Genomic DNA, 45,358 nt, shown 5'->3' on the forward strand with positions numbered 1-45,358 from the left:
ACGATGCCTGAAGCCGCGCCTTATGTAGGTTTTCTGTTCCGTTGCTACTCAACCCCCGACAAGCGCGAGCTGAGGGACATTCTCGCCAGCTTGGGCGAAGCGATTGAGGCGAAAGAACGTGAGTCATCCGCAAGTGAAGATAACCGGCGGAGATATTTATATTGAATGGCCCTAGTCGGGCCATGCGCGATATTGGCATATATCCCGATCGTTTGCCCGCCTCCGTGAAATGTGTATAAATCCCAATGTCGGGATACCGTTGACGAAAGAAGTTCGATGCAGATGGACGTCGAAGCACGCGCACGTCAGATCGTAGCGGATATGGGCGGCCACTGGCGCGGCTCCTATGGCATGGTTTGCTGCCCAGCCCACAACGACCGCAATCCGTCGCTCCAAGTCACCCCCGGCAAGAAGGCTGTCCTGTTCAAATGTTGGGCCGGTTGCAGTCAGGAAGCCGTCTGGTCCGCGCTCAACAGCCGCAAAATCAATCGCCACACCAGCGGCGAAACGGTCGATCGCGCGCCCGAACCCTCGCGCCGGAAGCTCGCCCTGCAACTATGGGATTCCGCCGTGCCGATCGCAGGCACCGCGGCTGAACGCTATCTGCGTTCGCGCGCGATCGACCCGACCGGCCTCAAGGTGCGCTTCGCTCCGCGCTGCATCGTTGGTCCGCCCGACGCCCGCGAAGAGCATCCTGCCCTCCTTGTGCCGTTCGAGGCCGACGAAGGCATAATCGCCGTGCAGCGGATCTTGCTCGATCCAGCAACGGGCGAGAAACGCTACCATGCGGCGCTGCGCGAGGCGAAATTGACGCTCGGCCTGGTCCGACACGCCGCCATGCGGATCGGCGGCCAGCCAACCGGCGATGTTCTGCGCCTCGCGGAAGGCTTCGAGGAAGCCGTTTCCGTCACCCAGCTTAGTGACGGGAAATTCAAGGTGTGGGGCGCTGGCGGCATTCGCCGCTATGGCCTGATCGCGATCCCCGAACGCATCCGCAAAATCGTCATCTACTCGCAACACGGCCAGGAAGCCGCACAGGCCATAGAGGACGCGCGCGACCACCTCACTGCAAACGACCGCGAACTGAAAATCATCCTGCCGCCAGCCCCGGCGCCGATGGACTGGAACGACATTCTTCAGGAGAGAGCCAGGTGCTGATCCGAGGTTTCAAAAAATGGCCGCGAAATCAGCAAATCGCGTTGCCCATTCTCTCTGTTTTCGCTTTCGGCGCGCTGTTCAATCAGATGCAGGCGAGGAATAGCGAGCCGGTTTCGATCCACGTCGAGAACCCGCGCATTATCGACGGCGATACGCTCGAAACGCTCGACAAAAAGCGGGTGCGATTGTCGGGAATTGATGCGCCGGATGAGGACGGCAAGGGTAATGTGCCCAAGATCGCAGCGCAGCTCTATTTGGAAGAGCTGGTGAAGCAAAATGGCGGCATGGACTGCACGAGCGATTTTCAGGACGAAAAGCTGACGATCGAGCCGATATGCAACACGCGGCGGACAAGCTGGGGCCGGTCTAACCTGTCGTGCCGGTTTCGGTCGAATGGGGCATCTGTTTCGGCAACGATGGTGCGCCATGGATATGCCGTTGATTACAGGCAACATTCAGGGCTGGCGTATGCTCGTTTCATGAAAGACGCGGCCGATGAGCGACGAGGCCTTTGGGGTGTCGATTACGAGGCAATGAGGAATCTGGCGATCGAGAGGGGCCAGCTGCCGAACAAGTGCAAATGACCGGAGCCGGGAACCTGCCCTACTCCACCACACGGCTGCGCCGCGCGGCTCCACGGAGCCAGCAAAGCCGTCTCCGCCCATTCGGGTGACGGTCAGGGCTAGAAGGGAAGTTCAGCATGAATGACGCGACGCGAACGACGACGCAGGCCGCGCCCAGGCACAGCGTTTCGCCGCGCGTCGAGGCTTTCGCGGCATGGCTGATCGCCGCGCTCATTCTCGCAGGCGGCGGGATCGTCGCACGCCTGATCCTCGATTATCCGCAATTCCTGCCGAACAGCTATTTCGGCTTCCTGATTTACCGCGCTGGACCCACAATTGCCCTGCTATGGGCCTGTGTCGGCGCTGCGATCACGATCAATGCCGCGACGATACGCCTCATGCTCATGTCCGCCTTGTGTGCTTCTATCGTTGCGGTTCTCGCGCTCGCCATTCTCTAGCCGCTAAAAATGAGCGGCCCAGGGCCGCGCCTTGCCGGTGGTGGCAGCTGCCACCGGGGGGAACGCCAAGGGCACCCGCCCTTTCGTTCCCGAAGCATAATCGACAGGACCGGGTTGCCCGACAAGTTCGGCCAGTTCCGGCGCGCTCGCGCGCGCCGGGGCCTCCCTAGTCGTGCCGCCCGCACCACTCCCATCGATTTTGCTTCCCCCTCCCCATCCCGCGCTTCGCCAGCGGGTCAGAGCCGCAGGCCGCAGGCAGCGGCTTCGCCTAAAGGAGTGAGAAATGACCATCCAGACCATCCAACTGAACAAGCTGGCGCTTTCCGACCTCAACGTGCGGAAGGTGAAGCCCAAGGAAATCGAAGCCCTCGCGGCCGACATTCAGGCGCGGGGCGTGCTGCAAAACCTGATCGGCTATGACGAAGACGGCAAAATCAGGATTTGCGCCGGAGGGCGGCGCTACCGGGCCTTGAAGCTGTTGCAGAAGGCAAAGGCCATCCCCGGCACTTTCGAGGTTCCCGTTGAAATCCGCAGCAAGGACGAGGCGCTGGAAATCTCGCTTGCCGAGAACGCGCAGCGCGAGGACATGCACCCCGCCGATGCCATCGCAGCCTATCGGGCGATCATCGACAGCGGCAAGGACGTTGACGATGTTGCAGCATCGTTCGGCGTCTCCCCCGCCTATGTCCGCCGCGTGTTGAAGCTGGCGGCGCTGCACCCGACCATTCTCAAAGCCTTCCAGAAAGACGAAATCGGCATGGGCGCGGCGCAGGCTTTCGCGCTGACCGACGATCAGGACCGCCAGCTTGAGGTTTTCAAGCGCACCGGCGACAACGCCCATCAAATCCGGGCCATGCTCACCCAGGAGAAGGTTGCCGATACCGACAAGCATTTCCGCATTGTGGGCGAGGAAGCCTATTGCGCCGCAGGCGGCACCTTCACCACCGATCTTTTCGGAGAACGTCGCTATTGTGATGATGCGGGCCTTGTCATGGACCTTGTGCAAGATCGGCTCGACGCCATCGCCAAGGCGGCGCGCGAAGATGGCTGGCGCGATGCAGAAGGGCAGCTCTACCGGCCCGATTCCTACTGGATGCGCGGCCATCTGGAACCCGCAGGCGAGCGCGACCCGACCGAGGAAGAAACCGCGCAGCTGGTCGAGATCGAGGCGGCAATCGCCAAGCGGGAAAGCGAGGTGGACGAGGACGAGCACGACTATGACGACGAGTTGCGCGCCCTGACCCGCAAGCAGGACGCCATCGTATCGGCTTGCCGCGTTTTCACTGCCGAGCAGAAGGCCGAGCACTCCCTTATCGTCTTTATCGGCCATGACGGTATCGAACAGGTCGCGTTCACCCGCAGCGCCAAGGGGACCGCCGCCGATGGCCCCAAGCCTCCCCGGCCCGACTACTCGCAGAAAGTCATGGATCAGCTGGGCGGCATCCGCACGATGGCGGTTCGAGAAGCCCTTGCCAGCGACCCGGAACTGGCGCTGGACGTGCTCTTGACGGGCCTCTTGGGACAGGTTCGCGGCAACGCCTATTCGTGGCAACAAGCCGCCGAAATCACCGCCGAGAAGAACCGCTTCCATGTTGACGATGCGGTCATGGGCCATTCCACGATTGCCGACATTGACGAGATCGCGAGGGCCGATCTTGACCGCTTGGCCGAAGCACCCACGCTGGACGACATGCGCCAGATGGACAGCGAAGCGAAATTGCGGCTGCTGGCCTACTGCGTGGCCTCGCAGATCACGAGCCTTTCGTTCCACAGCGACCGCGACCGCCAGCTGGCGCAGATCGTCGGGGTCGCGCAGATCGACATGGCCGACAAGTGGGAACCTAATCAGGTATTCTATGACCAGCTTAGCAAGGCCACGCTCTTGAAGCTGCTGGCCGAAGGTTGCGGCAACGACGCTGTAGAGAATTGCCAGACCATGAAGCGCTCTGACCTTGCTGTGACGGTCAACGAGCGTCTTGCGGGGCGGCGCATTCTGCCCCCCGCCCTTCGACCCTCTGCCTTGCCCGATGCCGCCGATAGCGAAAGCCAAGCGGCATGACGGCACGGGGAGCGCGCTTCACTCCCGCGCTCCCCGCAAACTTCGGGGCGGTGGCAGCTGCCACCGCCCCGCCTTTGCGATCAGCGAATGCGCCTGTTGAGGAAGAAAATTCCGATGGGTGCGACGAACAGCGCAAAGCACCACAGCATCATGTTGATGAACAGCTTGAGCACGATCAGGATCAGCGCTGGCATGACGAATATCGTGTTGCCGCGCATCGTATCCATTGCCGTGTCCCAAACCATCTTGGCAAATGGGAATAGCGCCGTGCAGATCAGAAAATAGATAATCAGGAACGGGGTTTTCGGGCCTAGCGCCATCATGAAGGCGAAGAACAGAGCGCCAAAAATATAGGCCCGGATGAGGTAGCGTGGCTCTACAGCCCCAAATATTCTGCGAACGAACTCCATTTCTGATTCACCTGCTGTTTCATCTGGCAACTGGTTTAGATTCCACACAAAATCATGCAACCCGCCGCCATAATGAGCGGCCAGGGCCGCGCGCTTAGTAGTCTGTCAGCTGCCACATAGGATCGAGCGGCCCAGGGCCGCGCCTTGCCGGTGGTGGCAGCTGCCACCGGGGGGAACGCCAAGGGCACCCGCCCTTTCGTTCCCGAAGCATAATCGACAGGACCGGGTTGCCCGACAAGTTCGGCCAGTTCCGGCGCGCTCGCGCGCGCCGGGGCCTCCCTAGTCGTGCCGCCCGCACCACTCCCATCGATTTTGCTTCCCCCTCCCCATCCCGCGCTTCGCCAGCGGGTCAGAGCCGCAGGCCGCAGGCAGCGGCTTCGCCTAAAGGAGTGAGGAAAATGGCCAAGGAAACGAACCGGATCGACATTTATCAGGCCGTCACCGACGACATTCTTGCGATGTTGGAAGCGGGGACAAAGCCTTGGGTGAAGCCGTGGAGCGGTGGGCCGACCATTCCGCTCCGGCACAATGGGGTTGCCTATCGTGGGATCAATGTCCTCAGCCTTTGGGCCAGTGCCATGCGTCAGGGCTTCGCCTCGCCCTATTGGCTGACCTTCAAACAGGCATTGGAGCTTGGCGGCAATGTCAGGAAGGGCAGCAAGGGGACCACCGTTGTCTATGCCAACAAGCTTGTCGTTAAAGACTCCGAAACGGACGACGAGCGCGCCATTCCGTTCCTGAAACGATACACGGTTTTCAATGCCGATCAGGTCGAGGGACTGGACGGCAAATATCCCGCGCCCGCCCCGATCATCACCAATCCCGAAACCCGCGATGTTGAACTTGAAGTGATGTTCTCTCGCATCGACGCAACCGTTCGCATTGGCGGATCGCAAGCCTATTATCACACCCGCGACGACTATATCCAAATGCCCGCTTTTGAAGCGTTCCATTCCGCCGACGACTACTATGCCACGCTTGCGCACGAGGCCGTGCATCATGCAGGGCATGAAAGCCGCCTCAACCGGAAAACCTTGATTTCAACGAGCCGCGCCGACTACGCGAGGGACGAACTCGTGGCCGAGCTGGGCGCATCCTTCATCGGTGCGATTGTCGGTTTCAAGGTCGAGGAACGCGAAGATCATGCCGCGTATATCGAGCACTGGTTGACCGCGCTCCGCAATGACAAGCGCGCCATTTTTGAGGCCGCCCGTGAGGCACAGAACGCCGCCGACTACCTGTTGGCGATGATGACCGACCAAGCGGATTGAATGCCCCGCCCTGCAAAATGCACGAGACGCCGCGCAAGCGCGGCGTCCCGCTTTGGGAAGGTGAAATTCGGGGGCTACTCAATGTGGTTTATATACAAATCCCGACATGTTAACTATGGGCGGGAGCAGGTCGTTTTTAGGTGCAAAATGGAAAATATCATCGACACCTACAGGAATCGCATCAACGCGATGGGGTATGAGCCTCGTCGGCAGGAAGACATTCCTGCCGTTATGGCAGCTTATTGCGAGGCAATCGCAAATTGCAAGATTGAAGGACTTGAATTGGTTTCGGATGACCACTCTTTTTGTTTGCTGTTGGTCGAAACCCAAATTCCCGTCGATGTGGCGATTGGTCTGGCGCAGGACTACAACCGTGATGTTCTGTCCCGCCAGAAACTCGCTGCATGACAGGTGAGCGACCCTTACACCTGGCGTAACAGCGACGTTCTTCGGAACAAGCTGGGAATCCGCGACGATAATATCCTCAAGGAGCGAGAAGCTTTCTTCTCGGTTGTCCGACATGGCGAGCTTGTCGTGCAGCGCGCCGCGCCGGCGACGAACGCGCGCGAGTATCGCGAGCTGCACAATCATCTGTTTCAGGACGTATATGATTGGGCGGGGCGCTTTCGAACTGTGGACATAAGCAAACCCGGCAGCACTTTTGCCCGAGCGCACTTCATTGCCCGCAGCATGGAGCACGAATTTAAGCAGCTGCCCGACCTCCAAACCCTCAAGTCGATGGATCGTGATCGCTTTGCCGATACCATGGGGCGGCATATTTCCGAATTAAATGCCGTTCATCCGTTCCGTGAGGGCAATGGCCGCACCATGCGGCTGCACTTGCAGCTACATTCCCTTGCGGCCGAAAAATTCGTCTCAATCCAGGCAATGGGGCCGAAGGACTGGATGGAGGCGAGCCGCGACAGCTTCCATACCGGAAATCACGCCTCCCTCGCCAAAGTCATCCGTGATGCAATGCCGCTCGAACAGAACCGCGTCGAGCCAGCGCGTGGGGCAGCGGGCATCGCGTTTCCGCCCTCGATGGAATCCCTCATGCCAGTTGGCGAACGACGCGCAATGAGTATCGAGCAGGCCAAGGATCAAATCAGCCGTTACCTGCCTACTGCGCAAACCGTTGCGTCGCGGCAGCATGAGCAGCTTAACCGGATCGCGGAAACGTCCGCTGACATGCGCCAGCTGGCCGCGCGTTCAGCGCAGGAGCTTGCCTTTTTCCGTGACCCCAAAGGGCCGATGCACCACCTTCAGCTGATTGAGCAGCGCCGCTATCATCAGATCGAAGTCAATTGGTCCGAGGGCATGGACCCGCTGCAAAGAGTCCGCGCCATCAGCGCGGGCGCCGCAGATTTCCTTTCGAAGATGACCGACCGCGACATTCAGGCCGCCGATCGCGCGCTACGTCTGCAAGTCATGCCTCCCGGCGTCAGTCAGGTTGATCTACGCCTTGCTGCGCAATTCGAGAAAAACTCGCCCGAGCAGAACCGGGCCGATGCCAGGTTCGCGCAATTCCAGCTCGCCATTGATAAGCGCGTCGCCACAGCCACCGAGCGCGGCGCATCGAAGGAACAGCTGGCGCAGATCGTCGAAAGCGCAAAGGCCCATGTCGCCGCAACATTGCGCGAAGGCAAATCACCGACGCCGACCGCCGAGAAATCAAAGGACCGCGAGCGCTGAAAATGAGCGGCCAGGGCCGCGCGCTTAATAGTCTGTCAGCTGCCACATAGGATCGAGCGGCCCAGGGCCGCGCCTTGCCGGTGGTGGCAGCTGCCACCGGGGGGAACGCCAAGGGCACCCGCCCTTTCGTTCCCGAAGCATAATCGACAGGACCGGGTTGCCCGACAAGTTCGGCCAGTTCCGGCGCGCTCGCGCGCGCCGGGGCCTCCCTAGTCGTGCCGCCCGCACCACTCCCATCGATTTTGCTTCCCCCTCCCCATCCCGCGCTTCGCCAGCGGGTCAGAGCCGCAGGCCGCAGGCAGCGGCTTCGCCTAAAGGAGTGAGGAAAATGGAAGCGACAACTGACCAGATCGCCACCGTTGCGGCGCTGAACGACATTGCGCGGCGAACGATGGGCGTGACTTGTCGCACCGTGATTACGCAAGGCATCGCGGCGCTGGACGAGAATACGCAGACCGACATTCTCAAGATGATCGAGGGCTTTGAGGATTTCACACCCGACAACGACCCGCACGGCGAGCATGACGCCGGTTTCCTTTATCGCGACGTGATCGGCCAATGGCATACCCGCTGGACCGACGACAGCGCGCGCCCTGCCCTCTCGGTCATGTGGAAGTTCGACTATTACGACCGCGATCTTGAATTTGGCAGCGCCGAACCGTGGAACCCCGATGCCACAACCCGCGTGCTCACCATTCTCCTGACCAGCGAATATTGAGGGAGGCCACCATGACCAAATCGGCCCCGGTTATCGAGCTTAGCTGGCGTGATGAGAATTACGGTTCCGTCTGCGCCGTCGCCGCCTTCCGCAACTATGCGGGCACATTGGATTGGAGCGACCGCACCCACCAGCGGTTTCGCGGATGCCTGAAACGCGCAGGCTTCGCCTTCCACGATGGCCGGTGCAGCTACATCGCCATCAGCGGCACCCGCGAGGATCGGCAGCGCGCCCTTTGTGACGAGCTGGCCCGCGCAGGCTTTCAGATCGACAGCGGCGACGTGAGGGCAGAAGCATGAACCGCGAACGCCGTAAGCAGATCGTCGCCGCCCGCGCGCTGATCGACAAGGGCAAGGCCCTGTTGGACGAGGCGCGCGACATGCTCGAAACCATCAAGGATGACGAGCAGGCCGCCCGCGAGAATCTGCCCCCCAGCCTTGAGGACAGCGAACGCGCGCAGGCGATGGAAGCCGCAATTTCCGAACTGGAAAGCGCGATTTCATCCCTTGAAGACTTCGACGCCGACGAGATCGGCACGCAACTCGACACCGCCAGCGAATAGGAAGGATTGACCATGCAACCCATGCGCCACCTAGATCGAGACACGCGCCGCGCCCGCCTTCTGGCGGCGCGCACGCGCCCCGTCGGCGGCATCAACCGGCGCGGCATCTTCACCGGCCATTGGGACGGTGGCGATGTTGTGCGCCAGTTTCGCGGCGACAACGGATCATGGATTGGCCTTGCCGCCTACAAGGCGAAGGATGAGCCGGAGCCGCAGCCATGAAGATCAGCAACACGGCGAGCGCCGTTCGCGTCACCCTTTCCCCCACAGAGATCAGCGATTTGCAATTTGTGATCGAGGCGGCCGAGCGCGCGGGGCATTACATGCCCGCGCGCGTCCCGAACATCATGGCGGCGCTGACGCGCGGCGCCGACGATGTTCGGATGAAACAGGCCATGAAGCGGGCGGAAAAAGATCGCGTGACGCGGATCGAGCAGGACCGGCGCGGGCGCGAACGCCAATTCATGCTAGGCGACCGATACAGCGTCATGGCGAGCCGCGCGGACTACGCCGATGCGTCTTCTGATCCGGACGCGCGCCAATGGGTTGACCTGGTGTTTCATGAAATCATGCAGAGGCCGCTTCCCGATCAATACGAACTCCGGCGCGACGTGTGGCGTGTCCACGTTGTCCAACTGGACGGCGGCACGCTCGGCGCTGTTGTAGGTGGCGATTGCACTCAAACCGCCGACCCCGCCGAAATTACTTCCGTAGCGGAGCAGCTGATCGCCCGCTTCGAGGGCAGAGCTTGACGCGCGTGGAGCGGTGGCAGCTGCCACCGCTCCAGAGAGATCTAGAATCTGGCGATGAGAGGCAGCAGCGCCGCCGCTTGGCTTCCCAGGACCGGCACCCAATAATTCGCGGCGCGGTAATCAGGGCCGTGATCGACCGCCATCACCCCAAAGACATATCCGATCATCGGCAGCGTCCACAGCAGACGCCCGCCCAGGTCCACGCCCATCAGCACCAGTGCGACGCCAAGCACGGCCCAAAGCGGAATCAGTCGTTCCATGATTTCGCGATGACGGACTATTCGCCATGCGCTTTCCCGGTCATCGGCGCTAACCTGCGATACGAGGCCCATAGCTTCCCCTTTTCATCAACGGTCGCTGGCGATGATCCCACGGCTTTATGAAAATATGAAGAGCGTTTCGCGCGCGTTCCCGCCAATCCGTTGTATAGCCTTCATCGAGCGAGGGCGAGGGACTGTGACAGCGGCCCTTCGCAAATCCTCTCGCTCAAAGGAGGTGATGTGATTTGACAGCATATGAAGCAGCTCAATTGACGATCGCAGCCATCGCGCTCGTGATCGCAATTGTGAAGCTGGGGAAGTCCGATAAGGGCTGATCCAGCGGGGCGGGTGGTCTGACAGGGCCGCCCGCCCTAAATGTTTGAACCCGCCGTGTGACAGCACGGCGGGTTCAGGTAGGTGCGTGAAATGAATCAGCACACGAAGCATTGCCTATATAGCCCTTTTCCCTTGCCAATCCAATAACCGGCGCGCGCGCGGCGCGTTCCCCTCCTGTTCCGTTTGGCGCATAAGCGCCCAATGGCCGCGAACTACAACCGCCCCAAGCCCATTGATCCTATCTGGTATCGGCAAGGCTGCTATCTGCGAATCCAGTGCGCTTGCGGTCGCCGCGTCGTCGCCCCGCTGGGCGACTTCGCCCGCTCGCGCCGCATCTCTTTCGATACTTGCATTTACGAGCTGATCGCGCGGCTTCGGTGTAGCCAGTGCCGCCGCAAACCTTATGCGGACGTGTCGCGCAACCGCTCGGGCAACTAAAATGACGGAGGATCCGATTGTTTGGATGCTTCCGGCGCTATCCGTTGGGCATGTCGCCGGCGACATGCCGCAGCGCCCGCTAGGTCGCCGCTACGCTATGACCTAGCGGGCGCTTTTCCCTAGATTGAGGCGGCAATGCCGCCGCGTCCGCTGTCCGACTTTGGGGCCTGTTCCTGCCCCCTGCCGCAAGGGCTGGACCGTCTCGGCCGCTATGCGGCCTCGCTTGGCGATCAGGCGGGTTTCCCCGCCCTTCCTTCGCTACGCTCCGTGCAGGACGGGTGATCCCCCTCCCCCCTGATCGGCCCTGATTTGCGGCATTCCCCGGCCCTGCTCGCCGCTGGGCAGAAGTCGATGACCCGTCATCGCCTTCGGCTCCATTCTAGGCAGGGAAAACAGCACATGACCGACATTCCGCTGGCAACGATTCTTCGGATCAACGCCGCCCGCACCATCCCGCTCGCTCGCTATGAGGAAGAGGGCAATTTCGACCGCTTCGGCTACATCAAAGACCTTGCCGAAAATCATGGCGCTGACCTTCCCGCCGTCATCGAGGTTGCCGACCTACTAGGGCCGGATGAAGATTTTGACGGCCTTGTGACCACCATCGAGGACGCCGCCGAGGGCTTCGGCTTTGGTGCTCTTATTGTCGGGGGGGCGTGAGCATGGGCCAGGAGCTTATGACGCCCGCGCAGATTGCGGATATTTGCGACGGCCGAGACAAGGCCATAGCCCTTTGGCTGAGCCTCTATGACAACTACCATGCAACCCGCGACGAGGCGGCGCGCCTGACCCTTGGCGGCGCACTGTCGCTGTCATGTGGCCGCGACTGGACCGAGGACACGTTGACCCGCGCTTTTATCCAGTCGCAGCCTATCGACCAGCGCGACAAGGAGACGGGAGCGCGCAAGACCATCGACGCACGCTACAATTTCGAGCGCGTCTTGACGCACACGATGGACCGCCGGTGCTGGGCGGCCCTCATGGAGCAGCTGGGTTTTGACCAGCTGCTAGACCAGCAGGCCCGGAAGGAGTTTCATGACGGCTTGCGCGATGATCCCGTGCCGTTCACGCCCGACAACTGCGCCGCGACTTTCGGGAATATCTGGACCAACCGGCGCGACCTTTATTTGCGCGGCATCGCCAACGTCTTCGCCAAGCTGGATCGCCGCTTTCGCTCGCACAACGGTTTCAAGATCGGCGCGCGTCTCATCATCGACCGCGCCTTGAACGAATGGGGATCATGGGACCGCTACGAGCGCCGCGACACGTTGCGGGACGTGGAGCGCGTCTTTCTGGAACTGGACGAAAAGCCCCCTGTTTCAGAGGGCCAGAGCATCGCTTCACAGGTTGCCGATGCCGCGCGCGTGCGCGGATCGCTGCCAACCGTGATCGAGGGCGACTATTTCCGCGTTCGCGTCTTCAAGAATGGCAATCTGCACATATGGTTTGAGCGCGACGACCTTTTGCAGAACGTGAATCTGTTGCTCGCGGAATACTACGGCGAGGCTATCGGTGACGGCTATGAGACGACCGAGGCCGAAGCGGCCCCGGCCTATCATATCACGCCCGCCAAGAACTTCGGCGCGTTCATGACTTCCCCGGAGATCGCCGCCCAGGTCATCGAACATGCGAGGATTAGCACAGGCCAGCGCGTTCTAGAGCCTAGCGCGGGGAAGGCCGCGCTTGCTTCGGCCGCGCGCAACGCCGGTGCCGATGTAACTTGCGTGGAGCTGCAACCCGGCTTCGCCCATGAACTACGCATAATCCATGGCTTTGCCGATGCGATCGAGGGCGATTTTCTTGCGCTGGACCCGGCCCATTATGCACCGTTCGACGCGGTGATAATGAACCCGCCTTTTGATCGAGGCCGCGACTGTGACCATGTGCGTCATGCCCTCGCCTTTCTCAAGCCGGGAGGCGTGCTGGTGGCGATCATGAGCGCGCGGGCAGAGTATGGCGAGGATCAGCGCCACAAGGCGCTACACCGCATGATCGCTGCTTGCGAGGCGATCTATTTCCACGGCCGCAAATGGATCGACCTTCCCCCCGGTTCTTTCGCCCACGCCGGAACCAACGTGAACACCGTTTTGCTTGCGATCCGCAAGCCTGGCTGATCGGTGCAGGCGGTGGCAGCTGCCACCGCCTGTCCTGGCGCAGATTGAGGCGGTAAGCCGCCGCGCTGATTTGTCGCGTTTGGGGCCTGTTCCTGCCCCCTGCCGCAAGGGCTAGACCGTCTCCGCCGCTGCGCGGCTCCGCTTGGCGATCAGGCGGGTTTCCCCGCCCTTCCTTCGCTCCGCTCCGTGCAGGACGGGTGATCCCCCTCCCGCCTGACCGGCCCCGTTTGCGGCATTCCCCGGCCCAGCGTCGCCCGCTTTCGGCAGAAGTCGATGACCCGTCATCGCCTTCGGCTCAATTAGGAAGGGAAAGCCCGTGAAAATCCGTATCTACCGCCAGACCGAGCAAGACTTTGACCGGATCGAGATCGAGGGCGCGACCTTTGAAACCATCGTCAACCGGGCAGCGGTCGAGGGGCTTCAATGCAGCGGTTACAACAGCAATCCGAGCCAGCGGCTTGAGTTGCAGGGCGCACCGAAATTCAAGGGCGTTTGCGGTCCTATGTGGGATGGCGATGCGATCCGCTACGAGTGCAGCGCCACCTATGCGGAGTTGAGCGCATGAGCGCCGCCGCCGCGATCCGCACCGCGCAGGCCGACGAGCTGGGCGACCAGATCATTGCCGCAGGCTTCGCGCCGAACGGCTTTCTGCTGGACATTAACGGGGCGCTTGATGTGCCCCGCGACTTTCCCCTTTCCGCGCCGTGGAATCTGCCGTCGCGCCTGTTCCAATTCCCCATTGAGGTTATCCGCGCAGAGCAGGACGAGCCGCGCAAGATCGGCCTTCGCCATCCTTTGCTTGCCGCCCATCCTTTTGTGCAGCACGTCGAGCGCGCGCTAGGGATCGAGATCGCTCGCGATGGCGTGACGAACCGCCACGGCTACAGCAATCGCGCTCATTCGCTCTGGCATCATGCGGTGGACCTTATCAGCGCCGGGAAATGGCGTGACTTGCTGGAAACGCAGGAGTTCACCGAGCCGCGCAACATCTTCAATGCCGTTGTCTATGGCCTGACCTACTCGCACCATGAGGACAAGAAGGCGAGCGGCCACATCAGCACCGGGGAGGCCCGCCAGATCATGCGGGAAATGGGAGCGACCGAGCCGACCGATCGCGCCGCCATGCTGCGCAGCTTTTCCGCCCCGTCCCCGTGCCAGCAGGATCGCGGGGCCGAGCATTGGCCGATCAATCTTCACGGCCCATGCGCCGAGGATAAGGCATGGTCCTTCATCGTCGGGATTGAGGACGGTTGGTTCTCCTATGACCGTTCGGGTTTCCTGCAATGGTCCCCCAAGGGCCGCGACCGCTATGCCGCAGGCGATAGTGACAGCTACACCGAGGCGAGCGGCCAGACCGCTTTCGCCTTTTGACGGGATCGAGCATGGCACGTCATTGCATCCGAGAACCCCGCTACATTCCCCCGGTGCAACGCATCGGGGAACAACCCGACCTGTTCGGCGGCCCGACCCTTTCCCACGTTGCCGAGCGTAAGGGGCCGCCGAAAGGATGGCAGCGCCAGTTGCAGAAATGGGGCCGCTGCACCGTCATTGCTGATCTTGAGGCCGCACCTTTGCCCGCAATTGAACCGGCCCCGCCCCCGCCTCCGATTTTCCTTGTCGCTTGCGTAGCGGCGAAACTGGACCGTCCCGCCCCGGCGCGCGATCTTTACATATCGCCATGGTTTCAGAAGGCACGCGCCTATGTCGAAAGGCAGGGAGGGCCATGGTTCATCCTGTCCGCAAAGCATGGCCTGATCGCGCCGGAAACCGTGATCGCGCCTTATGACGAGACGCTATGCGCGATGAAGGCAAGCGCGCGCCGCCTTTGGGGCGCGCGCGTGATCGAGGCGATGGCCGACCAGATCGACGCCGCTGCGCCGCTGATCGTTCTCGCAGGCCGACACTATCGCGACCCTTTGTGGCCGCAAATCGAGCGGCGCGCGTCCGCGCCGATGGAAGGGCTTGGGATCGGCCAGCAACTCGCTTGGCTCGCTCAAGAATGGTGACGGAGTGCAGCTTGCCGTCAGGCGGTTTGACACCTTAAATTAGCCTGTGATTATGGACGCCCCCTCAGAACCCTTGTGGACGCAAGATCAGGCCATTGCCTATGAGGCAGCGCTTGAGGCGATCAATGACGTGATCGCCGGTTACAGCGAACAAATTGCACTGGAACAGGACCGTCAGAAGCCAGATGCAGCGCGTATCTCGTGGCTTGAAATGCGGACGGATCATGCGTCCGCAACCAGTCATGCCCTTACCGTCACCGATGATGAGAATGTCCGGCAAGCACTGCTGGAATACAGCGCCATGGTGCGGGCGAGGGAAGCCCCAAGGTAGCGGTCTGCCCTTCGGGCAGGCGTTGATTTGTTAAATCCCCCCGTCAGTGTCCTCCTAGCATGAGGGACGCACCAGGCCGCATCAAGGATCGGCGGTCCCCCCAATTTGCTGCGCAAATCGGCTCCCCCACCGCCCGCTAGCGCGGCCGCTTCGCGGTCCCTGACCCGACCCGGCGCGACCCTCCCCTTGGCCTTGCCAATTCCGGCAACAAGGAGGTTGTTATGTCTCATCGTCTGTTCGCTCAGCTGGCTTTCGAGCGCGCGCTTGGAAATGCAGCGATCGACGCCTTGAGGAATGCGGTCAACGACAAGGACCATTTCGATGCGGAGAGCATGTGGCCGAAAGATCCGATGTTCATCGGCAAGACGAGCGCCGACATCGAGGCTGTTTCGGCCGAGCTGGCGCAGATCATTGCGGATCGCATCAAGGATGTGCTGGACGGTCCCGGCATCCGCAACATCGAGCGCGGCGAGTGCTTTGATCCGCAGCTTGTCGCCTTAGTCCTAGAGGCCAAAGCAAAGCGCGGCCAATCCGGCTGACGCCGGGGGGGCGGGCCTGGCCCGCCCCTTTTCGCCCGTTGACCGAAACCGATGATCTCGGTGCCCCATCCAGTGCGGGCCTAGAGCTTATCGTTTAACGCTGGCTGCATTTTAGGTCGATCGCGCCCATTGTGAGCTGCGAAGGCGAACCGCCTTCGCGCGCCACTTCCTCATCAATGCAACGTTGCCTTGGGCTGCGCGTGTCCTTGGGCTGTTCTTCCACAACGTAAACGGTGCGGCCATCGGGCGTGACTACGGTTCGCACCGGGGGTCTGTTCGTGCGACTAGCCCCCGGCTGCGCCGGCACCACATACACGGTGCGGCCATCTGGCGTAGTGACGACGCGCGGGTGTTCTCTGGCAGACTGCGCGGCAACCGGCGCTGCGATCGAGAGCAACGCGCATATCTTCAATGAATTTGCCGCTACGCCCATACGCCTTCCTCACCAACCATCAGGATATGAGCCTGCGCGCCACCGACCGCAAGCAAGCGATCACAATAAGTTGATTGGCGTCGGCCCGCCCCTTCGCGTTACTTTTCAGGGGCGGGGAATGATCCCGCTAACGGGAGCCGGATAACCGCGAGGACCGGTCCCACAACCTGAAAAGGAGAGAGCCATGAAAATGGCTGTTCGCGCCATGCTTGGCGCATTGGCGACGCTTGCCCTGGCAAGCCCATCGTTCGCAGCGACCGTTGCACCAACGAGCTACCCGTTCACCCTCAAGGGAGGTGGGAACGTGGTTCAGGGCAGTAATATTTGGGCTTGCGGTTGGACTTGGCAGGCGCAAACCACCTCATCCACGGGCGGAACAATTTCCGGCGGTGTCGGAGATACCAATCCGAATTGCGGCCAGCTTTCGGTGCCCGCCACCACCTGGTCAGCTACGTCAGCTACGACCGGGGTTCTGCATGGATTCAGGATCATTGGCGGCAACCTCAATGGTTGCAGCACGTCGCAGAACGTGCCCTTCACCATTATGAAGAGCGGAAACAACGCAACGTCGTTCTTTTTCAATTCGGTGAATTTCGGGTCTAGCTGCAACTACAATGCTAACCTCAACACCGGGGCCGCGCTGACCGTAACTCCGTAGCCGCGTGCACGGGCCGGGGCATCGAACCCCGGCCCGTGCAATCTCTTCTCTCTGTGTGTCGTGGCATTTTGGCATGGGTGCGCGCCAGCTTTCAAGGATCGGCGGTTCCCCCAATTTGCTACGCAAATCGGCTCCCCCACCGCCCGCTAACGCGGCCGCTTCGCGGTCCCTGACAGCCGGCGCCGGTGCCCATGCCGGGTGTCTCCCGTCACCAACGAGAAGGAGAACCGGATGCACATCAAATTGTTTAGAGCACTGAAAGCGGCTAATCTGTCCGACGACGCCGCAGCGGAAGTTGTAGAGGCTATTGAGGAGTATATCGCCGTGAAGGTTCAGGAGGCGAACAAGGGAATCGAAAGCAAGCTGACGGCGCAAACCTGGGTCATCGGCAGTGTCGGTTTCGTCCTCGCAGTCATCGGCCTCGCGCCCGCATTCATCAAACTGTTCCAGTAAGACAAAGGGAGGCTTCGGCCTCCCTTTTTTTGCCGAACCGCCCGATTGTCAGGAGACGCAAATTGACCGACTTCGCACAAGCACGGCTCGATATGTTCGAGAGCGGTTTATTCGGCCAGGGCAATGCTTTCTGGCGCTGGATCGCCACGGACGAGGCACGGCCCTATCTGGCCGCGTTTGCCGCCGATCGCGCGCCTCCCCGTGAGGGCGAGTTTTTCGCGGTCGATCTTGCCGCAGAGGATCTACTTGATCCCGATCATCTGGCCGAGCTGGCCCAGCACATCGAGGCGGCGCACGGCTAGCGCCATGCGCGGGGTTTATCCGCGAGCGGCTTTGCGCTGTTGCTCTGCCACGTCGCGGATCATAGCTGCCCAGCATCCCAAGATCATGCCCTCTTCGTTATCGACTTCGCTTGTCGCTACCGCATAGATACCCAACAAGTTTGCGACCTCGCCCGTCTCGACAATGCCTTGGCGCGCAAGCAGCGTGGCAAAAATCGAGAGTGCTCCCCCCATTGCCCGCACCAACGGCGCATCTTGTGGCAGGCGGTCAAATTCGCGGGGCGGGTTACTGGACATAGATCGTTCCAATCAAATAAAGCGACTGCCTTTCAGGACTTATCGTCGGAAGTGCTATCCGCTGCCAATAATTCGACAACCGATAATCTGAAAACATCGGCAAGGCTCTCCAAGGTCGCAAGCGTTGGATTGCCTTGTCCGCGAACCATGTATGAAATATGCGACGCCGCAACGCCCGAGCGTTCGGACAACTCCCCTTGAGTTATGCCTAGTTTCTTTAGTTCGCGAGCGATGTTGGCCCCGAGCTGGGTCATCAACGGCGATGTTCGTTTCAGGTGTAGGGTTGGCATCGCGCTCGTTTCCTTTTCGCTAGGCGCAGAATGTCGGTTCCAACGGCATGGCGCAATAGGGTTGCTCAAACGGCTTTCTGCGCCATGGCTTTCGCGCCTAGCGCAGATGGTATAGATTGTGCGCCATATTTGGACGAGCGAGGTTCAAACCCTGCATGGACGGTCAGGACGACGCGATGAAATCGGCCATGGAGCTGTTCGCAGCTCGGCTTGCAAAGCGCGATGTGGAGAGGCCGATTACCGACCATCGAACCATCGAGCGGTTGATCGCGATGCTGGAGCCGCATGAGCAACAGGTTGTCCGCTTGCGGATCGGGCTTGGCCCCTCTCCCGCGCTCACTCTAGCCGCGACTGCAAAGATCGTCGGTGTGTCGCCAAGCCGCATCGGCCAAATCGAGGACAAGGCATTCCGAAGGATCAGATGGGTCTGCAACAACATAGACATTCACGATCGTTCGGCGTTGGATGCTTTGATCGCGCGCCGGCATGATGAAGCGGCTGAGGCCGAGCGGATCAGGAAACGCGATGCCTTGCAAAAGGCGCTAGATCAGGAGCGGAAGCGCAAGGCCAAGCAAGACCGGGATGAGGTCAGGCGAGCGAAGGCGCGCGATTCCGCTTGGAACCGTAAACTACGCATGGCGCAGGCTGAGCTTGATCGGATGAAATCCGACGCTCAGTTTTTTGCCGAACAGATCGCTCAAATCGAGCAGCGCGCTAATTGGCTGAGGGCAATTTTGCCGCGCGACCGCCAATTAGCGGCGCTGCGCGAACAGGCCGATGAAATCCGCGATGCGATCGCGAGCGCAGAAGCCAGCATATCCAACATGCTGGCTTCTCCCCCGGATGGTCCCCAGCTAGGCAAGGAAGCTTCAACAAACGATGGCCACTGATATTGAGCCGTCCCCTGCCCTCGCGCCGCAGATCGCCCGCGTTTATTTGCGCGTCAGCACCGATGCACAGGACTTACGCCGACAGGATGCCATCGTGGCCGAGGCGAAGGCAGCGGGCTATTATGTCGCGGCAGTCTATCGGGAGAAGGCATCGGGTGCCCGTGCCGACCGCCCCGAGTTGCTGCGCATGATTGCCGATCTTCAACCCGGTGAAGTGGTGATTGCCGAGAAGATCGACCGGATTAGTCGTCTTCCCTTGGCCGAGGCCGAGCAACTGGTTGAGACAATTCGTGCGCGAGGCGCGCGACTTGCCATCCCCGGCGTCGTGGACCTGTCCGACCTCGCGGCCGACGCCGAGGGCATCGCCCGCATCGTGCTCGAATCCGTTCAGGCGATGCTCTTGAAGATCGCCCTGCAGATGGCCCACGACGATTACACCGATCGGCGCGAGCGACAGCGCCAAGGTATCGCCTTGGCAAAGGCCGCAGGCCGCAGTGGAGGGCGCAAAGGCGATCGGGCAACGCACGCCCGCATTGTGGCATTGCGCGAGGCGGGCAAGAGCATCGCCAAAACCGCAGAGCTGGCCGATTGCGACCGCAGCACCGTCAAGCGGGTATGGGCGGCCCACCGTGCCGCCCAGGTGCAAGAACCCAGCCCTCAACGAAATCACCATGAGCGGAATCGCTGATCGCCCTTTCTGTTCGGCTTCAAGCCGGTGGCAGCTGCCACCGGCAGTCCCCTGCCCGCGTCATCGGACTACCAGCCAGGGCAAGAGCGGCGGAACCGCGACAGGGTTTTCCAATCGCCGCCGCGCCGATCGAGCGCAGCGACCTATGAGCGCCAATGGCCGGTGGCAGCTGCCACCGCCGCCAGTCCAAATTGCTGCATCTACTCGGGCCGTTTCCTTTGGGCGTTGCTGTCTGACGGATACGAACTCCGCATCACCACTAATGCGGGCAAGCAGAAAACCGGCCTTCGGCCTTGGGTTTCCGCAAGCGGACCCTCCCATTTTCAGCTTGCCCGCGTGGCTCAGCTCCGCCGCAAAAAATCCGTCAGCAACGCTTATCCAAAGGAGACTACCATGCAGAACATCGCTGAATTTCGGATCATCGGCCGCGTTGGCAGTGTCGATACGACCGATAAAGTCACCCATGTTTCCGTCGCCGCGAACTACAACCGCAAGGATGGCGATGAATGGAAGACCGATACGCACTGGAACCGCGTGACGTTCTTCCGCCAGCTGGCAGAGCGCGCCGCTGACTTGGGCAAGGGCGACCTGGTTCACATCACCGGACGGGTCCGCCAGAACAGCTACGAGAGCAATGGCGAAACCCGCTACTCGGTGGACCTGATCGCTGAGGGGCTGGGTATCTTGGCTCGGGGCGGGGCTGACTAAGCCCCCTTCCTTTACCTAAAGCGGGCGGCCTGGTGGCCGCCCTTTTTTGTGGACAATGCCATTTACAGACCCTAACAAGAATAGGGTATAACTATGCGAGGCATCTGTGGCGGCCAAACTGTTCAATCGTGTAGCGAGCTTGCGCGTCGCTTCCGGACTTACGCAATCCGAGCTGGCAGCGAGGATTCAAGTCTCACCTGAAACAGTCGCGGCCATCGAGAACGGCAGGCAGGACGCCACTTTGCTGACGGCGCTCCGTATGTCGCGTGCCCTGCGAACCGAGGTGCCGAACATCTTCAGGGAGCAGCCTTTCCCTAAGTTGATCGGCTCCGAGCGAGGCGAGAGCCGAACAGCTTAGGAGGCCGCTATGCGCCGTGAGATTGCCAGCAAACTTCGGCGCGCAGCCAGCGTGCTACGGACTGTCATGCTTTGGGCATCGCTTGCCCTGTGGCTTGCGATCGCGGCAATCGCGCTGATCGTCGTCCTTGCAGTCGGACTCGCGGCCTATTTCGCTTTTGGCTGGCTCGGAGTGGGAGCCGTCGCCGTCTTCGTGCTGATCGTTTTCTTCGGCAAAGACCCACCGACCGAACAGACCGGCCCGCGCCGCAAGGGCAAGGGCCTCAACCTGAATGACGATCCGAACCCATGGTATATGCAGTCGCAGTATCGCTTCGGATCGGGAAACAGCGCCGCCCATAACCGCTGGCACAAGTAGCCCGTGGCGCAGCCATTGAAGGGATTCTCAATGCGAACAATCGTAGTGACCAATGAGCGCGGCGGCATCGGCAAGACCACGCTTACCTGTCATATCGCGTGGCATCTGGCCGAGCAGGGCAAGCGTGTCGTGGTCCTGGACCTGGACAAGCAATGCCACAGTGCCGGGATGCTGAAAGCGGAGTTCGAGCAGATCGGCCCGGTTCAGTCGATTCTTGACTTCGAGCCGAACAAAGAACCTCCGGCGCTGGCCTGTTTCAAGAACACACGCCAGATCGTCGAGTTGACGACTGACAGCCCGCAGCAAGGCCAGCACATCGGCGCTTATGTCCGCGCCATTCGTGCCGGCCTTGCCAAGCACTACGACTACTGCGTGATCGACACTGCACCCGCGTGGGATGGCCGGAACCTCATGGCCTTGATTGCGTCCGATTATGTCGCGGTCCCACTGGACCCCGACAAAACCGCGCGTCAGTCGCTCAACGAAATCTCGCAAAGCATCAGCCTTGCAAACAAGGTGCGCGGGGAGGGGAACGCGACCCGGTTCGGGATCGTGTTCAATCGCGTTCAGACAACGAGCGAAGTTTCAAAAATGCTGATGGACCGCATTGGGCAGGCGCTTCCTGCCAATGTGGTGCCGCACACCATTCCACACCGCGAGCACATGCGCGAGGCGGCTCTACTCGAAGTTCCCGTTTGGCGCTTGGCAAAGGACACGCGGCGTAGCGCGCCGATCGTGCGCGAAGTCGTCTCCTACATTGTCGATCAAGCTGAGAGGGAGGCCGCATGAGCAAGGCAGCTGTCAAACCGGCGAAGAAGAGCTTTGCCGACTTCGATATGGACGCGATGGACTTTTCGGCCGTCCCCGCGAATACCGAGTTCAAGGCCGCTGGACGGTTTCAGCGCCTTCCGCTCGATGACATTGATCCAGACCCCACGCAGGTTCGCCGAGAGTTCGACCAGGCCGAGATTGATGCACTGGCCGCGACCATCAAGGACCGCGGCTTGCTGCAACCCATCGTTGTCGCGCCAACGTCGAATGGTCGCTACATCATCCGCTACGGCGAGCGGCGCTATCGCGCGTGCCGCCAGCTTGGTTTCGATCAGATCGACACCGTTCTGGATCAGGCGGACGCCGAACGCGATATTGGCCTCGACCAGTTTCTTGAGAACGAGCAACGCCAAGCCCTGAGTCTGGCCGAGCGCGTCAGTTTCATCGCGAGCCGCGTCAGTGATACGCTCTCGACAAAGGATCTAGCCGCGCGCATCGCCAAGCCGCATTCGGAAGTGAAGCGGCTCTACTCGCTGCGCACCTTGCCCGAGGACATTCTCGCCGCGTTGAAGAATTGTTCTCCGCGTGCCGCCGTCGCGATCAAACACGCGATCGAGCTGGACGAGCAGGCTACGCGCAATTTCGTGGTCGCAAACGAAAATCCAACAGCCGCCGCCTGTGAGCAGTTTCTTGCTACGCTCCAAGGCATTCCCGAGGAAGAGAGTGCGCAGGCCGGTGCCGCTAAAGCGATTGACGATCCAGCGCCGCCCCAAACTTCGCGCGCGCCGGTGGCAGTTGCCACCAGTGCGACGGATGAACGTCAGGAGCGGCCCGAACCGGATGCCCGCGCCGACGAGCGGGAAGGGGAGGGCGCAACGCTTGCCGATCCTTCCGATCACAAGCCGCGCACCCCTCGTCAGCCGAAAGAGGCCACCGACGCACCGGCCATCATCATTCAGGGCCGTCGCGGGATTGTTCTAAGCGGCCAGGTTACGGTTCGGTTCGACGGCGAGGCCGCGCCCCAAACCTTCGACTTCTGATAGCTTTTACCGTCCACGTTCACTCAGCATCGAGGCGACGTGGAATTTAGAGCGGTGGCAGTTGCCACCGCTTTTTGTTTGTGGGGTAGGTATCTACTGTATGGCAGGATAAGCCTTGCGGCGGCTAATGTTAACCGTTACGCTCAATCCCATCGGATCGCGCTTCACGGTTGGGAGATACCTACCCCACATGGAAAAGACGCTGGGCTTCAAGATCGAGGCGACCAAACTCGCAAAGATCGACGCGCTCGCGCAGACAAGGGGAGGGCGCGGCCCCTTTATGCGTCAGCTGGTGGACGCCGTGCTCCGGCAGTCCGGGGCGGCCAGCGAGGCCGCGCCTGTTGCCGACCGCGAGGCCGCTGGCGAGCATCGCCTTTATCTTCGTCCGACCGAAACCGAACTGGCCGTGATCCGCCATCGCGCAAAAGAGCGCCGCATGACCCCGGCGACCTGGGCCATGGCTCTTGTGCGGCGACACATCGGCATTGCCGCGCCTGTCGATCGCGAATTGCGCGAGGAGCTGTTGAATTGCCGTCAGGCGTTGCAGCGCATTGGGCGCAACGTGAATCAGATCGCCCGAGCCGCGAACAAGATGGCGCTGGCGGACAATGCAGCGGAGATCGCCGGCGAGCTGCAAAAGGTCAACGACCTGCGCGCGGCGATCGGCGCTGCCGTCGAAGGTATCGGCGCTGCTACGAAAGCTGACCTGTCCTATTGGGAGGTTTCCAGTGAGCGACTTTGACAGCAGCTTTGAGGCGGGACAGCTCGCCGCGCTGTTCAAACCAAAGCTGACCAGCGACCCGAACAGGCGCGGGGCTGACATGTTGCTGCGCTCGCTGAGTTCGAGGCGGGCAGGCCAGGGCGGGAGCACCCGGGCGCGGCTTGCCCGCGTTGTCAGCCGTGCTCCGGAGGTCATGGTCAAGGTTACGGGCAGGCCGAAGGGCAAGAACCACGCGGCTGCGCATTTCGACTATATCGGTCGAAAAGGCGATGTGCCGCTTGAAACGCGTGATGGCGACATTCTGACTGACAAGGAAGATCGGGCGGAGCTGGCGCGCGATTGGGGCGATCCTGTCTATTGGCGTGACAATTCTACCGTAGCCGCCGTGAGCATGGTTTTTTCGATGCCGTCAGGGACAGACCCCGACAAGGTTCTTTCAGCGGTGCGCGAGGTCGCGCGGAGCGAGATCGGGCATGAGTGGGATTACGTCCTGGCGCTGCATACGGACACACCGCGGCCCCACGTTCATGTGACGGTTGCGGCGCGCGGTGACACGGGAAGACGCTTCAACCCGCGACCTCAAACGCTGCATCATTACCGAGAGCGCTTTGCCGAGGAATTGCGGGCGAGGGGGGTTACAGCGGAGGCAACGCCTCGCGCAGCGCGTGGTGTCGGCCGAGCCGGTCAAAGCATGGCCCTGAATCGGATGCGGCAGCGCTACATGGCCGGCACCGCACCTGCGCCGTTTGCCAATCAGAAAATCACTGCCGCCGCACGCGACCAGCTGGCGGGACGGTCCACCGCTCCGGATTTCGTGGTGCGCGGGCGGCAGGCATGGAATGAGACGCATCGCCGCTATCTAGCCGCCGCCAAGCGGCTTGAGGTAAGCAGCGATCCAGCTGATCGCCAGCTTGCCGACCAGGTGCGGGAGTTTGTGGGGGCAGGGCGAACGCCTACAATCCATGAGCGATCGGTTGCCGCGATCGAGCGGAAGAGGCAGAACGAACGATCTAGGGACCGCGATCGTTCGCGTGAAGGGCCAGAACGCTAGAGTCAGACTCGCTCAGGTTTGCACATAGCCCGAGTGTCGGAGGTAGTTCGCGCATTCGGCTGGCCTGAAGCGGTTGAGGATGAGCTTGAGGGCGTCGCAGATGGCTTCGAACGATCGGGGTGCGGCGCGGCGTAGCAAGGCTTTGAGCTTGGCGAAGGCCTGTTCGATCGGGTTGAAGTCGGGGCTGTAGGGCGGGAGGTAGAGCAGTCCCATCCCGGCGTCCTCGAGGCATTGGCGGATCCCGGCCACCTTGTGCGCCGGCAGGTTGTCGCAGACGACAATGCTGCCCGGCCGCATCTCGGGGATCAGGTGTTCGACGAGCCATTGCCGGAAGATGCTGCCGTTCATCGGTCTGTCGATCAGCATCGGCGCGAGGATGCCATCGTGCTGGAGCCCGGCGACGAAGGTGGACGTCATCCAGTGGCCATGCGGCGCCTGGCCGTAGAGCGGCTTGCCCTTGCGACCCCAGCCGCGCAGCCGGGTCATGCTGGTCGTGGTCCCGGTCTCGTCGACGAACACCAGCGAAGCGAAGTCCAGCCCGGCCTGCGCCGCGCGCCAGATGTCGCGGGCGATGACGACATCGGGCCGGTCCTGCTCAGTCGCGAAGATGGTCCTTTTTTTTGTGCCGCAGCCCGAGCCGCCTGACCATCCGCCAGACACTCGCGTAACTGACCGCGACGCCGCGCCTGGCAAGATCGTCCCGCACCTCGCCCAGCGTCAGCTCGGACGCCTGCGCCAGCCGATCGGCGATCCATCCCGCTTGCTCCGTCAGCTTCGAGCGCCGGTCGCCACCCATCGGCCGCGCCGCATGGCTCGTCGTTCGCTGATAGCGTCGATACCAGTTGCCCGCCGTGCTCGGCGCGATGGCGAACGCCGCCCCAACGTCACGGCAGCTCCTCCCCGCCGCCATCGCCGCAACGACACGGTCGCGCAGATCATCTGAATAAGGCTTGCCCATCCCATGCCGGCCTCCGTCCCAGCCAGCACTCTGAATCAGAAAATCAGCCCGATGGGAATCCTCGCCGATTCAACTTGGTCGCATCCGACTCTAGCTACTTGCCGTGCTTGGTCCAACCAACGCTGTTTGCACGTTCCAAGGCGATCAAGGCGTCTGATACCGCCTTCTGCGCGACTAGAAGATATCCTTCGGCAATGCTGGGCCATGTTAGCTCATCGAACGGATTTGTGACGTTGCCGTTGAAATAATCGAGAGCTTCATGGGCGCGTGCAGCCGCCTCGATTACCTTGGCGGTATGTTTCTTTGCCCTGTCAGATTTCTTCATCGTGCCTCATGAGGCCATAGCCCATCAAGAGATCGCGAGCGGTGGCAGCTGCCACCGCTCTACCTTCCGTCAGTTTTGAGCCTGTCACGATCTACGGACAGCTGGGGTAGCACCGGATACTTTAAGGCTTCACGCTCCCGCGCCCGACCTTCATCTATCCCGTAAGATGTCCCAATCATCAAACCTACGAAGAACACGGGGATCATGAGCAGGAGCATCGAGCCGAAGCGTGTTCTACGGCGAGAGCTTTGGATCGCGAGCGCATCACGTTGCAGCTTGAGGGCTGTTATGATCGTCTCGGTAGCAAGGGTGATTTCATGGGCGTCGTCGCCCACATTTGTAAGCAATTGCTCAACGTCCGTCAGAGGGCGGTCCATCTGTTTACCCACTTCGCTTAGATCAGACCAAGCGAGGTTTCTGGAATGAATCACGCGAAGCAAGGTTTCAATGTGACGATCGAGATCTGACACGTCTCTCGACGCCACTGGATCAGGCCGGGGAATGTTCATCGTGCGGCTCCCATTTCCAAAAGGCACGAGCCATGCATCTAGCGCGAGCGGGACGGCTTTCTTTCCTGCTGGCGAAGCGTCAAATCCTCGCGGGCTATGCGGGTAGCCTCATTCTGGCGCTGTTGCTCGAAACGTGCCGCAGGGATCGGTCCGCCGTTCTCAATCCGCTTGGCCACCGTTTCCTTCGCGTTCTCGACGTAGCGCGCCTGATCCTCCTTTTTGGGAAAGCGCGTCTTAGCTTCGATTGAGGCCGCCAGGACGTGCGATTGCGCGGCCTTGAATTGCGGATCGGTCGCATTCTCGCGGTGGGAGTTACGGCGGAATTGTTCGGCCGCCGCGCGAGACTCGGTAGGGTCTTGCTTTGCCATGCTCGCTCTTTTCGTAGGGTCTTGAGCTTCGCGCGCCTTGTCACGCGCCGCCAATCTCTCTCCCTCAAGTTTCAGCTGGGGAGAAGGCTCGAAGTCTTTGACGGCGACACCGGCGCGGGCAGCTTCCAGATAGACCGCCTTCTTGAAATCATCGCTGCCATGAACACGGATCGACTGCCAGCCATTATGCTTCGCAATGGCGACCGCATCGCCAATCGCATGGTCCTTGTTGATGCGGATGCCATCTTGTCCCTTGATCGACATATCGGGCTTTTCATCGCGACCGCTTCGAAACAGATCGTCGCCTACGCGCAGATATTTTCGTTCGAGCTGGGCCGGTAGCGCCAAGGCTTTATCGTCAACCTGTTTGGCTTGGGGTTTCGACGTTGCCGCCTGATCGGCGCGCGAAGGTGCGGCCATTTCTTCCGGGCCGGATTTTGCGCGAGCGCCCTCATGAATGTTGAGCGTCTTGTCGGCCGAGGGGGAGGGCGCCGCTTCACGCTTGGGCTTCTTCGGCCAGTTATCAATATCTTTCTGTGCGGCCGCCAGCTTTTCGCGCAGCTGATCGGGCGTGGCCTTGTCCGCCGACTGGAGGTAGGATTTGACGGAGGGGCTGTAGTAGCCCGGCACGGCGTTGGACCCATCATTCTCCCAGGACGTCCAAGCCAGCTGCACGCGCTTGTCACCGACTTTCATATCAAGTGCCACATCGCCGTGGATATTTGATTTTGCGAACGCCTGAATGGCTTCGGGGAAGGTCTGGAATACCTTAGCGCCTCGCGTGTCGCTGACCGTAAAAAGGCGCGCGTCGGCTTTATCCGACGCCTTGGCCGGTGCATCAGCTGATTTTGCGGGCGCCTGTTCACCATTATCGGCCATATTCTTCTCCTTCACTTAGAACTAGATCCCGGCGCTGACCTTCCCATTCCTCTTTCGTCGGATCGGGACCAATAATGTCGTCGAAGTCGATTTCATCGAAAGCCATGCTGCCGTCCTTCACCGTGAGGTTCGGCATGTCGCGATCGAGGGCGAGAACGTCTTCGGGAATGTCCTGCACCTGGTCATCGGCCAGTGCGGAATAATCGTTGAAAGCCGCCAGCTCTTCATCGCTCAGATCATCGACGGGCGCGATCGGCACGACCGGCTTGGGCAGCGCCGGCACTGCCGGGGCAGTCGTCAGGCGCGAGCGGAAAGCCGAATCCTTGAAATAGCGGATTTTCTTCCCGCGAATGACGGGGATACCGCCACGGATGACGAGAATATCGTCTTCGGGCAGCTGCATCAGCTCTTGCGGGAGCATCAACGCGCGGCGCTGTTCCGAGATCGTCTTGCTTCGATTGGCGAGCAATCCATGTATCGTCAGGGACCGGCTTTCCGCATCCTGACCGAGAAAGCCGAGGCGTTCCGACAGTTCCTTTGCGACCCGCAGCTCCTTCGGCGTGAAGGCAATTTCGACACCGCAGTTCGATACGATTTCGTCCGCGCCATGCTCACCATAGACATTCCGCAGTTGGGACCGGGACTGGATGACCGGGAGCAGACGAAGCCCATAGCCGCGCACATAGGAGAACGCATTTGCAATGACCTGGGCGCGGCCGAGCCGCGCAAATTCGTCCAGAATGAGCAGCACGGACAGCTTTTCGCTATCGTCGGGCAGTTGCCGGGTGTTGAGGTCGATCAGCTGCTGAAAAAACAAATTGTAGAGCGGCGCGACCCTATCGAGTTCATCCGGCGAGACGCCGAGATAGATCGAGGTCGGGATGCGGCGCAGGTCCGTCAGGGAAAAGTCGCTTTCGGCCGTCGCGCGATCGACAATGGGATTGATCCAGAGATTGAGCTTCGAGGTGACGGTCTGGATAATGCCGGTGAATGTGTTGTCCGCGCTGGACGTAAAATCGCTCAACGCGGCGCGGCACCCTTCCGATAGCGCGCTATCGCCAGCTTCCTTGGCGAAGAATGCCTTCATCCCCGGCATCGTGATGGTCCGGTATATCTCGCCAAACGAGAAGGGACGTTCAGGCTTGGCCGCGATCCACGATGCAATGCCGACAAAGGCCGTGCGGGCTGATTCCGTCCAGAATGCCTCGCCCTTCTCCGGGGGCACGAAGAGCATCGTCGCGATCTTCTGCAATTCGACCAGGACCTCAATTGGATCGGCCCTGTTGATGTAGCTAAGCGGGTTGTAGCGGGCCGTGCGGCCTTCTCTGTCCGTAGGGTTGAACAGCACAACCTTTTGGCCGCCCTTGCGGCGGAAACCCGCCGTGATTTCATAGTTCTCGCGCTTAATATCGAGCACGACAACCGAATCCGGCCATTGCAACAGATTGGGGATGACGATGCCGACGCCCTTGCCCGATCCGGTAGGCGCTTCGAGCAATACATGCTCCATCTTGCCCACCATGAGGAAGCGGTTGCGGACGCGGCCGAGCACAATGCCCTTTTTCGCGCGAAGGCCCGCCTTGCGGATTTCACCTTCGCGCGCGAAGCGGGCTTCACCGTGAAGGTTCTTTTTCGGCCGCAGGACGATCGCCATAAGCAACACCGGCAGCGGCACGCCAATGACCGCCCCTCGCCAGAGCGCTTCGGTCACGACAGGATCATGGCGGTAATACCAGAAGAAGCCGGGGAGCTTGAGCGGATCATAAGCCGCGGCGGGCATCTTGAGAAAGAACCACGCCACCGTGCCGGTCAGCAGGCCGATCAGCAGGAGTGTGATCGGAAGGAGGACGAGGGCCAGTGCGAGCCTGTTAGAGCCTGTTTTCTGGATCAAAATATATCTCCGTCACGCGAAAGCGGCCTTCGACCTTCTTGGTCTGCACGACCACATCAACCAGCAGCTTGAGCAGGCTGCGAATGTCGTCACGGGCCAGATCGGCGCCGCCCTCGCTTTCCTTGACCAGCAATGTCAGCTGTTCGAACGCGAGTTCGGCCGAGTCCGCATGGATCGTCGTGATCGAGCCAGGATGGCCCGAGTTGACGTTGCGGAGATAGAAGAACGCGGTGCCGTCGCGCAGCTCCTGCAACAATATCCGGTCAGGCCGCATACGCAGGGCCGATTCCAGAAGATCCTTTGCAGAGATTTTCGCGGTGCCCTGCTTGTCCTTCGCATAGAGCATGTGGACCACGTTACGATGCGGGACCACCAGTTCGCGCGTGTCTTCGATCGTCAGCAGACGCTCATGCGGCGGAATGAGCTGGATCAGCCCCTTAGAGAGCGTCGTCTTTCCCGAGCCGGTAGCGCCAGAAATCAGGATATTCTTGCGGCCCTGGACTGCCTTTTGGAAAAATTCGACGTGCTTTCCTGCGTCGAGCAGATCGCGCAATTCAACATCGAGCGGCGAGACTTGCCGGGTTGCGATCTTTGTCTCGCTAAACAGCCCACCGCGCTCGAAATCCTCCATCGTCAACGTCACCGATGATGGCTTGCGGATGGTGATGGAGACTGTGCCGGCAGGGACAGCAGGCGGCACTACCAGCTGCACACGCTCGCCGCTGGGGAGGATTGTGGAGCAGATCGGCGTGGACTGGCTTATGTCCTGATGCGTGAAAGCCGCCGCTGCCCGCGCGAGCGCGAGCAGCGACTTTTCATTGAGGTCGGGCAATGTCTCCCAGGACCACCCATCGCGCGTTTCAATCGCAGCCTCGCCAGCGTTGTTAATCACCAGCTCCGTTACGTCCTCACGCGCGAGCAGAGGGCGCAGCGGCAGCAAGGCGTTTTCGAGGACAGCCGTATTGCTCATTGGCCGCGCCGAAGCCGCAGGCCGTAGATGTTGGAGAAATCGAAGTCGCGCGCGACCATGATCCCCACTTCCGCGCCCTGATTGATACGAAGCACCGGTTGAATCTGCATCGTATCCCGCAAGATCGTGTCTGACGCTTGGCTGGGAACCCGCGTGACGTTATCCGCGTCGGAAACTTCCGAGGCGGCGATCGAAGCGGCATCGTTAAGCGAGCTGAACAACAGCGCCGCCCCGAAGCGTTCCCAAAAGAAGTTCTTCACGCCGCCTGCCATGCCCGAACGGCCAAGCGCATCGCTGGCGGGCGAACCCACGTCGATCGCCACGCCGCGAGGCGTGACGGCGCGGTTCCATACCGCAAAGAGACGATATTTCCCGCGCTGGACGCCGGTTTGATATTCGCCCAGGACGCGCGTTCCCTTTTCCAGCAGAACGACGCGGCCGTTGTCCGAATAAATGTCGCGGGGAATGATGCAGCTGACATATCCGGGCTGACTGGAATCCATCGCGGTTTGCAGCACGCACGGAATGAACGAACCCGCGAGGATCAGCATATCGCGGTTGCCAATGTCGCGGCCCGAGACCCGATCAATTTGCGAGGTCTGGCGCATGTTTTCCAGATTGGTCCGTCGCGATCCACCTTGCCCATCGCCATCGGCCGACGCACCAATCAACTGCGCGCCCTGTGCTCCTGCGCCGCCGCCCATGGGCAGGCCGGTGGCAGCTGCCACCGCTCCACCGACGCCGCCGCTGTTTTCGCCACCATAAGCCATGATCCCGGCGCGGCGTTGGGCCTCTGCGATGACTTGCCCCTCAGACTTTTGGGGGCGGCCGCTTGCCCCGGCTGTGCGGGGCGCTTGGCTTCCATCAAGGGCGGGCACTTCCGTCATGGGCACCGGCGCGTTCGGATCATTTGGCGCATCGGCAAGCGTTGGCGCTATGATCGACTTGGGATCGTAGTTGGCGAGCTGCCTTTCATCCGGCTTTTCGGCTTTCTCGGCTTTTTCGGTCGGATCGCTCCGCATCGCGTCGATTGTGCTGAAACCGAGCACGATCGCGCCGCAGGCAATCGCAGCGAGGACGACCGCCTTTTTGGGGTCGATCGACCTGTTCGGAAGGGCGGCAATCTTGGCCTGGCGCTCGCTTTGCCGCTCAATGTCTTCCGGATCGGGCACCGGCTCCGATGCGAGGGGCCGGTTTTCGACCGTCTCGCCCTGCGAAATGATGTTGTCGCCATGCGGCGCATTGTCATGATCGTTCGCAGCCATCTTACTCAACCCCTGTGGTTCGCTCGACCAGCCCCGAGGCCGTGTCAGTTTTGGGATCGCGCCCGTAATAGTCAGTCTTCTGATTATGGATGCAGAGCACTTCGAGGCCCCGGCGCAGCCGGATTGTCCTGTAAACCCCGTGCAGCACCACATATTCATCGCGCACATCGAAGGAGGCGATGGCTTCCGATCCATCAGGATTGACGATGAAGAACGCCGGCAACTCACGCTGGTTGGGGAAGCGCATCACCGTGAACTGTCCGTTATCAGACACTTCGGAGGGCTGGATGGCCGTCGATCCTTGCATGATGTAATCGGCGTTGCGCGTGCCTTCCAGCACGCCAATATCGAGCGCGGACTTCACCGCGCCGCGTTCCAAGGCTTTCAGCTGGGCCAGCTGGGCCATGGCGGCTTGCGCCTGCGCTTCGGCCGCTTCCTGTTCAGGATAGCGGAAAACGACCGTATAGAAGCCGCTGCCCCGCTGCGTTGGCGACAGAGCGAACCGATAGCTGCGCGGGCCATAGCGCGAACGTGTAATGACTGTCAGGTTCGTGCGACCCGCTCGCTCGCGTGGTTTGATGAAGAGCGAATTGGCAGCCGGTGCGACTTCCCAGGACACGGTATCACCCAGCGCCACATGCTCGACTACTTCATCCTTGGCGAAGACGATTTCCGTGGCGATGCGGAACACGCCCGGAATCTCATAGACTTGCCGATCATTGTAGTTCGCTTCACGAACCCGGTGATCGAGCACCGTCGCATGGGGCGTTTCTTCGGCCATCGCCGGCGACGCAGCCAGCGCGATCGCGAGCGCAAACGGGGCGCTCCACTTCAACACGGTCATTGGGGCACCTCCACGTCAGCGCGATAGCTCTCGACCTGATAGCCAAGCGGATTTTTGAAGCGGTCCACTTCCTTGCTCGGCGTGCCATCGACCTTGTATTTGATGGTCGCGACGGCATCGGTTTTGGTCGAGTTCGAGCCGGTCACAGATTCCTTGGTGAAATAGACCTGCGCGACGTTGCCGCCCAGGAACGACACCCGCTTGATTTCGACAAAAACATCAGTGCGGTTCGCAAGGATGTTTTGCGGACTTTGGGGATTGTCGGTCTTGTAGAAGCGTGACCACCGATCCTGTTCGGGCCGCGCCGACATGACCATGACCGCATCGAAATATTCTTCGCGAGCGGCCGCTATCCAGCCTTCGCGATAGCGGACATAGGTAGCGAGGAAATACTTACGGACCGCCTCGTCATAGGTGATCGTCGCGTCACCGTGGAGCTTGGCGGCGATCGACGCCTCGCCCGTGTTACGGTCCACCGTAATAACATATGGCTCGACCGTTTTCAGAGGCGTCAGCGCTGCAACGGCCACAACGCCAGCAGTCGCGAGGGCGCCAGCAACGCCAGCGACGACCCACGCCAGCTTTTTGGAGCGCTCGGCCGCCGCAAGCTTGTCACGTTCCCAGCTTGCAGCCTCTTCAAAATAGGCTTTCAGCTCGTCCTTTGGAATACCAACTGCCATCGTAACACCTCAGCAATTCGAGTAGATCGGGCCGCGCAGCGAGGCGCTTAGACGCGGCACTTCGACCGCCCGCGATGCGTCCGACTGTTCATTCCCCGGAGTGGCAGGGTCTGCCGGGGCGGCGTCCGGAGTTGCCGGTGTGCCCTGATTGAACACGTCCACATTCGCCGGGGCGGTTCGCTGCGCGGCCTGATCCGGGATCGAGGGAAGGGTAAGCCCATGCGGATTTGCGGGCCGCATCGGCCCCTCGCATTTGGCTGGTTTTTTGACGGGCTGGCCTGCGCAGGCCGCCAGCGCCAGGCAGATTCCGAGTCCAAGCAACTTGCGCATATTCATTCCCTCAAGCTCTGGTGATTGTGTTTCGGTTGCGCCAACGGCGAACCGCCGACGAGAAGCCCCGTCCCATGCTGGCCCCCATGGCGCGGGCATCGCTGGCCGCGTGCCCTGCGCCCGTTGCCACTGCCCCGCCACCGCTCATCACGGCGTTACCGAACTGCGACACCATCGCAGCAGCACCACCGCCCAACGAGGCCGCAATTCCGGGGATTTGTAGGAAGAAGAAGCAGGCGAGGACGTAGAAGGCGATGATGCGAACGCATGTGTCCCAAACGTGCTCAAACTGACCGTCGAAGGATGCTGTTGCAGATTCTGCGACGTTGGCGACGACAAGCACCAGCAACAATGCGAACAAAGACAGCATCAAGAAGTTCAGGACGCTACCGAGCCACGAGAAGAAGTAGCTTCTGGTGGAATCGAACAGCAGCGCACCGACGAATATCGGACCAACCACCGCCAGACAGGCCAGCGCGAACAGCGCATAGAGCACGATCACAAAGCCAACCGCGAGCGCGAACAACGCGGCTACAGCGGTTAGCAAGATGATTATGGTTGCGCCGATGCACAGGATGATCGCAGTCGCTGCCCCCTGCAAATCCCACATGCTGGCGTTCTGCTCCGCATATTCCTTGGTGGCATCCTGCATCCCTATCAGCGCAACATCGACGCGCGCCCACATCGTATCAAACGACCCACCGACGCCATTTGGCGAGCCTCCGATGATTGAGGCAAACTCATTAGGCAGCCCCGTCACGATCATTTGTGCAATTGATGCTCCGTAAAGGCTTGTCACAGCCCAATAGAGTGCAGCGAGCATGAGGGAGCGATAGACGTATTCGCGGAACGGGTATTGCACAGCACCGCGCATGATAGCGTAGCCGAGCAGTATGATATAAATCACCATTCCCGTGCGGAGCGGCCCAGCGATCCAGCCAACAAACCCAGCGTAGTTTGAAACTACAGAAGAGTTGAGTTCGTTGACGAAGCCCTGATAGGCATTTGTGAATAGATCGTATTCCACCAGATCGCTCCGCGTTATTATTTAATTGAGCTTCGAGCTGTCACATTCCCGCCGCTTTGCGAGCGCGAGCCATCTGATCTTCTCGGTCACGGGAATATTTGATGGACGCGATGGCGGACTTGATGCCTCTGCAATTCTTGGCGACGGGAATGGGAAGATCGGATTGTTTGAGTTCGCTGTTCATGATCTTGTCGCACTCCGATACGATCACCGGAATTTGATCTTCATTGGCTTTGAGCCATTCCACGTCGTGGTAGGTCATGAGGATTTCGGGAAAAGCGGGCGCGCGTTGGCAGCCGGCGATTAAGCCGGCTGCGCTCAATGCTACTAAGGCCATCTTTCGCATTCTTACATTCCCGCCGCTGCCCGTGCGCGGGCCAGTTGCTCTTCACGATCGCGGGAATAGCTGGACAGTGCTTCCGCCGTTTTGGCCGCTTGCTCAGCCCGACGCGCCCGCTCCATGGCATCGACGCGGAGCTGGTCGTTCATCATCGACGCACTTTCGAGCTGGATGCGCGCTTGTAGGTCAGCAACTTCCTTGGCCGTTGACGCCGACGCTAGGCGACTGCGCAGCTCTTCCAAGCCTTCGCCGCGCGATGTGGCCGCTTCGCCCATCCCTTCGGCCATGGCCTTGTCCATCGCGATCGAGCGCGCCGACTGATAGCGAACATCGGTTTGATCGCCATTCGCGGACACGCCGAGACGTTCGAGCATGTCCTGATAGATCGCATCGGAACGGCCGCCGTAGCCGCCGCCGCCGCTGAAATCGCCGCGCGCCATGCGTTCGAGGGAGTTCACATCGACGCCGAGCGTGCGAAGCGAATCCGTCTTGAGCTGGTTGGCGATCGAGGAAACATCGGTCAGCTGGTTCAGCCCTTGGTAGAGCTGCTGCGCTTCCGCAATCTGCTGGCGACCCTGCTCAATCATCTGCATGGTCTTCTGGATTTGTTCGATATGCTTGAGCACGGACGTGCTATCGAACACAGGGATACCCTGCGCACTGGCTGGCGTCGCGGCCGCAAGGCTCCCGATCGACACAGCCGCCAAGAAAAGCTGCTTCATAGTCTCACTCCTTTCAGCTTGGGCGCCGGCGCCGGTGAAATTCCGGCAACCAGAGCTTCGGATCATTGCCCAGTTCGGCAATCACTTCGCGGGCCACGCCCGTTGTCTCAGCGCGCCCCGACAGCACGGCCAGTTCATCGTCCATGCCAATGAGATCCAGGCCGACCACAACGGAGTCATGGCCCTGCTTCACGAGGAATTTGCGGCTTTCCGGCGACAGCTCTTCGCGCACCAGCTTAAATTCCGCCTCCGACAGCGAGAAGCCTTCGATGTAATCTCGGCGCTGGCCGAACGGATTGGGCAGGAAGATTTTCGTCGCGACCTGCTCCAAGATCGAATGGCTGATCGTGGACCGCAGCGCGTCCGCAGGCGACTGTGTTGCAAAGACGAGGAAGGCATTGCGCTTGCGGTATGTCTTGAGGCCATCCTGCGCGAATGCCGTGAACGCCGGATCGGCCAGAGCCTTCCAAAATTCGTCAATCGCAATAACCATGCGCTCGCCTGTCAGGAGCGCGTCTATCCGCTCGAACAGGTAGAGCATGACCGGCGTGCGGATTTCCGCGTTTTCGAGGAAGTCGGTCATATCGAAGCCCACGAAACGGGCTTCGAGCGACATGGAATCTTCCTCATTATCGAAAACCCAGCCAAGGTTCCCCTCGGAGGTCCACTTGACCAGGCGCGCGCCGACGCCGCCCGAATCCGACATGCCGAGCATGGTCCGCAGCGCCGACAGCGAGCGTTGCTCGCGTGGCAGCTTCATCACGGCTTCAATGCCATCGTCGATCAGGTGCGATTCCTGCACCGTGATCGGCGCACCCTCTTGCTTCACCAGCTGGCGGATGAAGCGACCGAGGAACGCGCGATGGGAAGCCGTATTGTCGAGCGCCTTGAGCGGAGCGAAGCCCGTAGGCTCCCCGTTGCGCAGCGCGAGATAGGTGCCGCCGCTGGCTCGAACAAAAATTTCCGCGCCCTGATCCTTGTCGATGAAGATATGGCGCGCGTTGAACTTTTCGAGCTGCGCCATCAGGAAGTTGACCAGCACCGTCTTGCCGCCGCCCGATGGACCAATGACCATCGAATGGCCCAGGTCCGCCGAATGGAAATTGAAGTAATAGGGGCTGCGAGCGCTTGTCTTGAGCAAGGCGACCGCAGGCCCCCAATGATTGCCGTCCTCGTGCCCTGCCGGGAAGGTATGGAAGGGCGAGAACGCCGAGAAATTATATGACGTGATCGGCGCGGGGCGCGCCCTCCACGCGAAATTGCCGACCAGCTGCGACCAATAGGCAGCTTCCAGCGCCGCGCTTTCGCGGGCGGCGACCATGCCCGTATCGGCCAGGGCCGCGCGCGCGATCGACATGTTATCGCGCAGCTTTTTCAAATCCTCCGCGAACACCGTCAGCGTGAAATGATGGTCCCCCAGCACGAAGCGGTTCGATTGCAAATCGTCGGCCGCGTCGATCAGCTCATCCATCTGACTGATCGCCTTGTCACCGGCGTTCGCCATTTGGGTCTGGCGAAGCCGAAACCGTTCTGTTGCCGCTGTGCGCGACAGGAACGTGAACGACTGCGTTATGGCGAGGCTGAAATCGACCGACAGCAGCGATTCAAACTGGCGCGGCGTTGTCGATGACGGATACTCGCGAATACCGAAAATGCCGCCGAACATCGAATGATCGGCGTCGCGGACCTCAAATGTCTCAGCGCCGATGATCGCGCGGCTCGCATAGAGCGCCGAGCCGAGACGGCCACGGACCAGAGGGCAGCGCCGATAGCGCCCTGTCATCACCTGGTTCAATATTTCCAGCGGTTCGGAGAACAGGAGGCCGCGGTGCTCATAGATGCCGACACGGCGCGGACGAACGCGCAGCAGCAGCTTTTCCAGATCGCGCACCTTGTCTTCCAGCAGCTCTAGGGCTTCCGCGATATTGGCGTTCTTGTCCTCCTGCTTCTTGCGCAGGAAATCCATCAGCTTGTCGGTCGCGTTTGCCGTTGGGCGGATCACGACCGTCATGAAAAAGCGGTTGCGGAACATGCGTTCGGCCGTCATCCGCTCATAATATTTTTGATCGAGCTTAGCGGCGAAATGGGAGCGGAACGTGCCGCCTGGATAGTCGCGCACGCGCATCCGCAGCATGTGCGTCCAGATCGAAAGCCGCTCGTCATGGATATTGCGCCAGACCCCGTTGAGGCGCGTGTGCCAATCGTTCAGATCGCGCACGTCCGAAGTCTCGAAGGGCCGCCCATCCAGTTCGAGCATGAGCATCAGATCGCCATTATCGAGGGCGACCACATGCTCATTGACATGCCGCGAATACGGCAAGAATTTCTCGGGCATTTCCTCCCGCTTGGCCTTGTCAAAAGGCACCTTCTCCGCGAGCGCGCTCTTACCGAACACCACGACCAAATCCCTTTCGCTTGATTCCGTAGAGCGGCAGCGGCGTGTAGCTCGACCCACCCCAAAAGACGCGGTTCCGGTTCGCCGCTTTGGTCCGGCCCCACAGGAAGATCAGCCGGAATGCGTTCACGTCATGCCGAACGATAAGCCGCGCCATCGCATAAAGCGCGACGGCGGCTGCGCCGCCGTAGAGAGGATTGCCCGAACCAACCAACGTGATTGCGCCCGCCATGATGATGAGCGCGCCCGCTTCAATGGGAACACCCGCCCACAAAGCGGGGCGGGTGACGGCCAAGAACAGCGGGTCTTTTGTCATTTCTTCCTGACCGTCCATCCCCGATCACCCCGTAATCGTGTCGACGATCCACGGCGCGGAGAACACGATCACCACGCCAACTACGACCGTGACGAGCATCTGCACCGAAGCGCGGCCGAGGAACCACAAAAGGCCGACGACGATGATCGCAATGATCGCCAGCGTGCGGAGCAAACCGTTGCTCAGCAGGCCGAGAATGTTGTCGGCCAGGCCTTCAAAGTTTGCCTGCGCAAAAGCCGGCTCCGCTACGAGCAGGCTTGCCAGCAGCGACAGGGGCAGCGCGCGCGCCATGAGCGGCGAGGGCTTGAAACGCGCGAGCAACGCATCGAGCCGGGATTCAGCTTTGATCTTCCAGATACGAAACATTCGACAACTCCTATCTTCGCCTTACGAACCAATCCGCGCGTGTTGGGCGCGGCCGAAAACATCCCACGCAGGCGGTGCAGGCGGTGGAGCCGCCTCCATGTTCTCCGCTGCGATTTCCGCCAGCTCCACCGGCACACGACCGGCGCCAGTGTCGCTCATGGCGGCGCTGGCGGGCTGATCGCCCACGATGACAGTCGGGATTGCGGTCGCAGGCCGACCGCTAACGCGCCGGCCTGCATTCTCCACGCGGGCGACATAGCCGTTGCGGAAACCTCTCGATTGAGAGCCTGTGTTATACATGCTGAGTGCGACCCGAAGGGCCTCTTGCGGGGTGCGACCCGTCTTGGCCGAACGGAAATTGGACAGGAGCACACGGCCTGCCGCTTCGACATTGGCGCACTGCTTGAAAACAGTGTCCCACGTCAGGCCGAGCCAACCCATGTTGCGTGAATTTATTTGGCCGAGGCCGAGATCCACGCTGTAGCCGCGCGCGACATAGGAACGTGCGGTTGCGATGGCCTCAGCCTCATTACGCGGACGGCGCGGCTGAGTGGCCACGCCGTTGACGTTGATCGCAAAAACATAGTTCGAAGATTCCGCATCGACGATCGCGGCGATCGTATGCGGTGATACCGCTGGGGCGCATTGCGCCGCCAGCGCAAGAACGGCTCCGGTTTCGAGGAACACGCTCCCGCTCCCGGTCAGTTGCGCGGCTGATAGTAGGTCTGTTGCCGCCCGTCAGTCCAAGTGACCGTCAAGCGCCCAGGCCTCCCATCATCCGGCTTCTTGTATTTGGTCTTCGCGATGCCCCCGCCCGTGCATGTCGGGAAGCTGCCGCCGAGAGCCAGCACGCGCCACAGTTTCGTGATCGGTGGAACACAGGCTGGATATTGCGTCGGACCACCCGGGTTGGAGATGCACAGCACAACCTCACATGCCCAGGTATTGTCCGACGCTACAGCGGGGGTCGATTGCACCGCAGCCCCCACCAGGGCAGTCGCGAGCGCGAAATTAAAAGCTTTCATCGCTTTCTCCCTCGTCATCGAGATTTATGCACATATCACGATGAAGGGGAAAGGGAAGCCTAAAACGCCACTTTGTTGCTACATTGTTTGTCAGGGACCAATCGGATATGGTCATCCTCATATCCGTAATCGAGCACGACATGTCGCACAGCACTTGACAGTCGCTTGTAGGTTTTAAGCGTCGGTTGCTCGAAAAGGCAGACATTCAGCCACTTATCGCCACGCCACGATACTTTGACATTGATGATCCATTCACTCGACGGCAGCTGCGCAATCTCGACCGCTTGGATCAATCCCCCAGCGGGGCGGCGGGTGGTTAGTTCGCGCTCAAGGATCGGATCATACTGCCAATCGTCGCTATGCGGCATCGTGATTTATTCCCTTTTACCGATTAGGATATGTCTATCCTCGCTTTGACGGCGAGGGCAACCCGGCTTGTCGTCTCTTGCCGTGCGCGCACATAAACGCCATGAAATGTGCGCGCACGCTTATAAGAGGGCATCGCGTGGATGGTACGCCAGACAACGCTAAACCCGAACAATACCAGAACGGCGATGTGAGGGCGGTCAACGGCGGAAGTCAATCAGCCCCAGCTCTTGCCACATCCACGTAAAATCATAGGTGGCCATTGGCTCGCCAGTCCCGGATTTTGCCGCACCATTCTCTATATATTTTAGCCAGTCGGCAACTTTCGCCCGGCCTGCCTTTGTACGGGCCAAAGCCCGCGGTGTCTTGTTGCCGAGGGCGGGCACCGCTTCATCAAGCGTTTTGGTATATTCGCGTGTCAGCATCTCATGAACGATGCGCTCCCTTTCGTCCGACGGGATATCGAGCGGCTCTTCCTGCGGAGCGCGGGCGGCGTCATCGGCCATGAACTGGGCCATAGTCCGAATTTCGGTCATAGGTGTGCTCACGCAATCACCGAGCCATTCGCGCATATGCGTGATCGCTTGCTCCGCGCGGGCGGCGCTATTGACCTCAACGATCAGTTTGCGACCCACCAGTTCGACATTGGCAAAAACAGGTGTGCCGTCCTCCATGGTTGTCACAAAAGCCTGCCCGCCTTTGGTCGTTCGTGGTTTCCTGTTCTTCGTCACTGGCGCCAGCCAGTTCCAGAACGTATCGCTCGCAGGTTCCAGCCATTGCGCCGCGTTCAGCCTGCGAACCACGCTCTTGCCGATCACGCCCTTCGCCAGGGGGAACACGATACGGTGGAACACAAGATCATCGCCATCGGCATTGACCATTTCCGGCACGCTGCCGGACATGGCCTTGCCCAGACAATCAAGCAGCCAGATATTGGTGAAAATCGGACCTGACGCTTTTAGGAGGCCTTCCCTTTCGGGAGGGGACAGTCGGTCAGTACCTGGCCCATCGTCTTCAAGTTGGGAAAAGGCCTCGATCACTCGCCCGGCGCCGTCCGGGCTGAACGGTAATAAGGCGCCGGAAATCCCATGGCGGCCATTCACCTCGATGACCCGTGCGGCGATCTTGTCCCAGTTAACAAGGGTCTGCGTTGCGCTATGTTCGCGCACCGTGACCGGCGCAATATCGCGCAGAAGATCCCGCAAGGTCATCGACTGCCCGGGGACGACCTCGCTAACCTCATAGAGCGACATCACCGTATCGCGCAGTGCGCGCATGTAAGCCTTGTTCGGCGCTTTCTCGTTCCAGCCCCGGCGCTTGAGATACTCATCGACGAGATTGAGGCCTTCAGGCTCGAGTTCCTGTGTGAGCAAGTCTTCGAAAGCACAGCCCCACAGCTGCGCCTCCCAATGATCGCCGATGATGTCGAATATATCATCAGGCTCAAGATCCATCGCATCGCAGGCCGGGCCAAGATGCGCGACGAGCATCTCGTCCATCATCTCGTCCCAGGGCGCACGGCCCAAGTACTTCATCAATCCGGAAAGATCGTGAGCGGATTTCGGTCTGGACATTCAGGCAGGCCTTTCCACGCCAAGGCGGCGCATTTCGCGATAGATAGTCGATCGGCCGATGCCGAGTTGCCGCGCCGCTTCGGTCGGCGAGATACGGGCTTCAACCAGTTTGATCGCGGCATCCACCTTGGACATGTCGAGCGGCTGACGGCCAGGCTGCTTGCCCTTGGCGCGTGCGGCAGCGATGCCGTCCCTGGTCCGCTCGGAAATCAGCCGTCGCTCGAAATGGGCAATGGCCCCGAACACATGGAAGATGAGTTCGCCGGCGGCCGACGATGTGTCGATCTTTTCCTCAAGACTCAGAAGAGCGATGCCCTGGCCGCGTAGCGTCTCGACCGTGGCGAGCAATTCGGCCAACGAGCGCCCGAGCCGATCGAGGCGGACCACCGCTAGGGTATCACCCTTACGCGCATAGGCGATCAGTTCGGCCAGACCGGGCCGCTCCATGCTCTTGCCCGACATGACGTCGGTAAACACCTTGATGGCGCCGGCCTTCTCCAGTCGCATGGTTTGGCCCGAAACATCCTGATCGCCGGTGCTGACGCGGGCATAGCCCAGAATATCGCCCATGCCGTGCGTCTCCCCAACGGTCGTTCTGTGGACGCTATGGAGGACAGCCGCTTCGCCCCATCGACATCCGTCCACATACTATGTCTCTTTACTCATGGTTGTCCATAGGCGCAGATGACCTTTTGTGGACGGGAACCGGCATGACGAAGCGCAAGCATCAACTCCTGACCGAGAGCGAACGCGATCAGATCCTCGCCATCCCAACCGATCGCGACCATTTGGCCCGGCTCTATACCTTCGAGCCTTCCGATATCGAGATCATCGGCGCGCGACGGGAGCGACGGAACCAGTTGGGCGTGGCGCTGCAACTCGCGCTCCTGCGGCACCCGGGCATCACGCTTGCGCAGTTGATACAGGACAGGGGAGCAATACCCCATGATCTCGCCGCTTTCGTCGCGGAGCAACTTGGTCTGCACGTAACCGAGCTGGCCAACTATGCGGCGCGGGATCAGACAATGACGGATCATGCCCGTGAGTTGGCGGTGCGCTTGGGCCTTCGGGGGGCGACCCGTGCGGATATTCCCTTCATGATCGAAGCGGCCGCGAAAGCGGCATGGGCGACCGACAAGGGGATGACGATTGCGATGGGCGTGGTCACCGCCCTGCGCGAGGCCCGGATTTTGCTGCCGTCCATCTCCACCATCGAACGCACCAGCAGCGCGGGACGCGCGCGTGCGCGCAAGCAAGCTGCCTATGCTCTGATCGCCGATCTCAGCACCGAACAGGTCAACGCCCTCGATCAGCTCTTCGACGACGCCGGCGGCACGAGCCAACTCGCTTTGCTCAAGACCATTCCCATTGCGGCTAAGCCCGATCACATCCGCCAGATCCTCGACCGCCTGCGGCAAGTGCGGAAGATCGGCATTTCTCCGGACGTGGCTGGCCGCATCCATGCGGACCGCTTTCGGCAATATGTCAGGGAAGGCCGCGCTTCTCCTGCCTATATGATTGAGCGGTATATCCCCTCCCGCCGACGCGCCACACTTGTCGCTTTCCTGCTCGATCTTGAAGAACGACTGACCGACAACGCCCTGGAAATGGCGGACAAGCTGATCGGCAGCATCTTCACCCGCGCGAAAAACGCTCAGGCACGCAGCTATGCCACCACGTCGAAGAACGTGGCGCGGCTGATGCTGATCTTTGGCAGGACGATCGACGCGCTGACCGATGCGGTCGATACCGGCGAAGACCCGATGGAGGTCCTGGACGCCTCGGTAGGATGGCACACCCTCCTGAAGGCCAGACCGGAAGTGGCGACGATCGCGGAAACCGCCAATCTTGATCCGCTGACGATCGCGGCCGACCGCTATGCGACGTTGCGCAAGTTCGCCCCTGATCTGCTTGAAGCGCTGCAGTTCAGGGCCGGAAAGGGCAGCGCGAAAACGATCGCCGCCATTGAGATACTGCGCGACGTCAACAGGTCGGGCAAGCGCGATGTGCCTACCGACGCTCCGATGCCCTTCCGCAAGGAATGGCGGAAAATCGTCGTGGGCGACGACGGCAAGATCAATCGACGGCTCTGGGAGATCGCGACGATCGCGCATCTGCGCAACAAGCTCCGCTCCGGGGATGTCTGGGTGGAGCGATCGGCGGGATACCGCCGGTTCGACAGCTACCTGCTCAGCGAAGCAAAGGCGAAACCGGTCGTATCGGCTCTTGGCCTGCCCCCTACAGCCAGCGAATGGCTCGAACAGCGGGGGCGCGAACTGGACTGGCGGCTGAAGAAATTCGCCCAGCGCCTGAAGCGCGACGCTTTGGAGGGTGTGCGATACCGCGACGACCGCCTCCAGATATCCCCCGTTCGCACGATCGCAACGCCCGACGCCGAAGCGCTGGCCGACCGGCTCGATGCGATGATGCCACGCATCCGTATCACCGAACTGCTACATGAGGTGGCGCAGGAAACTGGCTTTCTTTCGGCGTTCACCAACCTGCGCACCGGCGAGCCATGTCCCAATGAAAATGCGCTGCTCGCCACCATCCTCGCCGACGCCACCAATCTCGGCCTGTCGCGCATGGCCGCCGCGAGCCAGGGAGTCACGCGCGATCAACTCCTGTGGACCCATGACGCCTATATCCGCGACGAGAGCTACCGCGCGGCGCTCGCCGTTCTCATCAACGCGCACCACCGCCTGCCATTCTCGCGGGTATGGGGCGACGGCACAACGTCCAGTTCCGATGGTCAGTTCTTCAGGGGCGCGAAGCGCGGCGCATCGGGCGGCGACATCAACGCCCGCTATGGCGTCGATCATGGCTTCAGCTTCTACACCCATGTTTCCGATCAGCGCGGGCCCTACCACGTCAATGTGATCTCGGCCGCCACGCATGAAGCGCCCTATGTCCTCGACGGCCTCACCAGCCATGGCACCGATCTCAGGATCGTCGAGCATTACACCGACACCGGCGGGGCGACCGACCATGTCTTCGCCCTGTGCGCGATGCTGGGATTTCGCTTCTGCCCGCGCCTGCGCGACTTTCCGGACAGGCGGCTTGCGCCGATCGCGCCGGTTTCGGCCTATCCGTCCATCGCCCCGTTGTTGGGCAAGCGTATCCGCACCGACATCATCAATGAACAATGGGACGACGTGCTGCGCCTCGTGGGGTCGATCAAGGCTGGCCACGTCGCGCCGTCGGTCATGCTGCGAAAGCTCGCCGCCTACGAACGGCAGAACCAGCTCGACGTCGCACTACAGGAGATCGGCAAGATCGAACGGACCCTGTTCATGCTGGACTGGCTTGAAAATCCCGATCTGCGCCGGCGATGCCATGCCGGCCTTAACAACAGCGAGCAGCGCCATGCCCTGACGCAAGCGATCTACACCTTCCGCCAGGGCCGCATCATCGACCGCAGCCATGAAGCTCAACAATATCGGGCATCAGGCCTCAACCTAGTCATCGCGGCGATCGTCTATTGGGCTCTGTTGCAAAAATCGTGAAGCTTGAGCATGCTTGGCGGAGATTGAACGGATGGAGCG

The 45,358-nt window shown here is 60.9% G+C and carries 58 protein-coding genes and 1 pseudogene; 33 read left to right on the forward strand and 26 right to left on the reverse strand.

Annotated features, from left to right (window positions below):
- Positions 1-276: 276 nt before the first annotated feature.
- The 4 genes from NTCA1_RS23540 (at position 277) to NTCA1_RS23555 (ending at position 4,238) form a co-directional block, all read left to right on the forward strand.
- Positions 277-1,158 carry a toprim domain-containing protein gene (locus NTCA1_RS23540; protein ID WP_056379713.1) on the forward strand — a complete coding sequence of 294 codons (882 nt, stop codon included), beginning with the start codon at positions 277-279 and terminating at the stop codon, positions 1,156-1,158.
- On the forward strand, positions 1,152-1,742 hold the full coding sequence (locus NTCA1_RS23545; RefSeq protein WP_020819817.1) for a thermonuclease family protein: 591 nt from the start codon (positions 1,152-1,154) through the stop codon (positions 1,740-1,742). Before NTCA1_RS23540 ends, NTCA1_RS23545 begins: the two co-directional genes overlap by 7 nt.
- 116 nt (positions 1,743-1,858) lie before the next feature.
- Complete coding sequence (locus NTCA1_RS23550) at positions 1,859-2,179, forward strand: hypothetical protein (RefSeq protein ID WP_056379711.1); 321 nt, start codon at positions 1,859-1,861, stop codon at positions 2,177-2,179.
- Between the two features lie 283 nt (positions 2,180-2,462).
- Positions 2,463-4,238 (forward strand): ParB/RepB/Spo0J family partition protein, encoded by a 1,776-nt coding sequence (locus NTCA1_RS23555; RefSeq protein WP_056379709.1) that lies wholly within the window; start codon positions 2,463-2,465, stop codon positions 4,236-4,238.
- Positions 4,239-4,318: 80 nt separating this feature from the next.
- Here the strand turns inward: NTCA1_RS23555 and NTCA1_RS23560 are convergent, their stop codons facing one another.
- Positions 4,319-4,648 (reverse strand): hypothetical protein, encoded by a 330-nt coding sequence (locus NTCA1_RS23560; RefSeq protein ID WP_004213404.1) that lies wholly within the window; start codon positions 4,646-4,648, stop codon positions 4,319-4,321.
- Positions 4,649-5,046: 398 nt separating this feature from the next.
- Here NTCA1_RS23560 and NTCA1_RS23565 point away from each other — a divergent pair, with 398 nt between their 5' ends.
- The 8 genes from NTCA1_RS23565 (at position 5,047) to NTCA1_RS23600 (ending at position 9,643) form a co-directional block, all read left to right on the forward strand.
- Positions 5,047-5,919 carry an ArdC family protein gene (locus NTCA1_RS23565; RefSeq protein WP_004213405.1) on the forward strand — a complete coding sequence of 291 codons (873 nt, stop codon included), beginning with the start codon at positions 5,047-5,049 and terminating at the stop codon, positions 5,917-5,919.
- 147 nt (positions 5,920-6,066) lie between these two features.
- Positions 6,067-6,327 (forward strand): hypothetical protein, encoded by a 261-nt coding sequence (locus NTCA1_RS23570; protein ID WP_056379729.1) that lies wholly within the window; start codon positions 6,067-6,069, stop codon positions 6,325-6,327.
- Between the two features lie 3 nt (positions 6,328-6,330).
- The gene (locus tag NTCA1_RS23575; protein ID WP_056379707.1) at positions 6,331-7,611 is read left to right on the forward strand and encodes a Fic family protein; all 1,281 of its coding nucleotides are present in this window, start codon (positions 6,331-6,333) and stop codon (positions 7,609-7,611) included.
- 328 nt (positions 7,612-7,939) lie between these two features.
- Complete coding sequence (locus tag NTCA1_RS23580) at positions 7,940-8,329, forward strand: DUF3768 domain-containing protein (RefSeq protein ID WP_056379706.1); 390 nt, start codon at positions 7,940-7,942, stop codon at positions 8,327-8,329.
- A gap of 11 nt (positions 8,330-8,340) precedes the next feature.
- A complete protein-coding gene (locus NTCA1_RS23585) occupies positions 8,341-8,628 on the forward strand; it encodes a hypothetical protein (RefSeq protein WP_056379703.1) in 288 nt (95 codons plus the stop codon).
- Positions 8,625-8,891: a hypothetical protein gene (locus NTCA1_RS23590; protein ID WP_056379701.1), complete on the forward strand. Its 267-nt coding sequence runs from the start codon at positions 8,625-8,627 to the stop codon at positions 8,889-8,891. The genes NTCA1_RS23585 and NTCA1_RS23590 overlap by 4 nt, the downstream gene beginning before the upstream one ends.
- 12 nt (positions 8,892-8,903) lie before the next feature.
- A complete protein-coding gene (locus NTCA1_RS23595; RefSeq protein WP_056379700.1) occupies positions 8,904-9,113 on the forward strand; it encodes a hypothetical protein in 210 nt (69 codons plus the stop codon).
- Positions 9,110-9,643 (forward strand): hypothetical protein, encoded by a 534-nt coding sequence (locus NTCA1_RS23600; RefSeq protein ID WP_056379698.1) that lies wholly within the window; start codon positions 9,110-9,112, stop codon positions 9,641-9,643. Before NTCA1_RS23595 ends, NTCA1_RS23600 begins: the two co-directional genes overlap by 4 nt.
- 41 nt (positions 9,644-9,684) lie before the next feature.
- Here the strand turns inward: NTCA1_RS23600 and NTCA1_RS23605 are convergent, their stop codons facing one another.
- Positions 9,685-9,975, reverse strand: coding sequence for a hypothetical protein (locus tag NTCA1_RS23605; RefSeq protein ID WP_022684644.1), 291 nt, complete (start codon positions 9,973-9,975; stop codon positions 9,685-9,687).
- A gap of 837 nt (positions 9,976-10,812) precedes the next feature.
- Between NTCA1_RS23605 and NTCA1_RS28550 the strand changes: the two genes are divergently transcribed.
- From NTCA1_RS28550 to NTCA1_RS23660, 11 genes are all read left to right on the forward strand, one after another.
- A complete protein-coding gene (locus NTCA1_RS28550) occupies positions 10,813-10,959 on the forward strand; it encodes a hypothetical protein (protein WP_193408616.1) in 147 nt (48 codons plus the stop codon).
- Positions 10,960-11,076: 117 nt separating this feature from the next.
- The gene (locus NTCA1_RS23615) at positions 11,077-11,337 is read left to right on the forward strand and encodes a hypothetical protein (protein WP_056379694.1); all 261 of its coding nucleotides are present in this window, start codon (positions 11,077-11,079) and stop codon (positions 11,335-11,337) included.
- A gap of 2 nt (positions 11,338-11,339) precedes the next feature.
- Complete coding sequence (locus NTCA1_RS23620; RefSeq protein WP_226998749.1) at positions 11,340-12,791, forward strand: DUF4942 domain-containing protein; 1,452 nt, start codon at positions 11,340-11,342, stop codon at positions 12,789-12,791.
- A gap of 316 nt (positions 12,792-13,107) precedes the next feature.
- Positions 13,108-13,356 carry a hypothetical protein gene (locus NTCA1_RS23625; protein ID WP_021223029.1) on the forward strand — a complete coding sequence of 83 codons (249 nt, stop codon included), beginning with the start codon at positions 13,108-13,110 and terminating at the stop codon, positions 13,354-13,356.
- Positions 13,353-14,162 (forward strand): hypothetical protein, encoded by an 810-nt coding sequence (locus tag NTCA1_RS23630; RefSeq protein ID WP_056379693.1) that lies wholly within the window; start codon positions 13,353-13,355, stop codon positions 14,160-14,162. The genes NTCA1_RS23625 and NTCA1_RS23630 overlap by 4 nt, the downstream gene beginning before the upstream one ends.
- Positions 14,163-14,173: 11 nt before the next feature.
- A complete protein-coding gene (locus tag NTCA1_RS23635) occupies positions 14,174-14,797 on the forward strand; it encodes a DUF6884 domain-containing protein (RefSeq protein WP_031293059.1) in 624 nt (207 codons plus the stop codon).
- A gap of 52 nt (positions 14,798-14,849) precedes the next feature.
- Positions 14,850-15,128 (forward strand): hypothetical protein, encoded by a 279-nt coding sequence (locus NTCA1_RS23640; RefSeq protein ID WP_191225261.1) that lies wholly within the window; start codon positions 14,850-14,852, stop codon positions 15,126-15,128.
- Positions 15,129-15,349: 221 nt separating this feature from the next.
- Positions 15,350-15,667 carry a hypothetical protein gene (locus NTCA1_RS23645; RefSeq protein ID WP_021223033.1) on the forward strand — a complete coding sequence of 106 codons (318 nt, stop codon included), beginning with the start codon at positions 15,350-15,352 and terminating at the stop codon, positions 15,665-15,667.
- Between the two features lie 617 nt (positions 15,668-16,284).
- Complete coding sequence (locus tag NTCA1_RS23650) at positions 16,285-16,758, forward strand: hypothetical protein (protein ID WP_072598985.1); 474 nt, start codon at positions 16,285-16,287, stop codon at positions 16,756-16,758.
- Between the two features lie 231 nt (positions 16,759-16,989).
- The gene (locus NTCA1_RS23655) at positions 16,990-17,211 is read left to right on the forward strand and encodes a hypothetical protein (protein WP_004213291.1); all 222 of its coding nucleotides are present in this window, start codon (positions 16,990-16,992) and stop codon (positions 17,209-17,211) included.
- 62 nt (positions 17,212-17,273) lie between these two features.
- Positions 17,274-17,513, forward strand: coding sequence for a hypothetical protein (locus tag NTCA1_RS23660; RefSeq protein ID WP_056379691.1), 240 nt, complete (start codon positions 17,274-17,276; stop codon positions 17,511-17,513).
- A gap of 15 nt (positions 17,514-17,528) precedes the next feature.
- Here the strand turns inward: NTCA1_RS23660 and NTCA1_RS23665 are convergent, their stop codons facing one another.
- Both NTCA1_RS23665 and NTCA1_RS23670 read right to left on the reverse strand, forming a co-directional pair.
- Complete coding sequence (locus NTCA1_RS23665; RefSeq protein WP_226998750.1) at positions 17,529-17,789, reverse strand: hypothetical protein; 261 nt, start codon at positions 17,787-17,789, stop codon at positions 17,529-17,531.
- Positions 17,790-17,821: 32 nt separating this feature from the next.
- Positions 17,822-18,079 carry a helix-turn-helix domain-containing protein gene (locus NTCA1_RS23670; protein ID WP_056379689.1) on the reverse strand — a complete coding sequence of 86 codons (258 nt, stop codon included), beginning with the start codon at positions 18,077-18,079 and terminating at the stop codon, positions 17,822-17,824.
- A 155-nt stretch (positions 18,080-18,234) separates the two neighbouring features.
- On the opposite strand from NTCA1_RS23670, the gene NTCA1_RS23675 reads away from it, so the two are divergent.
- The 9 genes from NTCA1_RS23675 (at position 18,235) to NTCA1_RS23715 (ending at position 24,663) form a co-directional block, all read left to right on the forward strand.
- Positions 18,235-18,969, forward strand: coding sequence for a sigma factor-like helix-turn-helix DNA-binding protein (locus tag NTCA1_RS23675; protein WP_056379686.1), 735 nt, complete (start codon positions 18,235-18,237; stop codon positions 18,967-18,969).
- Complete coding sequence (locus tag NTCA1_RS23680) at positions 18,959-19,657, forward strand: recombinase family protein (RefSeq protein ID WP_021223037.1); 699 nt, start codon at positions 18,959-18,961, stop codon at positions 19,655-19,657. Before NTCA1_RS23675 ends, NTCA1_RS23680 begins: the two co-directional genes overlap by 11 nt.
- A 393-nt stretch (positions 19,658-20,050) precedes the next feature.
- Positions 20,051-20,365 (forward strand): single-stranded DNA-binding protein, encoded by a 315-nt coding sequence (locus NTCA1_RS23685; protein ID WP_056379684.1) that lies wholly within the window; start codon positions 20,051-20,053, stop codon positions 20,363-20,365.
- Positions 20,366-20,471: 106 nt separating this feature from the next.
- Entirely contained in the window at positions 20,472-20,723 is a 252-nt protein-coding gene (locus tag NTCA1_RS23690) for a helix-turn-helix transcriptional regulator (RefSeq protein WP_007016081.1), read from the forward strand.
- A 9-nt stretch (positions 20,724-20,732) separates the two neighbouring features.
- The gene (locus NTCA1_RS23695; RefSeq protein WP_226998753.1) at positions 20,733-21,080 is read left to right on the forward strand and encodes a hypothetical protein; all 348 of its coding nucleotides are present in this window, start codon (positions 20,733-20,735) and stop codon (positions 21,078-21,080) included.
- Between the two features lie 30 nt (positions 21,081-21,110).
- Positions 21,111-21,869 carry a ParA family protein gene (locus NTCA1_RS23700; RefSeq protein WP_191225260.1) on the forward strand — a complete coding sequence of 253 codons (759 nt, stop codon included), beginning with the start codon at positions 21,111-21,113 and terminating at the stop codon, positions 21,867-21,869.
- The gene (locus NTCA1_RS23705; protein ID WP_056379680.1) at positions 21,866-22,891 is read left to right on the forward strand and encodes a ParB/RepB/Spo0J family partition protein; all 1,026 of its coding nucleotides are present in this window, start codon (positions 21,866-21,868) and stop codon (positions 22,889-22,891) included. The genes NTCA1_RS23700 and NTCA1_RS23705 overlap by 4 nt, the downstream gene beginning before the upstream one ends.
- 190 nt (positions 22,892-23,081) lie before the next feature.
- The gene (gene mobC / locus NTCA1_RS23710; RefSeq protein WP_021223042.1) at positions 23,082-23,633 is read left to right on the forward strand and encodes a plasmid mobilization relaxosome protein MobC; all 552 of its coding nucleotides are present in this window, start codon (positions 23,082-23,084) and stop codon (positions 23,631-23,633) included.
- Positions 23,620-24,663, forward strand: a complete 1,044-nt coding sequence (locus tag NTCA1_RS23715) for a relaxase/mobilization nuclease domain-containing protein (RefSeq protein ID WP_056379678.1) — start codon at positions 23,620-23,622, stop codon at positions 24,661-24,663. The genes mobC and NTCA1_RS23715 overlap by 14 nt, the downstream gene beginning before the upstream one ends.
- 12 nt (positions 24,664-24,675) lie before the next feature.
- Here NTCA1_RS23715 and NTCA1_RS23720 read toward each other — a convergent pair whose 3' ends face one another.
- The 22 genes from NTCA1_RS23720 to NTCA1_RS23825 form a co-directional block, all read right to left on the reverse strand.
- Complete coding sequence (locus NTCA1_RS23720; protein ID WP_056379675.1) at positions 24,676-25,323, reverse strand: IS630 family transposase; 648 nt, start codon at positions 25,321-25,323, stop codon at positions 24,676-24,678.
- Positions 25,259-25,621, reverse strand: a complete 363-nt coding sequence (locus NTCA1_RS23725; protein WP_070936432.1) for a helix-turn-helix domain-containing protein — start codon at positions 25,619-25,621, stop codon at positions 25,259-25,261. The genes NTCA1_RS23720 and NTCA1_RS23725 overlap by 65 nt, the downstream gene beginning before the upstream one ends.
- A 94-nt stretch (positions 25,622-25,715) precedes the next feature.
- Positions 25,716-25,946, reverse strand: a complete 231-nt coding sequence (locus NTCA1_RS23730; protein WP_056379769.1) for a hypothetical protein — start codon at positions 25,944-25,946, stop codon at positions 25,716-25,718.
- 59 nt (positions 25,947-26,005) lie between these two features.
- Positions 26,006-26,455, reverse strand: a complete 450-nt coding sequence (locus NTCA1_RS23735; protein ID WP_056379772.1) for a hypothetical protein — start codon at positions 26,453-26,455, stop codon at positions 26,006-26,008.
- Between the two features lie 38 nt (positions 26,456-26,493).
- Positions 26,494-27,702, reverse strand: coding sequence for an LPD7 domain-containing protein (locus tag NTCA1_RS23740; RefSeq protein WP_159832024.1), 1,209 nt, complete (start codon positions 27,700-27,702; stop codon positions 26,494-26,496).
- Entirely contained in the window at positions 27,692-29,593 is a 1,902-nt protein-coding gene (locus NTCA1_RS23745) for a type IV secretory system conjugative DNA transfer family protein (RefSeq protein ID WP_159832025.1), read from the reverse strand. The genes NTCA1_RS23740 and NTCA1_RS23745 overlap by 11 nt, the downstream gene beginning before the upstream one ends.
- Positions 29,571-30,563: a P-type DNA transfer ATPase VirB11 gene (gene virB11 / locus NTCA1_RS23750; RefSeq protein ID WP_056379775.1), complete on the reverse strand. Its 993-nt coding sequence runs from the start codon at positions 30,561-30,563 to the stop codon at positions 29,571-29,573. The genes NTCA1_RS23745 and virB11 overlap by 23 nt, the downstream gene beginning before the upstream one ends.
- The gene (virB10, locus tag NTCA1_RS23755) at positions 30,560-31,735 is read right to left on the reverse strand and encodes a type IV secretion system protein VirB10 (RefSeq protein ID WP_236549538.1); all 1,176 of its coding nucleotides are present in this window, start codon (positions 31,733-31,735) and stop codon (positions 30,560-30,562) included. The genes virB11 and virB10 overlap by 4 nt, the downstream gene beginning before the upstream one ends.
- 94 nt (positions 31,736-31,829) lie before the next feature.
- Positions 31,830-32,672: a TrbG/VirB9 family P-type conjugative transfer protein gene (locus NTCA1_RS23760; RefSeq protein ID WP_021223056.1), complete on the reverse strand. Its 843-nt coding sequence runs from the start codon at positions 32,670-32,672 to the stop codon at positions 31,830-31,832.
- The gene (locus tag NTCA1_RS23765) at positions 32,669-33,352 is read right to left on the reverse strand and encodes a virB8 family protein (protein ID WP_004213217.1); all 684 of its coding nucleotides are present in this window, start codon (positions 33,350-33,352) and stop codon (positions 32,669-32,671) included. The genes NTCA1_RS23760 and NTCA1_RS23765 overlap by 4 nt, the downstream gene beginning before the upstream one ends.
- A gap of 9 nt (positions 33,353-33,361) precedes the next feature.
- Positions 33,362-33,682, reverse strand: a complete 321-nt coding sequence (locus NTCA1_RS23770; RefSeq protein WP_056379789.1) for a hypothetical protein — start codon at positions 33,680-33,682, stop codon at positions 33,362-33,364.
- A gap of 10 nt (positions 33,683-33,692) precedes the next feature.
- Positions 33,693-34,709: a type IV secretion system protein gene (locus NTCA1_RS23775; RefSeq protein WP_056379780.1), complete on the reverse strand. Its 1,017-nt coding sequence runs from the start codon at positions 34,707-34,709 to the stop codon at positions 33,693-33,695.
- Positions 34,710-34,749: 40 nt separating this feature from the next.
- Complete coding sequence (locus tag NTCA1_RS23780) at positions 34,750-35,055, reverse strand: hypothetical protein (protein WP_056379782.1); 306 nt, start codon at positions 35,053-35,055, stop codon at positions 34,750-34,752.
- A 2-nt stretch (positions 35,056-35,057) separates the two neighbouring features.
- Entirely contained in the window at positions 35,058-35,771 is a 714-nt protein-coding gene (locus tag NTCA1_RS23785; protein ID WP_021223006.1) for a type IV secretion system protein, read from the reverse strand.
- Positions 35,772-35,784: 13 nt separating this feature from the next.
- Complete coding sequence (locus tag NTCA1_RS23790; RefSeq protein ID WP_006949654.1) at positions 35,785-38,169, reverse strand: VirB4 family type IV secretion/conjugal transfer ATPase; 2,385 nt, start codon at positions 38,167-38,169, stop codon at positions 35,785-35,787.
- Positions 38,156-38,500: a type IV secretion system protein VirB3 gene (locus tag NTCA1_RS23795; protein WP_006949650.1), complete on the reverse strand. Its 345-nt coding sequence runs from the start codon at positions 38,498-38,500 to the stop codon at positions 38,156-38,158. The genes NTCA1_RS23790 and NTCA1_RS23795 overlap by 14 nt, the downstream gene beginning before the upstream one ends.
- Positions 38,501-38,506: 6 nt before the next feature.
- The gene (locus tag NTCA1_RS23800; RefSeq protein WP_056379783.1) at positions 38,507-38,848 is read right to left on the reverse strand and encodes a TrbC/VirB2 family protein; all 342 of its coding nucleotides are present in this window, start codon (positions 38,846-38,848) and stop codon (positions 38,507-38,509) included.
- Between the two features lie 21 nt (positions 38,849-38,869).
- The gene (locus NTCA1_RS23805; RefSeq protein WP_056379784.1) at positions 38,870-39,535 is read right to left on the reverse strand and encodes a lytic transglycosylase domain-containing protein; all 666 of its coding nucleotides are present in this window, start codon (positions 39,533-39,535) and stop codon (positions 38,870-38,872) included.
- A gap of 14 nt (positions 39,536-39,549) precedes the next feature.
- Positions 39,550-39,873: a hypothetical protein gene (locus NTCA1_RS23810; protein ID WP_004213198.1), complete on the reverse strand. Its 324-nt coding sequence runs from the start codon at positions 39,871-39,873 to the stop codon at positions 39,550-39,552.
- Between the two features lie 59 nt (positions 39,874-39,932).
- Positions 39,933-40,241 (reverse strand): hypothetical protein, encoded by a 309-nt coding sequence (locus tag NTCA1_RS23815; RefSeq protein ID WP_056379785.1) that lies wholly within the window; start codon positions 40,239-40,241, stop codon positions 39,933-39,935.
- A gap of 198 nt (positions 40,242-40,439) precedes the next feature.
- On the reverse strand, positions 40,440-41,813 hold the full coding sequence (locus NTCA1_RS23820; protein WP_046194048.1) for a hypothetical protein: 1,374 nt from the start codon (positions 41,811-41,813) through the stop codon (positions 40,440-40,442).
- The gene (locus NTCA1_RS23825; protein ID WP_017501669.1) at positions 41,814-42,383 is read right to left on the reverse strand and encodes a recombinase family protein; all 570 of its coding nucleotides are present in this window, start codon (positions 42,381-42,383) and stop codon (positions 41,814-41,816) included. It abuts the gene before it with no gap.
- Positions 42,384-42,523: 140 nt separating this feature from the next.
- On the opposite strand from NTCA1_RS23825, the pseudogene NTCA1_RS23830 reads away from it, so the two are divergent.
- Positions 42,524-45,298, forward strand: a pseudogene (locus tag NTCA1_RS23830) (Tn3 family transposase); the annotation flags it as partial.
- Positions 45,299-45,358 lie beyond the last annotated feature (60 nt).

It is taken from the genome of Novosphingobium sp. TCA1 (assembly GCF_009811895.1).
Lineage (GTDB): Bacteria > Pseudomonadota > Alphaproteobacteria > Sphingomonadales > Sphingomonadaceae > Novosphingobium > Novosphingobium panipatense_A.

Excerpts from the sequence above, each read along its gene's own strand:
- NTCA1_RS23650 (WP_072598985.1), top strand. The coding sequence starts at position 16,285 with ATGAAAATGGCTGTTCGCGCCATGCTTGGCGCATTGGCGACGCTTGCC.
- NTCA1_RS23760 (WP_021223056.1), bottom strand. The coding sequence starts at position 32,672 with ATGACCGTGTTGAAGTGGAGCGCCCCGTTTGCGCTCGCGATCGCGCTG.
- NTCA1_RS23600 (WP_056379698.1), top strand. The coding sequence starts at position 9,110 with ATGAAGATCAGCAACACGGCGAGCGCCGTTCGCGTCACCCTTTCCCCC.
- NTCA1_RS23815 (WP_056379785.1), bottom strand. The coding sequence starts at position 40,241 with ATGCCGCATAGCGACGATTGGCAGTATGATCCGATCCTTGAGCGCGAA.
- NTCA1_RS23730 (WP_056379769.1), bottom strand. The coding sequence starts at position 25,946 with ATGAAGAAATCTGACAGGGCAAAGAAACATACCGCCAAGGTAATCGAG.
- NTCA1_RS23725 (WP_070936432.1), bottom strand. The coding sequence starts at position 25,621 with ATGGGCAAGCCTTATTCAGATGATCTGCGCGACCGTGTCGTTGCGGCG.
- NTCA1_RS23820 (WP_046194048.1), bottom strand. The coding sequence starts at position 41,813 with ATGTCCAGACCGAAATCCGCTCACGATCTTTCCGGATTGATGAAGTAC.
- NTCA1_RS23685 (WP_056379684.1), top strand. The coding sequence starts at position 20,051 with ATGCAGAACATCGCTGAATTTCGGATCATCGGCCGCGTTGGCAGTGTC.
- NTCA1_RS23620 (WP_226998749.1), top strand. The coding sequence starts at position 11,340 with ATGGGCCAGGAGCTTATGACGCCCGCGCAGATTGCGGATATTTGCGAC.
- NTCA1_RS23655 (WP_004213291.1), top strand. The coding sequence starts at position 16,990 with ATGCACATCAAATTGTTTAGAGCACTGAAAGCGGCTAATCTGTCCGAC.
- NTCA1_RS23665 (WP_226998750.1), bottom strand. The coding sequence starts at position 17,789 with ATGTCCAGTAACCCGCCCCGCGAATTTGACCGCCTGCCACAAGATGCG.
- NTCA1_RS23640 (WP_191225261.1), top strand. The coding sequence starts at position 14,850 with ATGGACGCCCCCTCAGAACCCTTGTGGACGCAAGATCAGGCCATTGCC.
- NTCA1_RS23800 (WP_056379783.1), bottom strand. The coding sequence starts at position 38,848 with ATGTTTCGTATCTGGAAGATCAAAGCTGAATCCCGGCTCGATGCGTTG.
- NTCA1_RS23550 (WP_056379711.1), top strand. The coding sequence starts at position 1,859 with ATGAATGACGCGACGCGAACGACGACGCAGGCCGCGCCCAGGCACAGC.
- NTCA1_RS23605 (WP_022684644.1), bottom strand. The coding sequence starts at position 9,975 with ATGGGCCTCGTATCGCAGGTTAGCGCCGATGACCGGGAAAGCGCATGG.
- NTCA1_RS23630 (WP_056379693.1), top strand. The coding sequence starts at position 13,353 with ATGAGCGCCGCCGCCGCGATCCGCACCGCGCAGGCCGACGAGCTGGGC.
- NTCA1_RS23770 (WP_056379789.1), bottom strand. The coding sequence starts at position 33,682 with ATGCGCAAGTTGCTTGGACTCGGAATCTGCCTGGCGCTGGCGGCCTGC.
- NTCA1_RS23615 (WP_056379694.1), top strand. The coding sequence starts at position 11,077 with ATGACCGACATTCCGCTGGCAACGATTCTTCGGATCAACGCCGCCCGC.
- NTCA1_RS23590 (WP_056379701.1), top strand. The coding sequence starts at position 8,625 with ATGAACCGCGAACGCCGTAAGCAGATCGTCGCCGCCCGCGCGCTGATC.
- NTCA1_RS23810 (WP_004213198.1), bottom strand. The coding sequence starts at position 39,873 with ATGAAAGCTTTTAATTTCGCGCTCGCGACTGCCCTGGTGGGGGCTGCG.
- NTCA1_RS23765 (WP_004213217.1), bottom strand. The coding sequence starts at position 33,352 with ATGGCAGTTGGTATTCCAAAGGACGAGCTGAAAGCCTATTTTGAAGAG.
- NTCA1_RS23580 (WP_056379706.1), top strand. The coding sequence starts at position 7,940 with ATGGAAGCGACAACTGACCAGATCGCCACCGTTGCGGCGCTGAACGAC.
- NTCA1_RS23635 (WP_031293059.1), top strand. The coding sequence starts at position 14,174 with ATGGCACGTCATTGCATCCGAGAACCCCGCTACATTCCCCCGGTGCAA.
- NTCA1_RS23540 (WP_056379713.1), top strand. The coding sequence starts at position 277 with ATGCAGATGGACGTCGAAGCACGCGCACGTCAGATCGTAGCGGATATG.
- virB11 (WP_056379775.1), bottom strand. The coding sequence starts at position 30,563 with ATGAGCAATACGGCTGTCCTCGAAAACGCCTTGCTGCCGCTGCGCCCT.
- NTCA1_RS23740 (WP_159832024.1), bottom strand. The coding sequence starts at position 27,702 with ATGGCCGATAATGGTGAACAGGCGCCCGCAAAATCAGCTGATGCACCG.
- NTCA1_RS23555 (WP_056379709.1), top strand. The coding sequence starts at position 2,463 with ATGACCATCCAGACCATCCAACTGAACAAGCTGGCGCTTTCCGACCTC.
- NTCA1_RS23705 (WP_056379680.1), top strand. The coding sequence starts at position 21,866 with ATGAGCAAGGCAGCTGTCAAACCGGCGAAGAAGAGCTTTGCCGACTTC.
- NTCA1_RS23560 (WP_004213404.1), bottom strand. The coding sequence starts at position 4,648 with ATGGAGTTCGTTCGCAGAATATTTGGGGCTGTAGAGCCACGCTACCTC.
- NTCA1_RS23645 (WP_021223033.1), top strand. The coding sequence starts at position 15,350 with ATGTCTCATCGTCTGTTCGCTCAGCTGGCTTTCGAGCGCGCGCTTGGA.
- NTCA1_RS23570 (WP_056379729.1), top strand. The coding sequence starts at position 6,067 with ATGGAAAATATCATCGACACCTACAGGAATCGCATCAACGCGATGGGG.
- NTCA1_RS23780 (WP_056379782.1), bottom strand. The coding sequence starts at position 35,055 with ATGCGAAAGATGGCCTTAGTAGCATTGAGCGCAGCCGGCTTAATCGCC.
- NTCA1_RS23565 (WP_004213405.1), top strand. The coding sequence starts at position 5,047 with ATGGCCAAGGAAACGAACCGGATCGACATTTATCAGGCCGTCACCGAC.
- NTCA1_RS23670 (WP_056379689.1), bottom strand. The coding sequence starts at position 18,079 with ATGCCAACCCTACACCTGAAACGAACATCGCCGTTGATGACCCAGCTC.
- NTCA1_RS23825 (WP_017501669.1), bottom strand. The coding sequence starts at position 42,383 with ATGGGCGATATTCTGGGCTATGCCCGCGTCAGCACCGGCGATCAGGAT.
- NTCA1_RS28550 (WP_193408616.1), top strand. The coding sequence starts at position 10,813 with ATGCCGCCGCGTCCGCTGTCCGACTTTGGGGCCTGTTCCTGCCCCCTG.
- NTCA1_RS23700 (WP_191225260.1), top strand. The coding sequence starts at position 21,111 with ATGCGAACAATCGTAGTGACCAATGAGCGCGGCGGCATCGGCAAGACC.
- NTCA1_RS23795 (WP_006949650.1), bottom strand. The coding sequence starts at position 38,500 with ATGGACGGTCAGGAAGAAATGACAAAAGACCCGCTGTTCTTGGCCGTC.
- NTCA1_RS23675 (WP_056379686.1), top strand. The coding sequence starts at position 18,235 with ATGGACGGTCAGGACGACGCGATGAAATCGGCCATGGAGCTGTTCGCA.
- NTCA1_RS23785 (WP_021223006.1), bottom strand. The coding sequence starts at position 35,771 with ATGAAGCAGCTTTTCTTGGCGGCTGTGTCGATCGGGAGCCTTGCGGCC.
- NTCA1_RS23680 (WP_021223037.1), top strand. The coding sequence starts at position 18,959 with ATGGCCACTGATATTGAGCCGTCCCCTGCCCTCGCGCCGCAGATCGCC.
- NTCA1_RS23595 (WP_056379700.1), top strand. The coding sequence starts at position 8,904 with ATGCAACCCATGCGCCACCTAGATCGAGACACGCGCCGCGCCCGCCTT.
- NTCA1_RS23695 (WP_226998753.1), top strand. The coding sequence starts at position 20,733 with ATGCGCCGTGAGATTGCCAGCAAACTTCGGCGCGCAGCCAGCGTGCTA.
- NTCA1_RS23735 (WP_056379772.1), bottom strand. The coding sequence starts at position 26,455 with ATGAACATTCCCCGGCCTGATCCAGTGGCGTCGAGAGACGTGTCAGAT.
- mobC (WP_021223042.1), top strand. The coding sequence starts at position 23,082 with ATGGAAAAGACGCTGGGCTTCAAGATCGAGGCGACCAAACTCGCAAAG.
- NTCA1_RS23585 (WP_056379703.1), top strand. The coding sequence starts at position 8,341 with ATGACCAAATCGGCCCCGGTTATCGAGCTTAGCTGGCGTGATGAGAAT.